This is a genomic window from Halomonas sp. MMH1-48, from assembly GCF_022348105.1.
In the GTDB taxonomy this organism is placed as follows: domain Bacteria; phylum Pseudomonadota; class Gammaproteobacteria; order Pseudomonadales; family Halomonadaceae; genus Vreelandella; species Vreelandella piezotolerans.
Window position 1 is genome coordinate 1 of record NZ_JAKRFL010000014.1, and the last position, 57,538, is coordinate 57,538.

At 58.8% G+C, this 57,538-nt stretch carries 53 protein-coding genes and 1 pseudogene (1 of these 54 cut by a window edge); 24 read left to right on the forward strand and 30 right to left on the reverse strand.

Annotated elements, in window-relative coordinates:
- A partial coding sequence (locus MHM37_RS12535; protein WP_137095269.1) for a MerR family DNA-binding transcriptional regulator occupies positions 1-80 on the reverse strand: 80 nt, incomplete at its 3' end.
- Between the two features lie 95 nt (positions 81-175).
- Here MHM37_RS12535 and MHM37_RS12540 point away from each other — a divergent pair.
- From MHM37_RS12540 to MHM37_RS12555, 4 genes and pseudogenes are all read left to right on the forward strand, one after another.
- Positions 176-1,072 (forward strand): cation transporter, encoded by an 897-nt coding sequence (locus MHM37_RS12540; RefSeq protein ID WP_228219436.1) that lies wholly within the window; start codon positions 176-178, stop codon positions 1,070-1,072.
- Positions 1,073-1,075: 3 nt separating this feature from the next.
- Entirely contained in the window at positions 1,076-1,588 is a 513-nt protein-coding gene (lspA, locus tag MHM37_RS12545) for a signal peptidase II (RefSeq protein WP_008740521.1), read from the forward strand.
- Positions 1,585-2,590: pseudogene (locus MHM37_RS12550) on the forward strand (ISL3-like element ISPpu12 family transposase); the annotation flags it as partial. The gene lspA and the pseudogene MHM37_RS12550, both read left to right, overlap by 4 nt.
- Positions 2,591-2,763: 173 nt before the next feature.
- Entirely contained in the window at positions 2,764-2,967 is a 204-nt protein-coding gene (locus MHM37_RS12555; RefSeq protein ID WP_044630763.1) for a cold-shock protein, read from the forward strand.
- Positions 2,968-3,029: 62 nt separating this feature from the next.
- On the opposite strand, the gene MHM37_RS12560 is transcribed toward MHM37_RS12555, so the two are convergent.
- The 4 genes from MHM37_RS12560 to MHM37_RS12575 all read right to left on the reverse strand — a co-directional run bounded on the left by MHM37_RS12560 (position 3,030) and on the right by MHM37_RS12575 (position 8,055).
- Positions 3,030-3,830, reverse strand: a complete 801-nt coding sequence (locus tag MHM37_RS12560; RefSeq protein WP_239296952.1) for a hypothetical protein — start codon at positions 3,828-3,830, stop codon at positions 3,030-3,032.
- 30 nt (positions 3,831-3,860) lie between these two features.
- Complete coding sequence (gene yegS, locus MHM37_RS12565) at positions 3,861-4,820, reverse strand: lipid kinase YegS (protein WP_239296951.1); 960 nt, start codon at positions 4,818-4,820, stop codon at positions 3,861-3,863.
- Between the two features lie 40 nt (positions 4,821-4,860).
- Entirely contained in the window at positions 4,861-7,491 is a 2,631-nt protein-coding gene (gene pepN / locus MHM37_RS12570; RefSeq protein ID WP_239296950.1) for an aminopeptidase N, read from the reverse strand.
- Between the two features lie 78 nt (positions 7,492-7,569).
- A complete protein-coding gene (locus MHM37_RS12575; protein WP_139527135.1) occupies positions 7,570-8,055 on the reverse strand; it encodes a YajQ family cyclic di-GMP-binding protein in 486 nt (161 codons plus the stop codon).
- Between the two features lie 209 nt (positions 8,056-8,264).
- On the opposite strand from MHM37_RS12575, the gene cobO reads away from it, so the two are divergent.
- Positions 8,265-8,864, forward strand: a complete 600-nt coding sequence (gene cobO / locus MHM37_RS12580) for a cob(I)yrinic acid a,c-diamide adenosyltransferase (protein WP_219861119.1) — start codon at positions 8,265-8,267, stop codon at positions 8,862-8,864.
- 54 nt (positions 8,865-8,918) lie between these two features.
- Here the strand turns inward: cobO and MHM37_RS12585 are convergent, their stop codons facing one another.
- The 11 genes from MHM37_RS12585 to MHM37_RS12635 form a co-directional block, all read right to left on the reverse strand.
- Positions 8,919-10,214, reverse strand: a complete 1,296-nt coding sequence (locus tag MHM37_RS12585; RefSeq protein WP_139527133.1) for an adenylosuccinate synthase — start codon at positions 10,212-10,214, stop codon at positions 8,919-8,921.
- Positions 10,214-11,407, reverse strand: a complete 1,194-nt coding sequence (locus MHM37_RS12590) for an ATP phosphoribosyltransferase regulatory subunit (protein WP_239296948.1) — start codon at positions 11,405-11,407, stop codon at positions 10,214-10,216. Before MHM37_RS12590 ends, MHM37_RS12585 begins: the two co-directional genes overlap by 1 nt.
- A 187-nt stretch (positions 11,408-11,594) precedes the next feature.
- On the reverse strand, positions 11,595-12,479 hold the full coding sequence (hflC, locus tag MHM37_RS12595; RefSeq protein WP_139527131.1) for a protease modulator HflC: 885 nt from the start codon (positions 12,477-12,479) through the stop codon (positions 11,595-11,597).
- On the reverse strand, positions 12,480-13,745 hold the full coding sequence (gene hflK / locus MHM37_RS12600; protein ID WP_139527130.1) for an FtsH protease activity modulator HflK: 1,266 nt from the start codon (positions 13,743-13,745) through the stop codon (positions 12,480-12,482). It abuts the gene before it with no gap.
- Between the two features lie 138 nt (positions 13,746-13,883).
- Complete coding sequence (gene hflX, locus MHM37_RS12605) at positions 13,884-15,194, reverse strand: ribosome rescue GTPase HflX (protein WP_139527129.1); 1,311 nt, start codon at positions 15,192-15,194, stop codon at positions 13,884-13,886.
- Positions 15,195-15,230: 36 nt separating this feature from the next.
- Positions 15,231-15,479 carry an RNA chaperone Hfq gene (gene hfq, locus MHM37_RS12610; protein WP_139527128.1) on the reverse strand — a complete coding sequence of 83 codons (249 nt, stop codon included), beginning with the start codon at positions 15,477-15,479 and terminating at the stop codon, positions 15,231-15,233.
- Positions 15,480-15,630: 151 nt separating this feature from the next.
- Positions 15,631-16,569 carry a tRNA (adenosine(37)-N6)-dimethylallyltransferase MiaA gene (gene miaA / locus MHM37_RS12615; RefSeq protein ID WP_239296946.1) on the reverse strand — a complete coding sequence of 313 codons (939 nt, stop codon included), beginning with the start codon at positions 16,567-16,569 and terminating at the stop codon, positions 15,631-15,633.
- A gap of 33 nt (positions 16,570-16,602) precedes the next feature.
- Complete coding sequence (gene mutL, locus MHM37_RS12620; protein ID WP_239383765.1) at positions 16,603-18,519, reverse strand: DNA mismatch repair endonuclease MutL; 1,917 nt, start codon at positions 18,517-18,519, stop codon at positions 16,603-16,605.
- Between the two features lie 47 nt (positions 18,520-18,566).
- Complete coding sequence (locus MHM37_RS12625; RefSeq protein WP_139527126.1) at positions 18,567-20,048, reverse strand: N-acetylmuramoyl-L-alanine amidase; 1,482 nt, start codon at positions 20,046-20,048, stop codon at positions 18,567-18,569.
- Entirely contained in the window at positions 20,039-20,536 is a 498-nt protein-coding gene (gene tsaE, locus MHM37_RS12630; protein WP_239296942.1) for a tRNA (adenosine(37)-N6)-threonylcarbamoyltransferase complex ATPase subunit type 1 TsaE, read from the reverse strand. Before tsaE ends, MHM37_RS12625 begins: the two co-directional genes overlap by 10 nt.
- 11 nt (positions 20,537-20,547) lie before the next feature.
- On the reverse strand, positions 20,548-22,041 hold the full coding sequence (locus tag MHM37_RS12635) for an NAD(P)H-hydrate dehydratase (protein ID WP_153842846.1): 1,494 nt from the start codon (positions 22,039-22,041) through the stop codon (positions 20,548-20,550).
- Between the two features lie 129 nt (positions 22,042-22,170).
- Between MHM37_RS12635 and queG the strand changes: the two genes are divergently transcribed.
- Positions 22,171-23,295, forward strand: coding sequence for a tRNA epoxyqueuosine(34) reductase QueG (gene queG, locus MHM37_RS12640; RefSeq protein WP_239296940.1), 1,125 nt, complete (start codon positions 22,171-22,173; stop codon positions 23,293-23,295).
- A gap of 3 nt (positions 23,296-23,298) precedes the next feature.
- On the opposite strand, the gene orn is transcribed toward queG, so the two are convergent.
- Positions 23,299-23,883, reverse strand: a complete 585-nt coding sequence (gene orn / locus MHM37_RS12645; RefSeq protein ID WP_239296939.1) for an oligoribonuclease — start codon at positions 23,881-23,883, stop codon at positions 23,299-23,301.
- Positions 23,884-24,029: 146 nt separating this feature from the next.
- Here orn and rsgA point away from each other — a divergent pair, with 146 nt between their 5' ends.
- The 3 genes from rsgA (at position 24,030) to asd (ending at position 26,822) form a co-directional block, all read left to right on the forward strand.
- Complete coding sequence (rsgA, locus tag MHM37_RS12650) at positions 24,030-25,049, forward strand: small ribosomal subunit biogenesis GTPase RsgA (protein WP_219861133.1); 1,020 nt, start codon at positions 24,030-24,032, stop codon at positions 25,047-25,049.
- A gap of 77 nt (positions 25,050-25,126) precedes the next feature.
- Positions 25,127-25,969, forward strand: coding sequence for a sulfurtransferase (locus tag MHM37_RS12655; protein ID WP_219861135.1), 843 nt, complete (start codon positions 25,127-25,129; stop codon positions 25,967-25,969).
- 10 nt (positions 25,970-25,979) lie between these two features.
- Positions 25,980-26,822, forward strand: coding sequence for an archaetidylserine decarboxylase (gene asd, locus MHM37_RS12660; protein WP_153842841.1), 843 nt, complete (start codon positions 25,980-25,982; stop codon positions 26,820-26,822).
- A gap of 23 nt (positions 26,823-26,845) precedes the next feature.
- Here asd and epmA read toward each other — a convergent pair whose 3' ends face one another.
- Positions 26,846-27,826: an EF-P lysine aminoacylase EpmA gene (epmA, locus tag MHM37_RS12665; protein ID WP_239296938.1), complete on the reverse strand. Its 981-nt coding sequence runs from the start codon at positions 27,824-27,826 to the stop codon at positions 26,846-26,848.
- Between the two features lie 99 nt (positions 27,827-27,925).
- The gene (efp, locus tag MHM37_RS12670; RefSeq protein ID WP_139527117.1) at positions 27,926-28,492 is read right to left on the reverse strand and encodes an elongation factor P; all 567 of its coding nucleotides are present in this window, start codon (positions 28,490-28,492) and stop codon (positions 27,926-27,928) included.
- Between the two features lie 116 nt (positions 28,493-28,608).
- Between efp and epmB the strand changes: the two genes are divergently transcribed.
- The 3 genes from epmB to MHM37_RS12685 all read left to right on the forward strand — a co-directional run bounded on the left by epmB (position 28,609) and on the right by MHM37_RS12685 (position 32,579).
- Positions 28,609-29,643 carry an EF-P beta-lysylation protein EpmB gene (epmB, locus tag MHM37_RS12675; RefSeq protein ID WP_239296937.1) on the forward strand — a complete coding sequence of 345 codons (1,035 nt, stop codon included), beginning with the start codon at positions 28,609-28,611 and terminating at the stop codon, positions 29,641-29,643.
- A 523-nt stretch (positions 29,644-30,166) separates the two neighbouring features.
- Positions 30,167-30,523, forward strand: a complete 357-nt coding sequence (locus tag MHM37_RS12680) for a hypothetical protein (RefSeq protein ID WP_239296936.1) — start codon at positions 30,167-30,169, stop codon at positions 30,521-30,523.
- A 46-nt stretch (positions 30,524-30,569) separates the two neighbouring features.
- The gene (locus MHM37_RS12685; protein WP_239296960.1) at positions 30,570-32,579 is read left to right on the forward strand and encodes a pyrroloquinoline quinone-dependent dehydrogenase; all 2,010 of its coding nucleotides are present in this window, start codon (positions 30,570-30,572) and stop codon (positions 32,577-32,579) included.
- 111 nt (positions 32,580-32,690) lie between these two features.
- On the opposite strand, the gene leuA is transcribed toward MHM37_RS12685, so the two are convergent.
- Entirely contained in the window at positions 32,691-34,397 is a 1,707-nt protein-coding gene (leuA, locus tag MHM37_RS12690; RefSeq protein ID WP_239296935.1) for a 2-isopropylmalate synthase, read from the reverse strand.
- A 16-nt stretch (positions 34,398-34,413) separates the two neighbouring features.
- The gene (locus tag MHM37_RS12695; RefSeq protein WP_239296934.1) at positions 34,414-35,286 is read right to left on the reverse strand and encodes an ion transporter; all 873 of its coding nucleotides are present in this window, start codon (positions 35,284-35,286) and stop codon (positions 34,414-34,416) included.
- A gap of 159 nt (positions 35,287-35,445) precedes the next feature.
- Here MHM37_RS12695 and MHM37_RS12700 point away from each other — a divergent pair, with 159 nt between their 5' ends.
- The 7 genes from MHM37_RS12700 (at position 35,446) to MHM37_RS12730 (ending at position 42,313) form a co-directional block, all read left to right on the forward strand.
- Positions 35,446-38,277, forward strand: coding sequence for a monovalent cation/H+ antiporter subunit A (locus tag MHM37_RS12700; RefSeq protein ID WP_239296933.1), 2,832 nt, complete (start codon positions 35,446-35,448; stop codon positions 38,275-38,277).
- The gene (locus MHM37_RS12705; protein WP_139527099.1) at positions 38,277-38,609 is read left to right on the forward strand and encodes a Na+/H+ antiporter subunit C; all 333 of its coding nucleotides are present in this window, start codon (positions 38,277-38,279) and stop codon (positions 38,607-38,609) included. Before MHM37_RS12700 ends, MHM37_RS12705 begins: the two co-directional genes overlap by 1 nt.
- Complete coding sequence (locus tag MHM37_RS12710) at positions 38,606-40,117, forward strand: monovalent cation/H+ antiporter subunit D (protein ID WP_239296931.1); 1,512 nt, start codon at positions 38,606-38,608, stop codon at positions 40,115-40,117. The genes MHM37_RS12705 and MHM37_RS12710 overlap by 4 nt, the downstream gene beginning before the upstream one ends.
- Entirely contained in the window at positions 40,114-40,611 is a 498-nt protein-coding gene (locus tag MHM37_RS12715) for a Na+/H+ antiporter subunit E (RefSeq protein WP_139527097.1), read from the forward strand. The genes MHM37_RS12710 and MHM37_RS12715 overlap by 4 nt, the downstream gene beginning before the upstream one ends.
- Positions 40,605-40,874 (forward strand): K+/H+ antiporter subunit F, encoded by a 270-nt coding sequence (locus tag MHM37_RS12720; RefSeq protein ID WP_044629074.1) that lies wholly within the window; start codon positions 40,605-40,607, stop codon positions 40,872-40,874. Before MHM37_RS12715 ends, MHM37_RS12720 begins: the two co-directional genes overlap by 7 nt.
- Positions 40,875-40,896: 22 nt before the next feature.
- Positions 40,897-41,283, forward strand: coding sequence for a Na+/H+ antiporter subunit G (locus MHM37_RS12725; RefSeq protein ID WP_139527096.1), 387 nt, complete (start codon positions 40,897-40,899; stop codon positions 41,281-41,283).
- Between the two features lie 178 nt (positions 41,284-41,461).
- Positions 41,462-42,313: a DUF6694 family lipoprotein gene (locus MHM37_RS12730; protein ID WP_239296930.1), complete on the forward strand. Its 852-nt coding sequence runs from the start codon at positions 41,462-41,464 to the stop codon at positions 42,311-42,313.
- A 70-nt stretch (positions 42,314-42,383) separates the two neighbouring features.
- Here the strand turns inward: MHM37_RS12730 and serB are convergent, their stop codons facing one another.
- The 4 genes from serB to pgi form a co-directional block, all read right to left on the reverse strand.
- The gene (gene serB, locus MHM37_RS12735) at positions 42,384-43,301 is read right to left on the reverse strand and encodes a phosphoserine phosphatase SerB (RefSeq protein ID WP_139527094.1); all 918 of its coding nucleotides are present in this window, start codon (positions 43,299-43,301) and stop codon (positions 42,384-42,386) included.
- Positions 43,302-43,304: 3 nt separating this feature from the next.
- Positions 43,305-45,557 carry a DNA topoisomerase IV subunit A gene (gene parC, locus MHM37_RS12740; protein ID WP_239296929.1) on the reverse strand — a complete coding sequence of 751 codons (2,253 nt, stop codon included), beginning with the start codon at positions 45,555-45,557 and terminating at the stop codon, positions 43,305-43,307.
- 7 nt (positions 45,558-45,564) lie between these two features.
- Positions 45,565-47,460, reverse strand: a complete 1,896-nt coding sequence (gene parE / locus MHM37_RS12745; RefSeq protein ID WP_139527092.1) for a DNA topoisomerase IV subunit B — start codon at positions 47,458-47,460, stop codon at positions 45,565-45,567.
- A gap of 182 nt (positions 47,461-47,642) precedes the next feature.
- The gene (pgi, locus tag MHM37_RS12750; RefSeq protein WP_139527091.1) at positions 47,643-49,346 is read right to left on the reverse strand and encodes a glucose-6-phosphate isomerase; all 1,704 of its coding nucleotides are present in this window, start codon (positions 49,344-49,346) and stop codon (positions 47,643-47,645) included.
- Between the two features lie 114 nt (positions 49,347-49,460).
- Here pgi and cmoA point away from each other — a divergent pair, with 114 nt between their 5' ends.
- The gene (gene cmoA, locus MHM37_RS12755; RefSeq protein ID WP_139527090.1) at positions 49,461-50,204 is read left to right on the forward strand and encodes a carboxy-S-adenosyl-L-methionine synthase CmoA; all 744 of its coding nucleotides are present in this window, start codon (positions 49,461-49,463) and stop codon (positions 50,202-50,204) included.
- 1 nt (position 50,205) lies between these two features.
- Positions 50,206-51,216 carry a tRNA 5-methoxyuridine(34)/uridine 5-oxyacetic acid(34) synthase CmoB gene (gene cmoB, locus MHM37_RS12760; protein ID WP_139527089.1) on the forward strand — a complete coding sequence of 337 codons (1,011 nt, stop codon included), beginning with the start codon at positions 50,206-50,208 and terminating at the stop codon, positions 51,214-51,216.
- A gap of 16 nt (positions 51,217-51,232) precedes the next feature.
- Here cmoB and MHM37_RS12765 read toward each other — a convergent pair whose 3' ends face one another.
- The 4 genes from MHM37_RS12765 to MHM37_RS12780 all read right to left on the reverse strand — a co-directional run bounded on the left by MHM37_RS12765 (position 51,233) and on the right by MHM37_RS12780 (position 54,748).
- Positions 51,233-51,907 (reverse strand): zinc metallopeptidase, encoded by a 675-nt coding sequence (locus MHM37_RS12765; RefSeq protein WP_139527088.1) that lies wholly within the window; start codon positions 51,905-51,907, stop codon positions 51,233-51,235.
- Between the two features lie 169 nt (positions 51,908-52,076).
- Entirely contained in the window at positions 52,077-53,195 is a 1,119-nt protein-coding gene (locus MHM37_RS12770; RefSeq protein WP_139527087.1) for a phosphatase domain-containing protein, read from the reverse strand.
- Complete coding sequence (locus MHM37_RS12775; RefSeq protein WP_139527086.1) at positions 53,195-53,758, reverse strand: type 1 glutamine amidotransferase domain-containing protein; 564 nt, start codon at positions 53,756-53,758, stop codon at positions 53,195-53,197. The genes MHM37_RS12770 and MHM37_RS12775 overlap by 1 nt, the downstream gene beginning before the upstream one ends.
- Positions 53,759-53,866: 108 nt before the next feature.
- Positions 53,867-54,748 carry a helix-turn-helix transcriptional regulator gene (locus tag MHM37_RS12780; protein WP_139527085.1) on the reverse strand — a complete coding sequence of 294 codons (882 nt, stop codon included), beginning with the start codon at positions 54,746-54,748 and terminating at the stop codon, positions 53,867-53,869.
- A 168-nt stretch (positions 54,749-54,916) separates the two neighbouring features.
- Here MHM37_RS12780 and MHM37_RS12785 point away from each other — a divergent pair, with 168 nt between their 5' ends.
- From MHM37_RS12785 to MHM37_RS12795, 3 genes are read left to right on the forward strand one after another with little or no spacing between them, the layout of a single operon-like run.
- Positions 54,917-55,621, forward strand: a complete 705-nt coding sequence (locus MHM37_RS12785) for an ABC transporter permease (protein ID WP_139527084.1) — start codon at positions 54,917-54,919, stop codon at positions 55,619-55,621.
- Positions 55,618-56,355, forward strand: coding sequence for an ATP-binding cassette domain-containing protein (locus tag MHM37_RS12790; protein WP_239296928.1), 738 nt, complete (start codon positions 55,618-55,620; stop codon positions 56,353-56,355). Before MHM37_RS12785 ends, MHM37_RS12790 begins: the two co-directional genes overlap by 4 nt.
- A gap of 39 nt (positions 56,356-56,394) precedes the next feature.
- The gene (locus MHM37_RS12795) at positions 56,395-57,210 is read left to right on the forward strand and encodes a substrate-binding domain-containing protein (protein ID WP_239296927.1); all 816 of its coding nucleotides are present in this window, start codon (positions 56,395-56,397) and stop codon (positions 57,208-57,210) included.
- A gap of 58 nt (positions 57,211-57,268) precedes the next feature.
- Here the strand turns inward: MHM37_RS12795 and MHM37_RS12800 are convergent, their stop codons facing one another.
- A protein-coding gene (locus MHM37_RS12800) for an ABC transporter substrate-binding protein (protein ID WP_239296926.1) crosses the window boundary here: on the reverse strand, positions 57,269-57,538 show its 3' end. 1,317 nt of this gene lie beyond the right edge of the window; 270 of the gene's 1,587 nt are visible here — the last part of the coding sequence; the start codon falls outside the window, past its right edge — the gene reads right to left on this strand; the stop codon is at positions 57,269-57,271.

The following is a 57,538-nucleotide window of genomic DNA, read 5'->3' on the forward strand; positions in this document are numbered from 1 at the left end:
GGCAACAAGCCCTGCTGTTCATAGAAGCGGATCGTCTGTGTTTCGACCCCTACCAACTGCGCCAACTGACCAATGCGCATCAGCCTCCTCCCCAACGGATTCTTTACTCTATTGACCTTATAGTAGCTTTATAGTTTTAAATGGTACCACAACATTGTTCAAGTGGAGTCGTATCATGAGCAAATCCTGTGGTGGCGCCTGTGGCGGTGATGCAACGTCCGCAGCGGATACCGATATACAGGCCTCCTCCGAGGCGCCAGGGAGATGGGTCAGTGTTTATGCCGTGCCGAAGATGGACTGTCCATCAGAAGAACGAATGATTCGCCTAGCCCTGAACGGCTTTGAGGAGATTCGGGCGCTGTCCTTCGACTTGTCGAACCGCCGGCTGAAGGTCGTGCATGACGGCGAGGTCGAGCCCGTCACCTCGAAACTGAAGACCTTGGGGCTAGGCGCCTCGCTTCAGGAAACCGTCGCTGCAAATCCGGAGACCATCAAGGCCGCCGAGTTTTCGGCAGCTTCTGCTAAGCAAGAATCCGGGACCCTGCGCTGGTTGCTCGGCATCAATGCACTTCTGTTCGTGGTGGAAATGACTGCCGGTCTGATGGCTCAGTCAACTGGCCTCATTGCAGAATCCCTGGACAATTTTGCCGATGCGGCGGTGTACGGGCTTGCCCTTTATGCGGTTGGACATAGCGTGAAAATGCAGGTACGTGCCGCGCATCTTGCTGGTGTACTGCAACTGATCTTGGCTGTGGGCGTGCTCGTAGAGGTGGTGAGACGCTTTGTATTCGGTAGTGAGCCTGAATCGCTGGTGATGATGGCTATCGCATTCGTCGCATTGATTGCCAATACCAGTTGTCTGCTGCTCATATCCAAACATCGGGAAGGCGGGGCGCACATGAAGGCAAGCTGGATATTCTCGGCCAACGACGTGGTGATCAACCTGGGGGTCATCACCGCCGGCGCCCTGGTCGCGTGGACCGGGTCCAATTATCCGGATCTGATTATCGGCACCATCGCGGGGGTCATTGTACTTAACGGTGCCAGACGCATTCTGGCGTTGAAGGGTTAAATAATGCTCATTATTGGCAAAAAGCTCTCGCCGTATGCCCTATTGTCCATATCGGGCCTGCTGGCAGCGTCTGATCAGGCTGTAAAGTGGCTGGTGCAGCAATCAATGGCCTATGGCGAGTATGTTTCGGTGACCCCGTTCTTTAACTGGGTGCACCTATGGAACACCGGTGCCGCATTCAGTCTTTTTGCGAATGGTGGAGGCTGGCAGCGCTACTTATTTATCGGAATCGCGGTAGTGGTCTCGATTTTTCTGATCAAGCTGATCCTTGAAAATCGTCATAAAGGAGAAGCCATCGCTTACAGTCTTATCCTCGGTGGCGCCATGGGCAACCTGATTGACCGGGTCTTTCGCGGCTATGTTGTGGATTCCTTTGATTTCTATTGGCGAGACTGGCATTGGCCGGCCTTCAACCTGGCTGATATTGCAATTGTCCTCGGTGCCTTACTTTTCGTTTCCAGCAGCTTGTTGGGTAAAAAAGCAAACACCAATGCCGAGCCGGATGGATCTGACTGACACTGCGGCTGCATGAGTACGTGGAGAAGGAATCCTTCAACCACCCCTACACCTTTGTGGCGGCACAGACCGGCCTGGACGAGAAGACGGTGCGCGACATCTTCAACGCCCGCGCCGAGTTCCTGGGGCGCTGGCACCGCTTCGAGACGCCCCGCATCCTGGGCATTGACGAGCTATACCTGAACAAGCGCTACCGCTGCATTCTGACCAACATTGAGGAGCGAACCCTGCTCGACCTGCTGGCCACCCGCCGCCAGAACGTGGTGACCAACTACCTGATGAAGCTGAAAGACTGGCAGAAGGTCGAGATCGTCAGCATGGACATGTGGAACCCCTACCGGGCAGCGGTCAAGGCTGTGCTGCCCCAGGCCCGTATCGTGGTCGATAAGTTCCATGTGGCCGGTGGTGCGCATGGCCAACGATGCCCTAGAGAGAGTGCGCAAGGGCCTCAGAAAGGAGCTGAAACCGTCCCAGAGCCGGACTCTCAAGGGAGACCGGAAAATCCTGCTGAAACGCGCTCACGAAGTCTCAGACCGGGAGCGCCTCATCATGGAGACCTGGACAGGCGCGTTCCCGCAACTGCTGGCCGCCTACGAGCACAAGGAGCGCTTCTACGGCATCTGGGACGCCACCACACGGCTCCAGGCAGAAGCCGCCCTGGACGAGTGGTTAGCCACCATCCCGAAGGGCCAAAAGGAAGTCTGGAGCGATCTGGTCAGGGCAGTGGGAAACTGGCGCGAAGAGACCATGACCTACTTCGAGACGGACATGCCCGTCACCAACGCTTACACGGAGTCCATCAACCGACTGGCCAAGGACAAGAACCGTGAAGGGCGCGGTTACTCCTTCGAGGTGATGCGGGCACGAATGCTCTACACCACGAAGCACAAGAAGAAGGCCCCGACTGCGAAGGTCTCTCCTTTCTACAAGAAAACCATCGGTTACGGACTGCCGGACTTCGCAGAGGAACTCAACTACGGAGTCGATCTATCAACCATCTGAGGGTGGTATCAGATTGATGGGGTGAAGGTGCCCCATCAACCATTAAATCCGTATACCCAAAAAATCTTAACCACGTCACTACTGGACGTGCTGATTATTTGCTTCTAAAGTGGATTTGGTAGGTAGGCAATGAGCCACCTGCTCAATCATTAAGCACGTTAAGGATATGAACGATGGCAACTGGCACTGTCAAGTGGTTCAACGACACCAAAGGTTACGGCTTCATCTCTCCCGATGACGGCGGTGACGATCTCTTTGCCCACTTCTCTGAAATTCAAGCTGAAGGTTTTAAGACCCTGCAAGATGGTCAGAAAGTCAGCTTCGAGGTGACTCAGGGTAAAAAAGGCCTTCAGGCTTCCAACATTCGCGTTGCTTGAACCGCACCGAATGGATAAAGGCCCGCGAATGCGGGCCTTTTTTATAGGTTGGGGTTTCCTTCTTAAGACGATGTATCCAACGTGTCGTCCGAGGAGCTTTCGGCCTCTTGCGCTTCGCTATCGTCATTGGTAGAGCGCTCTTCAACAGGGTGGTCATTATCAACGTCGCGGTCTTGGAGTTCGTCAGACGCCAGGGGTGCACCATTGGTGGGGCGCTCACTCTCCAAGGCTTGGAACTGCTCTTCTAGGCGCTGCTGGGCCTCTTCGAATTGACGTTCGGTATCTTCGATGAGCGCATCCACATCTTGCGCTTCTAACCCACCTTCCACGGAAGAGCCTTCGGGTAAACTGCTTTCGCGCTCCCAGCTTGGCTCGATGGGATCGTTCTCCATGGGCGCCAGTTCGGGCGACTGCTGCTCGATTTCTTGAAACTGTTGCTCCAACTGACGCTGTGCCTCTTCGAAACGACGCTCGGTCTCGGCAATCACGTCATCGACATCAGAACGCGTGGTTTCACCCGGCATGGCGCTAGCTTCGTCAAGGGCTTCGTCGGGGTCGGCGGCCAGCGTCTCTTCGTCCGCCTGCAGGGGCTCCGAGGTTGACTCACTGGCGGTGGAAGACAGGTCTTCCTGAGCATTGGAAGGCTCGGACGCCTCGGACGCCTGACGTTCAATGTCGTCTTCCACCTGGGAGGGCGAAGGAACATCGTCACTACCAGTGTCAGGTGCAGCGGCTGGCGTCTCACTGGGCTGCTCGGCCGCGCTCTCTTCCGGTACGACGTTTGCCTCTTCTTGACTGTCGCCGCAGGCACTCAGCAGTAGGGCCAAACTGGCCAGTAGCGGCATCCATACACGGTAGCTCATCGAGTCATGCTCCTTAATGGTTCGAATTCATTAGTGGCGGTCGTTGGCAGACAACAGCGAACAGCCTTCTGGTAAGCGTACCTTCAACGCTAGCGGGACGACTTCAGCGGTAAATCGTTGATAGCGTTTTGCCTCACCATCCAGGGTCAGCGGCCAAGGTTCATCATCGGACCGAGTGGTAACGGTCAACTGGCTGGCAGTAAAGTAGCGCACATAACGCCCTTCTGCGGGGAACTGCTGTAGCTCGCCGAGCAGCGCAGGGAGCTCCGTCACCGAATGAAAATCTTTGACTAGCAGAACGTCCAATCGCCCATCATCGAGCTTGGCACGAGGGGCCAGCACCTGCCCCCCACCCGATTGACGCCCATTGCCCAGTGCCAGCAGCAGCAGTGACGCGGCCTGCTCATGATCGCCCCAGTGCAGCGTGCCGCGATAACTGCGATGCCGCCACGCCTTGAGCGCCCCCATCAGTGAGTAGGCTCCTCCCCCTAACATGCGTTTTAACGTTTTAGGGGTCGAGGAGGTAATTTCTGCGCCGAAACCACCGGTGGTCATATTGATGTAATAGCATACCGACGGTTCGCCACTGGCTTCCGCCGTCATACGAATCACATCGATGGGCGCAGACGGCAAGCGAACGGCATCCGCCAGTGCGCGATCCAGCTCCAAAGGTAACCCCACCGAAGTGGCAAAATCATTCGCGCTGCCCATCGGCACCACGCCCAAGCTCGGACGATGGTCATGAGGCAGCCGCATAAGTCCATTGACGACTTCGTTGACGGTACCATCACCACCGCATGCGATGACGCATGTCGCGCCCAAATCGAGCGCTTGGGCTGCAAAATCAGCGGCATCGCCACCTTCCCACGTCGCGCGAACAATGATGGGCGTCCCTGCCTTGCGCTGCGCTTCGACGGCGTCGCGCAGCGCCGGGTTCCCGGCCGACTTACCGTTGATAATCAATAAATAACGCTGTTGTGGGTCTGTCACCGGTGTCTTCCCTCTCCATGGTTAATTCACTGGATGCACGTTATGCCAGCGCTTTCTCGACCACCTCGAACACGTTGGACGACAGCGGCTCGCGTTTGATTCTTTCGAGTTCTGCTCGCATCAACTGCTGTCGTGTCTCATCGAACCGCTGCCAGCGCGTCAATGGGGTAATCAGCCGCGCGGCAATTTCAGGGTTGAGGCGGTTGAGCTCGATCACCGCATCCGCCAACAGGGCATACCCTTTGCCATCCAGGCGGTGGAAATTGATACGGTTTTGCGCAAAAGCGCCAATCAACGCACGCACTTTGTTGGGGTTCTTCATCGAGAACGCCGGGTGCTGCATTAAGTACTCCACGCGCTCCAGTACGTCGGGCTGAGGGCGCGTTACCTGAATCGTAAACCACTGATCCATCACGAGTGGATCGTGAGCCCAGGCTTCCCCAAAGGCTTTCAAAGCCGGTGCCGACACGTCGTCACGATCACTGTGCACGAGCAGGGTCAGCGCGTGGCGAACGTCGGTCATGTTGTGATCCGTCGCAAACTGCGCTTCACACAGCGCGACGCTCTCATCGTCCTCAATGGACATCAAATAAGCGAGCGCTACGTTTTTGAGGCTGCGCTGAGCCATTTGTTCAGGCGTAGGCGCGTATGGGGCGTCACTGACGTTCGCCTTATAGACGGCCAAGAACTCATCACGCAGTGCCAGCGCCAGGGATTGGCGCACGAACTCGCGGGCAGCGTGAATGGCGTCCACGTCGACGATTGGCTGCTGTTCGGCGATATAGGCTTCCGAGGGCAGTGTCAGCATCTCGGCCAGCACCGCTTTATCGTCCATGGAAGAGGTCAAGAGCAAGCGGAATGCCTCGATCACTCGGCTGTCCATCACTTTTTCAACGCCGTTTCGATGGGCAGCAATCAGGTCGTCCAGCGCCAGTAGCGCCAATCGCTGACCGGCATCCCAGCGGTTGAAGCCATCGCTATCATGGGTCAACAGAAAGGCCAAATCTTCGCGGGAATAAGGGAAGTGCAGCTTGACCGGTGCGGAAAAATCGCGCAGTAGCGACGGCACGGGTGCCTCGGCCACTTCCGTGAAGATGAATGTCTGCTCATCGTCGGTCAGGTGAATGACCGCATCTTTCCCGATCTTGTTGCCGTCGAGCGTGAGCGTTAAATCCTGACCGGATTTGGTGCCCACCAAGCCCATGCGTACCGGAATGTGCAGCGGCTGCTTGTCCGGCTGTCCGGGCGTGGCTGGCGTGCGCTGGCGAAGCGTCAAATGGTACTCGACGTTGGCGTAGTCGTACTCACCGTGGGCATCGATTTCCGGCGTGCCCGCCTGGGAGTACCAGCGCATGAACTGGCTTAAATCGATGTCCGATACCTCGGCCATGCAGCCCACGAAGTCTTCGATCGTCACGGCCTGCCCGTCAAAGCGCTCGAAATAGAGATCCGAGCCACGGCGGAAGGCCTCCCAGCCCAGCAGGTTGCGCAGCATGCGCACCACTTCTGCCCCTTTTTCATAGATAGTCAGCGTGTAGAAGTTGGTGATCTCGATATAGTGATCCGGACGAATCGGATGCGCCGTGGGACCTGCGTCTTCGGCAAATTGCGCGGTGCGGAAAAACGAGACGTCTTGAATGCGCTTGACGGGGGCTGAATTGGTATCCGCAGAAAAACACTGATCGCGGAATACCGTAAAACCTTCTTTTAGCGAGAGCTGGAACCAGTCGCGGCACGTCACGCGATTCCCCGACCAGTTGTGGAAATACTCGTGGGCAACGATCCCTTCGACATTTTGAAACGCAGCATCGGTGGCGGTCTTAGGGTGCGTGAGCACCGCCGCGGAGTTGAAGATGTTGAGGCCTTTGTTCTCCATTGCGCCCATATTGAAGTCGTTAACCGCCACGATCATGAACAAGTCCAGGTCGTACTCACGGCCGTAAGTTTCCTCGTCCCAACGCATGGAACGCTTGAGAGACGCCATGGCATGGTCGGTTTTATCGAGATTCTCCTCCTCTACCCACAGCTGAAGCGTTACCTCGCGGTCGCTCATGGTCGTGAAATGATCTTCGACTTTTTTCAAATCGCCGGCCACCAGCGCAAAGAGATAACAGGGCTTAGGGTGAGGATCTTCCCAGGTAACGAAGTGCCGGTCACCTTCTAACGAGCCCTGCTCGACTGGATTACCATTGGCCAACAGCACCGGCTCTTTTTGCACATCACCGATGACCGTGACCTTGAACGTGGCCATGACATCGGGGCGATCCGGATAATAGGTAATACGTCGAAAGCCCTCTGCTTCACACTGCGTGCAGTACATGCCATTTGATTGATAAAGCCCTTCCAAAGCCGTATTACTACTGGGCGAGATCGCCACGTCGCTTTCTAACGTAAAGGCAGCAGGTACACGGGTAATCGTCAGCGTTTCATCAGTGAGCTGGTAATCGGCATCGCTCAACGCTTGACCATCGATGGCAAGCGCGCGCAGCGATAGATGCTCACCATCGAGCACCAGCGGCGCAGCCGCGTCAGCGCTTGGGTGGCGCTGCATGGTCAGACGTGCTTTCACACGGGTCTCGGTGGGGTCAAGATCAAACGTCAGCTCGGTATGAATTACGTGGTAGGCGGGTGGCTGGTAGTCGCTTAAATAAACCGGCTGCGGATCAGACATAGCGCGAAACTCCTGTAAGCTTTTCAGTAGTCGAGTAGCGCCTATACGGCGCTACTCAATGAATATTTTTTGTGATCGTCAATCGCGGAAGTTGTCGAACTGTAATGGCAAGTCAGGCCCCTCTTCGCCACGCAGTAGCGCCATGACACTCTGCAGGTCATCTCGCTTTTTGCCCGTCACGCGCACTTTCTCACCCTGAATTTGAGCCTGCACTTTTAACTTACTGCCTTTGATGCGCTTGACCACATCCTTGGCTTCAGCTTGGTCGAGCCCCTGCTTGAGTACCACCTCTTGACGCGCCTTGACACCGGACAGCACGGCATCTTTGACATCCATGCAACGTGCGTCGATACCGCGGGCAATCAGTCGGTTACGCAACACGTCCAGCATTTGCTTGAGCTGGAAATCTACTTCGGCCTCGAGCAGCACCTTATCGCCTTCCAACGTGAAGCTGGCATCGACGCCTTTAAAGTCGAAGCGTGACTGGACTTCACGATTGGCCTGGTCCACCGCATTGGCGGCTTCGTGCTGATCGAATTCTGACACGATATCAAATGAGGGCATGACACTATTCCTAACAAGACATGACCCACCATTCTAGAGCAGCAAGCCCCCAACCGGCCAATTCTCTTAGAAAAAGCTGGACAAAAACTCTGCAAGCCGGTCACGTCAAGCTTAAAAGCTATACAAACACCTCTCAGGGCGATGTTAAATTGTGCGCCTCTGTCGTAACCTGCTGACATAGCCCTGCACTCTTTCAAAGAGGAGAGACCATGAGTGATCGCGATACCCGCCATAAAGCATCGATGGAAAAACTCAAAGCGCGAGTGGACGAAAAAGTCGCCAATGCCACCGAGCAGCGCGGACTGCTGCTCATCAACACGGGTAACGGAAAAGGCAAAACCACCGCCGCCTGGGGCACCGTCACGCGCGCGCTGGGTTATGGCTACAAAGTAGGCGTGGTGCAGTTCATCAAGGGGTTATGGGAGTGTGGCGAGCGCAATCGGCTGGAAGACGATCCACATTTGAGCGTCGCTATCATGGCAACCGGCTTTACTTGGGATACGCAAAATCGCGAAGCTGACACCGCCGCCTGTATGGAGGTCTGGCAAGAAGCGCAGAAAATGCTGGCAGACCCCGAGACGTATCTCGTGGTGTTGGACGAACTCACCTACATGCTGAAGTTTGGCTATCTCGATATCGCCACGGTCAAACAGGCGCTACTGGACCGTCCGCAGGAACAAACCGTGATCATTACCGGGCGAAATGCCCACCGTGAGCTGGTGGCCATGGCCGACACCGTGACCGACATGCAGGAGGTGCGACACGCTTTCAACAACGGCCTTCAGGCCCGGCGAGGCATCGATTTCTAAGCACGAAAAAGGGCGGCCAAGCCGCCCTTTTGATATCACCGGAGGGTGTGCAACCTAGCCTTCGAACGGGTTGCGCAGCACGATGGTTTCAATACGATCGGGACCGGTAGAAATGATATCGATGCTGGTGCCTACCTGCTCTTCGAGGAAGCTGATGTATGCACGGGCATTAGCCGGTAAGTCTTCCACCTTCTTAGCGCCCAGCGTGGACTCTTTCCAGCCTGGCAGATCGTGATAGACCGGCTCTACCGCTTCGTAGCCCTCTGAATCCACCGGGTTATCCAGCACGTCACCATCCTTGCTGCGGTAGCCAACACACACACGGATGTTTTCCAAACCGTCCAGCACGTCCAATTTGGTCAGGCAGATACCGGAAACCGAGTTGATTTGCACCGCATGACGCAGCGCTACCGCATCGAACCAGCCGCAGCGACGTGGACGCCCGGTGGTCGCGCCAAACTCGTGCCCACGCTCGGCTAGGTGACGACCATGATCGTCGAACAGCTCGGTGGGGAACGGACCCGAGCCAACACGCGTGGTGTAAGCCTTGGTGATACCCAGCACGTAGTCCAAATAGAGCGGGCCGACGCCAGAGCCGGTTGCCGTGCCGCCAGCCGTGGTGTTGGAGCTGGTGACGAACGGGTAAGTACCGTGGTCGATATCCAACAGCGAACCTTGGGCGCCTTCGAATAGAATGTTCTCACCGGCCTTGCGCAGGTCGTGCACCATACTGACGGTATCACTGACCATGGGGCGCAGCTCTTCGGCCATCTGCATGGCGCTATCGAGCACTTCCTGGAAATCCACCGCCGGTTCGCCGTGGTAATTCACTAGCACGAAATTATGGTAGTCGAGCACCTCACCGAGTTTGGAGGCAAAACGCTCACGGTGGAGCATGTCACCCAACCGTAGACCACGGCGTGCCACCTTGTCTTCGTATGCCGGGCCAATGCCGCGACCGGTGGTGCCGATCTTAGCCACGCCACGGGCCTTCTCACGTGCCTGGTCGAGACGCACGTGGTAAGGCAGGATCAGCGGACACGCCGGGGAAAGACGCAAACGCTCACGAACGGGAACGCCCTTCGCTTCCAGTTCGCGGATCTCTTTGATCAGCGCTTCCGGTGACAATACGACCCCGTTACCGATCACACAGGTTTTACCTGGACGTAGCACACCCGAGGGGATCAGGTGTAGGACGGTTTTCTCACCGTCGATGACCAGCGTGTGACCGGCATTATGCCCCCCCTGGAAGCGCACCACGGCAGCAGCGGATTCGGTGAGCAGGTCAACGATCTTGCCTTTGCCTTCATCGCCCCATTGGGTACCCAGGACTACGACATTCTTACCCATTATGCACTCGTCTCTTGTGTCAGGGCCGTTGTCTGCCAACGACCATCGATAAACTCAAGACGGCGGTCACAGCTGTGCTCCGCCGGCCCAGTACGCTGCCCAGGCAGCGCTTGAATTACGCGTTCACCCTGCTCACGCAGCGCGACGATGGCAGCGTTGAGCGACTCTTCTTCTTGGGCTGGCGCCCAAATGGCCCCCTGGCTGGGTGACGCCAATGCCAGCGATGCCAACTGCTTCAGGTCCATGGAGAAGCCGGTCGCGGGTCGGGCTCGGCCAAACGCACGCCCAGTATCATCATAGCGCCCACCTTTGGCCAGCGCATGACCATAGCCAGGCACGTACGCCGCAAACATCATACCCGTGTGATACTGATAACCGCGCAGCTCCGCTAGATCAAAATAGAGCGATACCTCAAAGCGCGCCAAAACGCCTTTGTAAAGCGCCTCGAGCTGATCTAGCGCCGCCGTCACGGGGGCAGGTGCGCCAGCAAAACGCTCGCGCGCCTCGCTCAGAACGCTGGCATCCCCATGCAGCTCGCCTAGCGCCACTAGCATATCTGCCAACACAGGGTCGCTAACGCTGGCACTGACCTGCTCGGCCAGTTGCCCCGGCGATTTAAGTGCCAACGCTTCGAAAAGCGCACGCTCTTGCTCATCGTTAAGGGCAGCGGCTTCCACCAGGCTACGGTAGATCCCGATATGCCCTAATGCCAAATGTATCTCGTCAGCGCCTGCCGCATGAAGACTGGCAAGCGCCAGATGAATGATCTCACTGTCGGCTTCGAGGCCAGCATGACCAAACAGCTCGACTCCGACCTGCACGGGGCTGCGTCCCCCTTGATGCTGGTCGGCTTTGGCACGCAGCACATTGGTGCAGTAACACAGCCGAACTGGCCCCTGGCGTTTTAGGGAGTGGGCGTCCATCCGCGCCACCTGCGGTGTGACGTCTGCCGAGGCGCCCATCATGCGGCCCGTCAGTTGGTCGGTCAGCTTGAACGTTTGAAGATCGAGGTCCGTACCGGTACCGGTCAGCAAGGAGTCCAAAAACTCCACCGGCGGCGGCATGACCTGGTCGTAGCCCCAGCAATGGTAAAGATCGAGCAGCGCACGGCGCAGCTCTTCCATGCGGCTTGCCTGAGGCGGCAGCACCTCATCCATGCCGTCGGGCAGTAGCCAGCGGTCAGCGATGGTCATGTGAACAATCCTGCGAGACGATGAAGGCCCTTTCTAACGATACCACTCGCTGCCTCACGAGGCGCTGTGTGGAACGTTCACGAAACGAGGGCCACAAAAAAACCGGGCGACGCCCGGTAGGTAAAGTCTATCACGTTTATGCGCTATATGAACCCCGCCAAGCGCAGTGCTTGGCGGGATGGGCGCATCACTCGGCGCTGTCGGGAACGGCGCTGCGTAGATAGCGGAAGAAGTCGCTATCCGGTTCTAGCACCAGCAGATTACCATCGCCAGAGAAGCTTTCACGGTAAGCGTTCAGGCTGCGCCAGAAAGCGAAGAACTCTTGGTCCTGGCTATAAGCCTGCGAGAAGATAGCGGCTGCTTCGGCATCCCCCTCACCGCGCAGCGTCTCGGCACGCTCGTTGGCTTGAGCAAGCAGCACCTGACGGCGACGGTCGGCATTAGCGCGAATCCGCTCGGCCTCTTCCTGACCCTGTGCGCGCCACTCGCGGGCCTCACGCTCACGCTCTGAGCGCATGCGCTCGAAGACGGCTGCCGAGACATCTTCAGGCAGGTCGATGCGCTTGATACGAATATCGCGAATCGCCACGCCGAGCTCTTCACGCATGAGCTGATCGAGCTCTTCGGTGGGGCCTGTCATCAGGTCATCACGGCGCTCGGCAATGATTTCCTGAAGATTCAAACGACCGAATTCATTACGCAGACTCTCATCCACTCGCGGCTGAATGAGGCGGATCGCCATCAGTTCATCGCCTGCGGTAGCCTCGTAGTAGCGGGTCGGGTTGACGACTTGCCACTTGACATAGGAGTCGACGATGACCGCTTTCTGCTCAAGAGTCAGATAACGGCTAGTATCGGTATCCAGCGTCAGCAGCCGCACGTCGAACTTGCGGATGGTCTGCGCAATCGGAATTTTCACATGCAGACCCGGCTGAATATTCTCTTCGATGACTTCACCAAAGCGCAGCTTCACAGCGCGTTCGGTTTCATCCACGACATAAAGACTGTTGCTCGCTAGCCACGCGACGGCGGCCAAACCACCTACGATAAGCAGGGATCGGTTATTAATCATTTAGCGGCCCTCCCTGCGAATGGGGTTATTGCTGGACGACGATGAGGAGCTACTTTGGCTGCCTCGCAGCGACTCTAACACGCGCGGATCGACCGTATCGCTGCTGTTAGCACCGCTATCATTGCTCGCCGAACGACTGTCGTTACTGCTACCGCCGCGCATTTGATCGAGTGGCAAATACATCAGCGGCGCATTGTCGCTCACGTCCAGCAGAACTTTCGGCGTCCCACCAAAGACTTCTTCGATGGCATCCAGGTACATACGTTCGCGCATCACTTCCGGCGCGTTGCGATACTCGGTCAGCAGCGCATTGAAACGGTTAGCTTGACCCTGTGCTTCGGCCACCACCGACTCACGGTACCCTTGGCCCTGCTCGACGATACGCTGAGCCTGACCCTGTGCGGCCGGAATGATCGCATTGGCGTACGCCATACCTTCGTTGATCGTTCTCTGACGATCTTCACGGGCACGGATAACGTCATCAAAAGCATCGATGACGGGCGCAGGTGCCGACGTGGATTCGATGTTGATGGTTTGCAGGCGAATACCTGCGCCATAGGCATCCAGATACGTTTGCAGACGGCTCGCGACGGAGCTACCGAGTATCTCACGACCAGAGGTCAGGATATCGATCATGTCCGTGCCACCGACCACGTGCCGCAGCGCAGAGTCCAGTGCGTTCTCGATGGAGAGCGCCGGATCACGAACGTTCAGCACGAAATCGCGCGGATTCGCGACCTGGTACTGAGCAGAAATTTCCACTTCGACGATGTTTTCATCACGCGTCAGCATGGACTGAGTTTGAGAGACAGAGCGTACGCGCGTCACGTTGACCATGCGCACGTCATCGATGAGCGGCGGGTTCCACTGGAGGCCCGGCTCGACGATGCCCTGGTACTCACCAAAACGCAACACGACGCCCCGCTCCGATTGGTCCACCAGATAGAAGCCCGAGGCTCCCCAGATGGCAAGCGCCACGATGAGCAGAAGGCCTGGCAGAGCAAACGAGTTACGAGGCTTACCGCCACCACTCTTGCCGCCACCACCGCCGCTCTTCTTGCCGCTGCCGCCTAGCATGCCGTTGAGCTTGTCTTGGAACTTTTTCAGCGCTTCATCCAAGTCAGGCGGCCCCTGGTTGTTGCCACCATTATTGCCGCCGTTGTTTCCACCACCATTGTTCCCACCGCGATCGCCGCCATTACCGCGTCGGCCACCACCGCTCCAGGGGTCGTGCTGGTTGCCACCACCGGGCTCATTCCAGGCCATACTTCGTCTCCACTAAGGTGTTCACCTGCACTTTGCCTTGATACTGAATGCAAGGCCGGGTGCTTTTGATATTATTGCTATATCAATCTTGTACCATACCTTTACAGTCGATGACTATGGGGGTAGGTACTCGATGGGCTACCATTCGTCAGATTCGCGTAATGCTTCTGGTAAATAGGTATTGGCACGCTCTCCCAACTGAGCCATCAACTGGTTGAAGTCGCGCCTCGGCAAGCGCACATCCAATACGGAGCGCCCCTGCTCGTCAAAACTCTCTTCGCGCACGGCATTGAGTTCATGCAGGCCTGCGCGCAGCTTACCTTGCTCTGGCGACAGGGTGAGCGAAAAACCAATCACGTCGTTGGCGAGCCGCTCGGTCAACGCTTCATGTAACAGCTCAAGCCCTTGACCTTGCTGAGCCGATAGCCAGACCACCTCAGGTACGCCGTGACCATCTCGCTCGATACGTGGCGCACTATCGAGTTTGTCGATCTTGTTCATCACTTTGAGTACCGGAACGCTATCCGCCCCAATCTCTTTCAGTACGCTATCGACCTGCTCAACGTTGAGATCGCGGTCAGGGTCGGCCGCATCGATGACATGCACCAACAGCGTCGCTTCCGCCGCTTCTTGCAGCGTCGCCTGAAAAGCTTCCACCAACTTATGCGGCAAGTGGCGGATAAAACCGACGGTATCGGCCATGACGACAGGCCCTACGTCTTCGATTTCCAAACGACGGAGTGTCGGATCTAGGGTCGCAAAGAGCTGATCCGCTGCGTAGACCTCAGCGCTGGTCAGCGCATTGAATAGCGTCGACTTACCCGCGTTGGTATAGCCCACTAGCGACACGCTATGAATTTCTGCACGGGCTCGAGCACGCCGGTTCTGCTCACGCTGGCTGCGCACTTTATCCAAGCGCTTATGAATCGATTTGATACGGCCGCGTAGCAAACGACGGTCGGTCTCTAGCTGTGTTTCGCCGGGACCGCGCAGGCCGATACCGCCTTTTTGACGCTCGAGGTGCGTCCAGCCGCGAATCAAGCGCGTGGACATGTACTCGAGTTGAGCAAGCTCTACTTGCAACTTACCTTCATGCGTTCGTGCCCGCTGCGCAAAAATATCGAGTATCAGACCGGTACGGTCCAACACGCGGCACTTGAGCTCTTGCTCCAGGTTGCGCTGCTGGGAAGGACTTAAACTGTGGTTGAAGATGACCAGTTCAGCGTCATGAGCTGCGAGCATTGCCCGCAGCTCGTCCAACTTACCTGACCCTATGAAGGTGCGGGAATCAGGCCGCTGTCGACTCGCTGTGAGCAATGTCGCGGGCTCTGCGCCAGCAGAGCGCACGAGCTCCAAGAACTCACCCGGGTCTTCACGTGCCTGCTCATCGTAGAAATCTACGTGAACAAGTACTGCCGTTTCACCGGCGTCTGGGCGTTCAAAAAACAATCAATACCTCATGGACTCTTTTGCTATCCAGCGGTGTTAGATGTCAGCGTCGGGTGCTGACGGATCCTGTGCCGGCAAACGCACGTTGCGCGAGGGCACCACCGTGGAAATAGCGTGTTTATAAACCATCTGACTGACGGTATTGCGCAACAAGATGACAAACTGGTCAAACGATTCAATCTGGCCCTGCAATTTAATGCCGTTTACCAGGAAAATAGAGACCGGAATGCGCTCCTTGCGCAAAATGTTCAGGTACGGGTCTTGAAGGGACTGCCCTTTGGACATGTTGCTCTCCCTAAAACTGTCGTTGGGGTTGGTTATCAAATGGCGTGCCCTACTGGTGCTACGCCGCAATCTTGTTGCCCGAAAGGCCTAATGTGTCAAACGCGTTAGCCGGCCACTCGAAAACACTTGCTTACGAAATCACTATCTTACGCTAAGCACCGCTTTCACGCACGAATTTCAGAAGCTTATCCAGCGCATCTGGCTGCTGCGAATCGACCCATGTCAAGGACGGCCAGCTTCTCAGCCACGTCAATTGACGCTTGGCAAGCTGACGAGTGGCAATGATACCTCGTGCCACGAGTTCATCGCGATCATAAGCACCGTCTAGATACTCCCATACCTGACGGTAGCCAACGCTCTTCATGGATGGCAAGTTAATATGAAGATCACTACGCTTTTTGAGGGCAGCGACCTCGTCTATCAAGCCCTCTGCCAACATCATTTCGAAACGCCGGGCAATACGCTGATGAAGCACCTGTCGTTCGTTGGGTGCTAGGGCTATCGACAGCACCCGCCATGGAAAGGTTTCCGGCTGCTGCTCTGCCCATAGCTCGCTCATCGGCCGACCGCTCGCATAGTACACTTCCAACGCGCGCATCAGCCGTTGAGGATCATTGGGGTGTATACGTGCCGCTGAGGATGGGTCGACTTCGGCCAGCGTGCGATGCAGGCCAGCCAATCCCTCATGCTGACGCTGTGCCTCCAGGCGTTCGCGAATGGCAACGTCTGCTCCTGGCAAATTATCCACGCCTTCGACCAAGCGCTTGAAGTAAAGCATCGTGCCACCCACTAATAGCGGCACTCGACCGGCTGCGCTGATTTGACGCATTTCACGCAGGGCGTCTTCACGAAAATCTGCCGCTGAATAGGGGGCTGCAGGATCACGAATATCGATCAAACGGTGAGGCGCCCGCGCCAGTTCTGCCGCGCTGGGCTTGGCGCTACCCACATCCATGCCTTGGTAGACCATGGCAGAATCGACGCTAATCAGTTCATGGCCTAGCTGCTCATGGAGCGCTATCGCAGCGTCGGTTTTGCCAGCAGCCGTCGGCCCCATTAGAAATATCGCCCAGGGGCGTGTATCAGCCATATGCTCGACGCACTCCGTTAGTCCTTTTCATCGTCACTGGCCGCGCAAAAATAGGCGGTCGAGCGCTTTCATGCTCATTTGCGTCCAAGTGGGACGGCCATGATTACATTGATCGCTGCGCTCAGTGCGCTCCATGTCACGTAGCAACGCGTTCATTTCATCGAGCGTCAAACGCCGGTTGGCCCGCACGCTGCCGTGGCACGCCATGGTAGAGAGCAGTTCATGAATACGCGCCTCGACCTGATGCGTACGACCATAGCGTGACAGCTCTTCGAGCATTTCACGCACCAGCTCCTCGGGGTCGGCCTGGGCCAGCAGCGCGGGCAGCTGGCGTACTAGCAGCGTTTCCGGACCAGCCACATCCAGCTCGACGCCTAGCTGAGCAATGGCGTCACGCTCGCTCTCTGCGATGGCCACTTCGCTGCGGCTGGCCGCCAGCGACACGGGCACCAGCAGCGGCTGGGTATCGATCCCCTTTGCCGCTGCCAGCTGGTTTTTCATGCGCTCGTAGACGATCCGCTCGTGGGCTGCATGCATATCCACCAGAACGAGTCCCTGTGCGTTCTGTGCCAAGATGTACACGCCATGCAGCTGGCCCAGCGCAAAGCCAAGCGGCGGCGCTGTCGTGGCATCATGCTCCGGCATGACAGGAGGCGGCGCCTCACGTACTTCCGATGCGGTTGTGTGCGGGTGGGGCGGGCTAGGTTGTGGCGTTAACAGCGTCTCTTCGTGATCGGGATGCAGCGCCTGATACCCCTGCATGAAGCGGCGCACCCGCTCAGCGCCGGGGTGTCGCTCGGACGCTTCCGACAGCGGCATACCCTGCTGCTGCCAGCGGGGAGTCTCTGGCGCAGCGCCCACGCTAGAGACGGTTTCGACCTGGCCCGTCGGAGCAGCCACCTCATTTTGCTCCTCATCGGTGGGTTTGGAGGCCGCCAAGCAGTGGTGCAAACTGGAATACAGGAAATCATGCACCATACGCCCATCACGAAAACGTACTTCATGCTTGGTTGGGTGGACGTTGACATCCACCACGTCGGGATCGAGCTCAAGATAAAGCACGAACACCGGGTGGCGACCGTTGTAGAGCACGTCGCGATACGCCTGACGAACCGCATGCGCAACGAGGCGATCGCGGACCACGCGGCCATTGACGAAGAAGTACTGCTGATCCGCCTGTGAGCGCGAGTGAGTTGGCAATCCCACCCAGCCACTGAGCCGCAGGCCACCCGCTTCGCGTTCGATGTAGCGGGCGTGTTCGATAAAATTCTTGCCCAACAGCGATGCAATACGCCGCTCACGAGAGGCGGGTGAATCTCCCTGGGGAAGCTGATGCACCACTTTCTGATTGTGCTTCAACACCCATGCAATGTCATAACGCGATAGCGCCTGACGACGAAAGGCCTCCTCCACATGGGCAAATTCGGTCTTTTCAGTGCGTAAGAACTTGCGCCGCGCGGGCGTGTTGAAAAACAGGTCGCGCACCGAGACACTGGTGCCCCGGGGGTGCGGTGCAGGTGTCACCCGGGCCTCCATACCGCGCCCTTCGGCTACGACCCGCCACCCCAGGCGGGGATCTTCCTCCGCGTTGGAGATCAGCTCCAAGCGCGACACAGAACTGATCGACGCCAGCGCTTCTCCACGAAAGCCCAGTGAACTAACCCCTTCCAGATCCTCGAGGCTACTGATCTTACTCGTGGCATGGCGCGCTAATGCCAGCGGCAGGTCCGCCTCGCCGATACCGATACCGTCATCGCGCACTTTGATCAGCCTTGCGCCGCCCTGCTCGATCTCTACTTCGATCCGCTGACTGCCCGCATCGATGGCATTCTCGATCAGCTCTTTTGTGACTGACGAGGGGCGTTCGACCACCTCGCCTGCGGCAATTTGGTTGGCCAGGCGAGGGTCGAGCACATGGATACGACCAGAGAACGAGTTCAATTCAGTCAACCAACACCTCAACATTCAGCATCTAAGTGGTTTATTAAGCATGCGTGTCACGAACTGGGGATACGTAGCACCTGCCCCACACGAATGATGTCGCCATTCAAATCGTTGGCCTGTTTCAGCTGGTTTACCGGGACACCGTGGCGAACGGCAATCGAGGAGAGCGTGTCGCCTGATTGGATGCGATATTCGTCGCCCGTGGGGCTGCGCTGATGATCCCGCTGCCACGCCAGCAGGCTGGCTGGCGGTGGATTACGCTGAAAATGGTCGCGCAGGCCGCTGAAAATGGCCGTCGAAAGCCCCTGTTGGTGCACTGGGTCGCGCAGGCGACGCTCTTCGTCGGGATTCGATATAAAGCCCACCTCAATCAGCAGCGATGGAATATCCGGTGATTTCAGCACCATAAAGCCCGCCTGCTCGACCCGGGATTTATGCAACCGGTTGACTCGCCCAAGCTGTTCGAGTACCTGCCCGCCAATCGACAGCGAGTCGTTGAGCGTCGCGGTCATGGTAAGGTCCAGCAGCACCCCGCGCAGCACTTGGTCTTTGTCACGCAGCGACAAACTGCCATCGACACCGCCGATCAGATCCGAGCGATTTTCACTATCGGCCAGCCACTGTGCCGTTTCTGATGTCGCCCCACGCTGTGACAGCGCATACACCGAGCTACCCTGAGGGCGGGGACTAGTGAAGGCATCGGCGTGAATCGAGACGAAGAAATCGGCCTTCTGCTCACGAGCCAGTTGGGTGCGCTGGCGTAAACCGAGGTAGTAGTCGCCATCGCGAATCAGCACGGCTTTGAACCCCTGCGTGCGATTGACGTCGGAGGCGAGCCGACGGGCAATTTCCAGCACGACATCTTTTTCACGGGTGCCCGCCGGGCCAATGGCACCCGGGTCCTCGCCACCGTGCCCGGCGTCGATGGCAATAATAATGTCCCGCTGTGGGTGCGGCTGAGCGGGCTGCACCTCTACCGGCGGCTGATCTGGCGCTGGAGATGGCACGTCGGCCTCTACGCCGGGTAGCCGCGCCTGGGCCGAGCGCTGTGCCATCATCTCCTGGTCACGAATCATCGCTTCGATGGGATCGATGGGATTTTCCACTGCACTCTCGCCGGGATACTCCAGATCGACCACCAGACGATGCCCATACTGGTCGTTAGGCGGAAGCGTAAAATGACGAGGCTCGATAGCACGGTTAAGCTCGAGCACCACCCTCAAGCCGCCCTCGTCTCGCACCCCTGTGCGAACGGCGGAAATGGCGCTGCCTTCCAGTGGCAGCGTGGAGGCATCGGTATTGAGCTGACTGTCGTCTAGATCGATCACCAGACGTGACGGATTGTCCAACGAAAATACGTTGGCTTGAGTGGCCCCCGTGAGATCGAACACCAAACGCGCGTGATCGGGTGCCGCCCAAAGCCGCATGCTCTCGACGTTGGCCGCCTGCGCGGTGGTCGCACTGGCGGTCAATAAAAACGCACATCCTACTGCGCAGCGGATGAATAGCCGAACGAGGGGTCGTTTCATATCCATTGAATCCCACCACTCTCCCGCGAATTATCGATGATCCTTGCCTCCAAGGGCGCTAAGACACGCTGGCCAAAGGCGGTTTCGGCCATCAAACGCGCCGTTCGACCCTGCGCCGCTACGCAGAGCTGAATGCGCACATCGGGTGCGGGTAACCAACCCTCGCCTCTCCTGGGCCATTCGATCAGACAGAGAGCATCATCGGCGAGAACGTCTCGTCCGCCCATGAATTCAAGCTCTTCTGGGTCTGCCAAACGATACAAATCCAGATGGTAAATGCGTTGATCGCCCAGCTCGTAGGGCTCCACCAACGTATAGGTTGGGCTCTTAACGGCTCCCTGATAGCCGTATGCTCTCAAAATGCCGCGCGTCAGGGTGGTTTTACCTGCCCCTAAATCGCCTTCCAAATAAACGCGCCCGCGACCGCTTAGCGCTCGACCCAGCGCCTCACCAAAGGCAACGTGGGCCACTTCATCTTTCAATTGCACCTGCATGTTGGCCGCCTTCACGGGTTAATGAGCACTCGTGCATAGGATGCCAGATCACTGGCTAACAGGCCACGCTCTCCGGCGGCTTTGGCCGCCTCGTCGCCTGCCAGAGCATGCAGCATCGTACCTAGCCAAGCGCTCTGCTCCAAGCCGCCCAGTTGAGCCATCAAGGCGCCCAACATGCCGCTCAGCACATCGCCCATACCGCCGCTCGCCATGCCGGGATTCCCGTAAGGGCAGACGACCAGTCCGCTGGGACCCGCCACTAGGCTGCCAGCACCTTTCAGAATCACGACGCCCCCACGGGCGCGCTGCAACGCCCGGGCGGCCGCCGGACGATCCGCCTGGACATCGGCCACACTGCAGCCCAGCAGTCTGGCCGCTTCGCCAGGGTGAGGCGTCAATACCCAGTCGTCCCGACGAAGCGTTGGCCAGCGGCTGGCCAGCAGGTTGAGCGCATCGGCATCGATGACGAGCGGTGTCGATGCCTGTAGCGCACTTTGCAGCACTGCCTGGCCCCAGGCCTCTTGCCCCATCCCTGGCCCAACCACCACGACATCCGCATTGGCGGGCAACTCGGCCACGTCGGCCCCGCTACGCACTGCACGCGCCATGACTTCTGGGCAGCGCACGAGGCTGGCAGTCAGGTGTTCCTGTGCGGTAGCGAGCGTCACCTTACCTGCTCCTAAGCGCGCTGCCGCCTGAGAGGCTAGCAGCGCCGCACCACCAAACCCCGGCGCGCCGCCCATCACCAGTACGTGCCCTAGGCTCCCCTTATGACTGGTGCGCGAACGAGGTGGCAATGCCTCGCTGAGCATTGCCTCATCCAACCGCCAAGCGGTCGGCGGAATATCGAAAAACGCCTGCGCTTTGACGCCCAGGGGGCGAAAATCGATGTCACCGGCGTAGGCAGGCGCCTCGCCAGTATGTAGGCCGATTTTGTCGCCAATGAACGTTACCGTGCAGGTGGCCTCGACCGCCGTACCCAGCATCGCGCCGGTATCGGCCGATACTCCCGAAGGGATATCCAGCGCCAGCACGGGCTGAGACGCGGTGTTAATGGCCGTAATGGCCTGCTTGACGCTGCCTTCGACCTCACCGGTCAATCCCGTACCCAGCAGCGCATCGACGATGACCTCGCCAGACAGCGTCGTGCTTGGCTGCCACTCTTCGAAGCTGACGCCTGCAGCCGTGGCCAGCTCGGCGGCGCGCGCCACGTCACCAGAAAGCGTATCTAGCGGCTTCAGAGAAAGACGCTGTACTTTGAGGCCCGACTGCATGGCCAGCGCTGCCAGCACGTGACCGTCACCGCCGTTGTGACCGCCGCCACACAGCACGGTCACGCTGCGCGCCTGGGGCCAGCGCGAGCGAAAACTGTGCCAAGCGCTGGAGGCCGCTCGCTGCATCAAGGCAAAGCTGTCGATCCCCCCGGCAATGGTACGCCTATCCAACTCACGGACCTGTGATGCGGTGTAGAGAGGACGAAGTGAAGAGGTGTTCAACGTAGACACAATGACTCCTTGTAAAGGCCCTAAATCAACGCTCATGCGCATACCTTACCCGCGTCGTCATACGCGGCATGTCGTGCCAGCGGCTAATGCGTTAGCATAGCGCGCTTAACGCATCACCGTTGACTGACCATGCCAAGTTCCATCACATTTCCACCCTCCAGCGACGCTCTGACCCATGACCACCTGCATCGGCTGGCCGAGCAGATCAAGCAGTGGGGACGCGAGTTGGGCTTTCAACAGGTCGGCATCGCCGACACGGACCTAGCGGCCCACGAGGCGCACTTGAACCGCTGGCTGGAGAGTGGCTATCACGGCGAGATGGCTTTCATGGCCAAGCACGGCACCAAGCGCACGCGCCCCGAGGAGCTGGAACCCGGCACACAGCGAGTGATCAGCGTGCGCATTGACTATCTGCCCGCCGAAGTAGAGAGTGCCAAAGTATTGGGGCAGCCGCACCGCGCCTACGTATCTCGCTATGCATTGGGGCGTGATTATCACAAATTGATGCGCAAACGTTTGGCGCAGCTAGCCAAGCAAATCGAGCGGGAGGTAGGGAAATTCGGCTTCCGCGCCTTCGTGGATTCGGCGCCGGTGATGGAGCGCGCGCTTGCCCAGAAGGCGGGGTTGGGGTGGTTCGGCAAAAACGCTATGCTACTGAACCCCAAAGCAGGCTCGCTGTTTTTTCTTGGCGAGCTGTATACCGACCTCCCCCTGCCCGTCGATGCGCCCTTCGAGCAGGAGCACTGCGGTAGCTGTAGCGCCTGCCGCACCGCCTGCCCCACTGGGGCCATCGTGGACGATAAGGTCGTCGATTCGCGCAAGTGCATCTCATATCTCACCATCGAGCTACCCGGCGCCATACCCGAAGAGTATCGGCGCGCCATGGGCAATCGCGTGTATGGCTGCGACGATTGCCAGCTCGTTTGCCCGTTCACACGCTTCACGAAAATCACCCAAGAAGCAGACTTCGCGCCACGCCACGATCTCGATCGCGCCTCGCTCATCGCGCTGTTCAGTTGGGGCGAAGAGGAGTTTCTCGACAAGACCGCCGGTAGCCCCATTCGCCGCATCGGTTACGAGCGCTGGCTGCGCAATCTCGCCGTTGGCCTGGGCAACGCCCCGTGGAGCGATGCCGTCGAGGCCGCGCTATGGGCCAGACGGGCCTACCCAAGCGACCTAGTGCGTGAACATGTTGCCTGGGCACTCGCGGAGCAGCGCCGCAAGCGTGATGCGCGTATCGCCACGCGCGCCTGAACGCTACTCCTCTTCGTCGCTGCCCTCTTCCACGCGTAAAAACGTGCGGCGATAGTGGGCCAGTTCCGCGATCGACTCCTTGATGTCGTCCATGGCCAAGTGGGCGTTTTGCTTCTTGAAGCCCGCCAGCGCACCAGGGTTCCAGCGCTTGGCCAGCTCTTTGACGGTCGAGACATCCAGGTTGCGGTAGTGGAAAAACGCCCACAGTTCGGGCATTTCCCGCTCCAAAAAGCGGCGGTCCTGGTGAATACTGTTGCCGCACATCGGCGAAGAGCCTGCAACGACGTACTGGCGTAAGAAATCGAGTGTCTGACGCTCTGCTTCTTGCGTCTCGACGGTGCTCGCTTTCACGCGCGCCACCAATCCAGACTCACCGTGAGTTTTCTGGTTCCAATCGTCCATATTGGCCAGCAAGCGATCGGGCTGCTTGACGGCGATCACCGGCCCTTCTGCCACGACATTCAAACGAGCATCGGTGATCAGTGTCGCCACCTCGATAATACGCTCTTTATCCGGTTCCAGACCGGTCATTTCCAAATCGATCCACACCAACAGGTCACTACGCGGTGCGCCGTTTTGCTCGCTCATTACATTCATTCCTTGGTCAGGGTCGCCCTTGTTTCGGCGCAGTGAACAAAAGTGTCGCTTATCTTGCGCCAACCCGCACCCCATACAGGACAGTGGGCCGGCTAGATGGGTACAATGCCCTCTATTGTAACGATCATCGGGTGGTCATGAGCAAACGTAAATTAAGCCGTCAGCAGCAGTGGCGCGTCGAGAAAATCCAAGCCGAACGCGCCCAGCGTGCCGAAAAGCGTGATGCCAAGGACGCCGAAAAGCTCTCCGCGGGCGAATATGGCCCCGAACAGCCGGGCCGCGTCATGGCCCATTTTGGCCGCACGCTGGAAGTTCGTGACGCCGACGGGACGCCCATACGCTGCCACCTGCGCGCCAACCTCGAGGGTTTGGTGACCGGTGACCGAGTCATCTGGCGGGCAGGCCAGGACGGCTCGGGGGTGGTCGTTGCCCGCGAAGAGCGCGACAGCATCTTAAAGCGTCCCGACCCCCGCGGTCAGCTCAAGCCGGTCGCGGCCAACATCGACCAGCTGCTGATCGTGTTTGCCGTGGAGCCCGCGCCCCACCCCAACCTGATCGACCGTTATCTGGTCGCTGCCGAAGCGACGGGAATCGCGCCGGTACTGGTACTCAACAAAACGGATCTGCTGCCCGACGATGGCGGCGAACTAGGTAAGCTCTTGGAGCGTTATCGTGCGCTGGGCTATCCCGTCATACGCACGACAACGGCCAATCCCCACGGTTTGGATGCGCTGCGCCAGCAGTTAGAGGGGCGCACATCGGTCTTCGTCGGCCAAAGCGGGGTGGGCAAGTCTTCATTGATCGACCTGCTCTTGCCCGATGAAACCCTACGCATTGGCGCGCTGTCGGAAGATTCACGCAAAGGGACCCACACGACCACCACGGCAAGGCTCTACGCCATGCGCCGCGACGAGGTCAGCAATGGCGAGCTGATCGACTCACCAGGGATTCGGGAATTTGGTCTGATCCATCTGGACGAGCAGGACGTAACCGAGGGCTTCATCGAGTTTCATCCCTATTTGGGCCTGTGCCGTTTTCGCGACTGCCGCCACCGCAATGAGCCAGGCTGTGCTTTACTAGAGGCCGTCGAGGCAGGCAAGATTCATCCAGAGCGCTTTGCCAGCTACCGACGCATACTCGATAGCTTGAACCCGTAGTAACGAATTCTCCATGATGGGGTGGCATCGCGACACCCTGTCGTGTTCGTTTTACCATCCAGGACAGGGAACCGGACATGAGCACTGCCAGCCACTCATCAGAGCACAACCTACTCCCGCTCATCGTCGAGCCGGAGCAGCTACACGCGCACCTGCAGGCGCCCCAACTGCTCATCATCGACGTGCCCGTCAACGGCGACAGCTACCGCCAAGGCCACGTTCCTGGCGCCGTCTATCTCGATTTCCGCTACCTGATGCGCGGGGAAGGTCCAGTCCCCAATGACGTGCCATCGGTCGCATTTCTCTCTAGGCTGTTTAGCGCGCTGGGATTGACCCGCGACACCCATGTGGTGGCCTACGATGACGAAGGCGGCGGCTGGGCGGCACGGCTGCTCTGGACGCTGGAGCTGATTGGCCACACCCGCTACTCCTACCTGAACGGCGGCATTCACGCCTGGCGTGACGCAGGGCTGGAAGAGAGCACCGAGCTGACCGCCCCGACACCTAGCGACTACCACGCCGAGATTCTCAACCCCAACGTCGCCATCACCTGCGACGAGATCAAAGAGAAGCTCGGCGACAAGCGGTTTGCCATCTGGGACGCCCGCTCCAAGGCGGAGTACGACGGCGAACGCGGTAATAACAAACACTTAGGACACATTCCTGGTGCAGTGAACATGGATTGGCTGGACGCCATGGATCGCAGCCGCGCGCTGAGAATCCGCGACTACGCCGAGCTGATGACCGAACTCAATGCGCTTGGACTCACTCCCGACATGGAAATTGCCACTCACTGCCAAAGCCATCACCGCAGCAGCTTTACTTGGCTAGTCGGCAAGGCGCTTGGCTTCAACATGCGCGGCTATGCGGGATCTTGGGGCGAGTGGGGCAATCGCGACGACACACCTATCGAGAAATGAAGACATTACTGTGACTCTTTCCCAAAAAGCCTTTTCACTGCTGCAGTACCCGCTGCCTCAGCACGCCCTATCACGCCTAACGGGTAAGTTTGGCCAGTGCGATCACCCTTGGGTAAAAAACACCCTGATCAATGCGTTCATCAAGCGCTTCAACGTGGATATGAGCCAGGCGCTCGAGCCAGACCCGACCGCCTACTCCACGTTCAACGACTTCTTCACCCGGGCGCTAAGAGCCGATGCGCGCCCACTGGGTGACGGTGTGCTGAGTCCTGCTGACGGCACGCTCTCTCAGTTTGGCCGCCTCACCACGGCGGGCATGCTAGTGCAGGCCAAGGGGCACACGTTTTCCGCTCAAACGTTGCTGGGCGGCGACAAAAGGTTGGCCGATGAGTTTTTGAACGGCAGCTTTGCGACGGTCTATCTCTCGCCAAGCGATTATCACCGCGTGCACATGCCGGTAACCGGCACGCTCCGGGAAATGATCTACGTGCCTGGGCGTCTCTTCTCGGTCAATCAAGCTACCGCTAACCATGTGCCCGGCTTGTTCGCCCGTAATGAACGCTTAGTCTGTATCTTCGATACCGAACACGGCCCGATGGCCATGGTGCTGGTGGGCGCCATGATCGTGGCGGCCATCGAGACGGTTTGGTCTGGTCAGGTCACGCCGCTGTCGGGCCACCCGCAGCGTATGCGCTTCGGGCAGCCCATCGTGCTGGAAAAAGGCGCGGAGATGGGCCGCTTCAAGCTGGGTTCCACCGTGGTCATGTGCTTTGCCAACCCCATTATGTTCGGCAACCATGCGCTAGGGACGAAAATCCAGATGGGCCAGTCCCTAGCGACAGCCACGCCTTAATGCAAGACGGCCAACGCTATTGGTCAGCAGTTGGCCGTCGAAAACGCCAAGACCTCTTCCAAACGTGCTTTGCCCAGCGCCAGCTGAATCAAACGATCCAGTCCTAGCGCTACGCCGGAAGAGGCGGGCAGCCCCTGCTCTAGCGCTGCCAGCAAATGAGCATCGACCTCCACTTCCGTCAGCCCTAACCGGCGGCGTTCGGCATTATCCGCATCGAAACGCTGGCGCTGCTCTTCGGCATCGGTCAGCTCATCGTAACCGTTGGCCAGCTCGATGCCGTTCATGTATAGCTCGAAGCGCGACGCCACCCACTCACCATCGGCATCTCGATGGCGGCGCGCCAGCGCCGCCTGGCTCGCCGGGTAATCCACTACCACGCTCAGCTCCTGCTGCCCAAGCGTGGGCTCGATGACCATGCCCATCAATAGATCCAGACACGTATCGCGCCCCTCTTCGGCTAGCGCTTGGGCCGACATATTGCCCCGCTGCGCCGCTAGCGTTCGCAGCGTTTCCAGCGACGTGGTGAACGGGTCGACTTCCAAGTGACGATGGAAAAGTTCACGATAACGGTAGTGCACCACCGGGCCCGGTGACTGCGGCAGTACGTGCGCCACCAACGCCGTCGTTTCCTCGATCAGCTGTGCGAGTGTGAATCCAGGGCGATACCACTCCAGCATGGTGAATTCGATATTGTGTCGTGCCCCCACTTCACCATCACGAAAGCTTTTGGCCAGTTGAAAGATGGGGCCGCTGTCGGCTGCCAGCAGCCGCTTCATATGAAACTCGGGCGAGGTTTGCAGCCACAGTTTGCGCTGACCTTTATCCGTGCGGGCAAGCGTCGCTAGCGACACCAAATGCACATCGGTACTCCCTCCCTGGCCGAGCACTGGCGTCTCCACTTCCCATATGTCCCGCGCGGCAAAAAAGGCGCGCATCATAGCGATCAAGCGAGCGCGCTCGCGCAAGGTGTCCACCGTTGCCGTTGGCTGCCAGTTCAGTGTCATTCCCTTCTCCCTAACAGCATAAAGCCACGCAATAGTATCGCGTGGCTTTATCAATGAAATGCTCGAGCGACTACGTCTGCCGCTTTGGTTATCGCGCGATCAAGCGCGTGATACGTACTCACCAGAACGGGTGTCGATTTTCAGGACTTCCCCCTGGTTAATGAACAGCGGAACGCGAACCACGGCACCTGACGACAGTGTGGCTGGCTTCGAGCCGCCCTGGGCCGTATCGCCCTTCAAGCCGGGATCGGTTTCGACTACTTCCAGCTCGATAAAGTTGGGCGGCGTGACCGAGATCGCCTTGTCGTTCCAAAGGGTCAGCGTATACGGCACCTGCTCTTTGAGCCATTTTTCAGTATCGCCGAGCGCTTTTTTCTCGACGGCATACTGCTCGAAAGAGCCGTCGGTCTTCATGAAGTGCCACATATCACCGTCGGTGTAGAGGTACTCCATTTCCAGGTCCATGACGTCGGCACCTTCCAGTGAGTCGCCAGATTTGAACGTACGCTCACCGACACGACCCGTCATCAAGTTGCGCAGCTTGACGCGGTTGAACGCTTGGCCTTTACCCGGCTTGACCAGCTCGTTCTCGACGATCGAGCAAGGGTCGCCGTCGAGCATTACTTTCAGACCGGCCTTGAATTCGTTGGTAGAATAGTTCGCCATAATGTTTCTCAATCATCCATTTCAGTTATTGGCTTCGACAGGTGATGCGCGATGCCATACGTTGCCTATGGCGTCGCTCAATAAGTGCGCGCATGATAACCCGAAGGAGGGCTTTTTTGCAGGAGAACATCATTATTGCCGCGTCTGAAGCGCAAAGCCATCGTGACGCACGGGTGCCTTCCACTTGGCAGCAGCAGCTTACTCACGCCATTCGCGACCCACAAATACTGTGTGAACGGCTGGGTTTGAGCCGTGACTGGCTAGCGGGCGCTCGAATAGGGCATGACCTTTTCGACGTGTGCGTGCCGGAAGCGTACCTCACACGAATCGCCCATGCCGACATCAACGACCCCTTGTTGCGCCAAGTGATGCCGCTAAGCGAAGAGGCGCTGACGCCTCAAGGCTACGTCGTCGATCCTCTGGAAGAGGCCGACCATCGGCCAGCGAAAGGGTTGATCCATAAGTATGCGGGCCGGGTGCTGCTGATCGCCAGCCCTAACTGTGCGATCAACTGTCGTTACTGCTTTCGCCGCCATTTCCCCTACAGCGATAACTCCCCCTCAAGAGCGCAGTGGCAGGAAGCACTCGACTACCTACGTAGCGACACGACCCTACACGAGGCAATTTTGTCGGGTGGTGACCCGTTGGCGGCCAATGACCGCCAACTGGCCTGGCTGGTCGAACAGTTAGAAAGCATTGCTCACCTCAAGCGACTGCGCATTCATACCCGTCTACCGGTGGTGATTCCTGACCGAGTAGATGACGCTTTACTCGGCTGGCTCACATCGACACGCCTGCAAACGGTCGTGGTATTGCATATCAACCACGCCAACGAGATCGATCAGGCGGTCGTCGATGCCTGCGCGCGACTCAAACGAGCGGGCGCAACGCTCCTCAACCAGAGCGTGCTGCTGCGCGGCATCAACGATGACGTCGCCACCTTGGCAGCGCTGTCGGAGCGGCTGTTCGAGGCAGCCATTCTGCCCTACTACCTGCATGTACTCGATCCTGTACAGGGCGCTGCCCATTTCGATGTGCCCGACGACGAAGCCCGCGACTTGGTGGCTGCACTGCGCGATCATTTGCCCGGTTTTTTGATGCCGCGCTTGGTGCGGGAGATCCCCGGAAAAGGGAGTAAAACGCCGCTGTGATACATTTGGTAAAACTGCGGCTCTCAGTAGCTCGGGTGACTCAGCAATGAAGCGACGACCGAGACGTTAGTTTACATCTTTCAGATAGGCCCAGCGTACAGCCACCAGTTCATCCGCCGTGATGAGCAACACCTCCTGCCTATGCTTGGGCCTCTAAGGTTTGATCAACAGAGCCTTCATAAATACTGGGTAAACTAGCGACGCTCTGCACATGTATTGAAATAATGAGCGTTTTAAATAGCTACTTCTCGTCATTGATCCGCGATGACGCCTCCTTCGAAAGCTGTTCCGGGGATGCCGCCGACCAAAGAGGCCTAGTCTTGTCGCAAGTAGAACCATATCAGGCACCCAACATGCACGCGCTATCCCTCTGCTTACGAAAACGGGATAGGCGTCTTTGGAGCTTTTGCATGTTTCCAGATCGTAAGGATGTCGTTTTCTGCTAAGTTTATAAGTCTAACTCTGCTTGATGCGGCGTTAGATTTCAGATCAGGAACCACCCACGGCAGGAGGCCAACTCGTCATGTCGTCATCCTTTCCCTCACGATCGGGCGCGATCGTCCTGCTAATCGCGTCGCTTACGGGGCTTGCCATCGCGCTGTATGCCTATTTCACTCCACTGACCGGCGTCACTGGAACACTCGGTGCATTGGTAGCCATCTTGGCCTGTCTCGCGCTTGCCATATTGGCCCTGCTACTGGCGTCTACTCAAGGTCCCGGCACTGCCATTTTTCTCCGGATACTCATTCTGCTGGGTCTCGGCGGCACGGGATTCGCCGCTGTGCTACTTCATCAATGGTGGATAGGCGTAGCCATGGTAGTAGGCCTGATAGGCCTGATACTCGACCTGATGCGCCCGGCGCGCCTTGCGCATTCTTAAGGAGCTGCTCATGATGACCCGTTTATTCCTCTCCAGCGCTCCACTGATGTCCTTTAAGCCTGGTTTAAGCGCGATGACCGCTTTGACCCTCGGCCTAACCCCGTTGCCGCTCATGGCTCAGGAGGTCTCAGTCGAGAACGAACCATCAACAGCGCAAGACAATGCTTCATTGGATACAGCTTCTAGCGCCGCGCCCATCCCATTGGTACCAGGAGAGCCCATCTGGGACAGCTTCCACGGCCAGCTCAACGCCCAGAAGTACAGCCCGCTCGATCAGATCACTGCAGATAACGTCGCCGATTTGGAAAAAGTCTGGGAGTTGCATACGGGCGATGTGGCCGATGGCTCAGGCGATCTGCCCGCGACGGTTTGGTCAGCCACGCCGGTGTTTGCCAATGATACGCTGTACATCGGCACGCCGTTTTACCGGATCCTGGCACTTGACCCTGCAAGTGGTGAAGAGAAATGGAGTTTCGATACACAATCCTCCTTGGAAGCTCTCACCCAGCCCGCCTTGAAGAATCGCGGTGTCGCCTATTGGGAGGCGACTGATTCAGAAGCAGGCGAGCCCTGCCAAAAAATAATCTACATGGGCACCATGGATGCCCAGCTGTTTGCAGTCGACGCCGATACCGGCGAACAGTGCGCAGACTTTGCCGAGAACGGCGTGCTCGACGTCAATCAATGGAACGACACCCACGATAAATGGCCCTTGTCATTACTGCAGCCACCCACCGTTGTGGGCGACCACTTGATTCTTGGCTGGGCAGGCAATGATTGGGCCTATGAGCAGGCGCCCCCTGGCACGGTCTTCTCCATCAATGCGCGCACCGGCGAGCGCGAATGGACATTCCAGGCGCTCTCTGATGAGGTGCGAGAGCAGAGCGGAACGGCTAACGTGTGGACACATATGTCCGCTGATGAAGAGCTAGGGTTGGTATATTTACCCGTGTCTTCGCCATCGCCCAACTACTGGGGCGGCAATCGCACCGAGGAAGTGCCCTTAGGAACATCCACCACCGCCGTGGATATCGAGACAGGCGAGGTGGTGTGGTCACGCCAATGGGTTCACCACGATATCTGGGATTACGATACCGTTGCGGCCCCGACGTTGATGGACATTACCGTCGATGGTGAAGAGATCCCGGCGCTGCTTCAGGCGACCAAAATGGGCTTTCTCTTCGTGGTGAATCGCGAAACCGGCGAGGACGTGTGGCCTATCGAAGAGCGGCCAGTGCCGAGCGGCGACGGTAGCGTCGAAGGTGAGGTTTACGCGCCCACCCAGCCATTCCCGACCAAACCGGTACCGCTGTTGGATCAATCCGAGAAACCCAACGTTTGGGCGCTTGCCGACGCAGTCAGCTTTGGCGAATGCTCGGCGCTCTGGGATGAACTCCGCTACGAAGGCATGTACACCCCACCGACGACTCAAGGTGAAGGCACGCTGGGCTATCCCATTAGCGCCGGCGGCGTGCAGTGGGGTGGAGTGGCCTTCGAGCCTGACAGCCAGACCGCTATCGTCAATACCTCGCACATCGTGCAGTACATCAAGCTATATGAGCGCGAGGCCTATGAAAAAGCAGATAGCGGATCAGGCAACGAAAGCGGCTTCGCCCCTCAGGAAGGAGCGCCCTACGGTATGCGTTTGGAAGTCGCGCTCAATCGCTGGGGCATGCCTTGCTGGGAGCCGCCCTTCGGCGAACTCGTTGCCATCGATATGACCACGGGAGACATCAAATGGCGCCGCCCAATGGGCGTTTCTCAACAGTATGGCTTCTTCATGCCCGAACGTTGGGGCTCGCCTACCATTGGCGGTCCAGCCGTCACCGCTGGTAACGTCATTTTCATCGGCGCCTCGATGGATGCCAAGGTACGTGCCTACTCGCTGGAAACCGGTGAGGAGCTATGGTCGGACCAAACCGAAGCCCCTTCCGTCTCCAACCCCGCGGTCTATGAGTACGAGGGCCGGCAATACGTCGCCTTCGTCTCTGGTGGCAATACCATTCTGAAAAATCAGGTAGGTGATCAGATCGCCGTTTACGCCCTGCCAGAATAGCGTCGGCGGTTGAGGCATCCATTAACGGAGCGGCCTATAGTGGCAGCTCCGTTTTGATTAACGCCCTCTTTCAGTGCGCAGATATCCTTTTTGGAGGAATCGTCTGAGCACTTATCCCAATGTCGCTGCCGTCACGTTTGCCGCTGCGGGCTGAGTGGAGTAGTGGCGATTAATGGCGCTCAGCACTCCCTTCATGGAGGCGCTGGTGATGCTCTCATCGGTGCCTACGCCGAACACAGCTTTGCCATCGATACGCACCTCGACGTAGGCGATGGCCTCGGCATCGGCTCCCTGGCCACGGGAGTGCTCGTGGTAGTCGATGATTTCCACCTCTTGCCCGCTTGCCACCAGCGCTTTGATGAACGCGGCCAGCGGGCCGTTGCCTTCGCCGGTCAGAGTTTGCCGCTGACCACCATTCTCGACCGTCGCTTCCAGCGCCACTTTAGGGCTATCTGGCTCGGACGAGAGGCGATGGTTGACCAGTGCCAGGGGTGAACGCTGTTCCAAGTATTCGTCGGCGAAGGCTTGGTAGATCATCTGCGAGGTGATCTCTTTACCCGTGCGGTCGGCGACTTCCTGGACCACTTGGCTGAACTCGATAGAGAGTCTGCGCGGCAGTTCGATCCCGTACTCCTGCTCTAATAAGTAGGAGATACCGCCCTTGCCCGACTGGCTATTCACGCGAATGACCGCTTCGTAGCTACGGCCAACGTCTAGGGGGTCGATGGGCAAGTAGGGAACATCCCACGGCGCTTCAGGGTGAACGCGACGGTCGGCCATGCCCTTTTTGATGGCATCCTGGTGAGAGCCCGAGAATGCGGTGAAGACCAGATCGCCCACATAGGGGTGACGTGGGTGAACGGGCAACTGGTTACAATACTCGGCCTCACGCATGATGGGAGTGATGTTGGAGAAGTCGAGCTGCGGATGAACGCCTTGGGTATACATGTTCATCGCCAGCGTGACGATATCCACGTTACCCGTACGCTCGCCGTTGCCAAACAGCGTGCCCTCGACGCGATCCGCTCCCGCCATCAGCGTTAGCTCGGCGGCCGCCACGCCAGTGCCACGGTCGTTGTGCGGGTGAACGCTGACGATCAGGGTATCGCGCTTTTTCACATGGCGGCAGAACCACTCAATCTGGTCGGCGTAGTTGTTCGGCGTGGCGACTTCCACCGTGGCCGGCAGGTTGACGATCATTTTATTGTCGACGCTAGGGCCAAAGGTATCCATCACCGCCTCGACGATCTCGACGGCGAAGTCCATCTCCGTGGTGGTGAATAGCTCGGGGGAGTACTGAAAAGTCCAGTTCGTGTCAGGGTTGGCCGCCATCAAGTCACGAATCTGCGCCGTCGCTTCGACGGCAATCTGCACGCACTCGGTTTTATTCACGTTGAACACCACCCGACGAAACATCGGGTCGGTGGCATTGTAGACGTGAACGATGGCGTTTTTGACGCCCTTCAACGCCTCGAAGGTGCGCTCGATCAGGTGTGGACGCGCTTGGGTCAGGACCTGAATGGTCACGTCCTCAGGAATTTTGTCTTGCTCGATCAGCGAACGTACGAAGTCGAAGTCGGTTTGCGACGCGGAAGGGAAACCCACTTCGATCTCTTTGAAACCGATTTTCAAGAGCATGTCGAACAGGCGCTGTTTACGCTCTTGATCCATCGGATCGATTAGCGACTGATTGCCATCGCGCAGGTCCACGCTGCACCAGATGGGCGGTGTGTCGATACGCTGGCTTGGCCACTGGCGGTCAGGCAAGTCCACGGCCACGAAGGGGCGATACTTTTTAGAGGGGTCGGACAGCATCATAGTCGCGCTCCTGTCGTTAATCGGTTGTCGCAGAGTCTGAAGGGCGATGTGGAGGCGACGTAGCTGCATGACGCTCTGCCATGGCGGCTTCCATACGATCGAGCTGAGTTTTCAGCGAGTGGACGTCATCGCGCAGCGCCTGCAGCTGTGCCGGATCGCCTTCCTCATGGTCGGTATCGAGTTGCGCGCTCTCTTTTTGCATCACGTCCAGCACGATACCTATCATCATATTAAGAAAAATAAACGCCGTAAGAAAAATGAACGTCAAGTAGTAAATCCAGCTCCAAACGTATACTTCCTGTGTGGCGTACATCACGTCCGTCCAGTCTTCGAACGTCGCAATGCGAAACAGCGTCAACATGGCAATGGAGATGTTGCCCCATAAAAACTCATCCACGTCGTGAAAAAGAAAGCTTCCCAGCGCCGCATAGATATAAAAGATGATGAACATGAGCAGCACGACGTAGCCCATGCGGGGAATCGACTTGACCAGCGCCGCGAGCAGCATCTGTAGCTCGGGAATCATCGATACCAAGCGCAGTACACGGAAGATCCGAAGCAGTCTCGCTAGCAGCACCATCTCCGAATCGTCCATAGGAATCAGGCTGGCGGTGACGATCAAAAAATCAAAAACGTTCCAGCCCTTCTTAAAAAAGCTGACTAAGTTGCGCTCGGCTGCCATTCTGATCAGAATCTCGACCAGGAAGAACACCGTGACGGCGACATCCAGATAGAGCAACCACTGCTCTATTCGGGACGTTTCTTCGTAGGTTTTCGCGCCAATCACCAGCGCAGAGATCACGATAATGGAAATGACCAACCCTTCAAAAAACTTGTTGCTACGCAGCTTTTCAAAGCGGGCTTGCCAGGTATTAAAGGGTTCACTCATGGAGCAAGGAGTCTCTTAACGATTAACGTCGACACTTTATACTAAAATCACGCACCTTCCATACAAGTGATATCCTGTTGTTTCACTTGATGTATCTTCGCCTCCTGGGCAACGCTCGTTGCTTGGGTGACTTTTTGATTTTTTGCGCTGGATGACCTCATGACACTGCTGTGGATCGCCTTACTGCCGTTACTGGGCGTACTGGTGCCGGCACTGACTGCCCAACGCGGCCGCACTTGGTGCTCGCTTGCCACGGGCATACTGCCAGCAACGGCGCTACTACTCACGCTGCTGCAAATTCCGGCCCTGCTGGAGGGCGAAGCGCTGCGTTTTGCAGCCGACTGGATGCCCGCCCTTGGCCTGGAGCTGGCGTTTCGCCTTGATGGCCTGTCGCTGCTTTTCAACCTGCTCATACTGGGCATAGGACTGCTAATTCTATTGTATGCCCACTTTTATTTGGCAAGCGATGAGCCTTTTGGACGTTTTTACGCCTTCTTGATGCTGTTCATGGCATCGATGGTCGGCATTTCCATGTCCGACAATTTGATCCTACTTTGGCTGTTCTGGGAGCTGACCAGCCTATCGTCGTTTCTGCTGATTGGTTTTTGGTCCTACCGAAGCGATGCTCGTAAAGGGGCACGCATGGCACTGACCGTGACCGGTGCAGGCGGACTGGCTCTGCTGGCGGGCCTGCTTCTGCTGGGCGATATGGCGGGCAGCTACCGCATGGATGTCGTGCTGACTAGCGGCGCTGCCATCGTCGAGGATGCGCGCTACCCGCTGATGCTGGTGCTAGTATTATTGGGGGCGTTCACCAAGTCCGCACAGTTTCCTTTTCAGTTCTGGCTTCCCCACGCCATGGCGGCTCCTACGCCGGTATCGGCTTACCTGCACTCGGCCACCATGGTGAAAGCGGGTATTTTTCTCATGGCGCGTTTGCATCCGGCCATTGCCGATAGCGCGCTGTGGAGCGTGATCGTGCCACTGGTGGGTACCATCACGCTGCTCTATGGCGCGTGGTTTGCGCTGTTCAAAACCGACTTGAAAGGCATTTTGGCGTTTTCGACCGTCAGCCACTTGGGCTTGATCACCGTACTGCTGGGGATTGGCAGCCCCATGGCCGTGCTGGCGGCGCTGTTCCATATCCTGAACCACGCCACCTTCAAAGCGGCGCTGTTCATGAGCGCGGGTATCATCGACCATGAAACCGGCACCCGGGAGCTGAAGCAGCTTGGCGGGCTAAAAAAAGCGATGCCGGTCACCGCCCTGCTCACCACCTTGGCCGCCGCCGCCATGGCGGGGGTACCGCTGTTCAACGGCTTTTTATCGAAAGAGATGTTTTTTACCGAGACACTCGCCACTCCCGTGCTGGGCGGCTTGAGCTGGGTACTGCCCGCGTTGGCGGCGCTGGGCGGCATTCTCTCGGTGGCATACTCACTGCGACTGGTCCATGCGGTCTTCTACAAGCCCGCCCGCGAGAAGACGCCCAAAGCCCCTCACGAGCCGCCTCACCTCATGCGTTTGCCCGTGGAGCTTTTGGTTGCGCTATGTGTCTTGGTGGGCCTATTCCCTGCTTTTTTTGCGACCGGTATTTTGGAGCTAGCCACCCACGCCGTGTTGAATGAGCCGTTATCGTTCTATCTCGCCATCTGGCACGGCGTGAATTTGCCATTGATGATGAGCTTGCTCGCCTTTGCAGCGGGCATTGCCATGTACTGGCGCCATGCCGATCTGCGTCGTTTCATGCAGCCCTTCGACAGCGTCGATGCCCGTCGCGTTTTCGAGCGTTTGATCCTTTCCACCGGCTATCGCGCCGAACAGGTCATGACCAAGCTGGAAGGAAATTCGCTACAGCGCTACATGGGCTGGTTACTGGGGGCCGCTCTACTCATGGGGGTGATCGGTCTTGCCAGCATCCAAGAACTGACGGGGAGCCAAGGCAATCAGCCCATCGATGGCGTCGTACTGCTCGGCGCAGGCATGCTGATGTTTGGAGGTGTCGCTACTGCAGCCACCCACCGCTACCGTTTGATATCACTATTGATGCTGTCGGTAGTGGGCCTGTTCGTCGCCCTGACCTTTGCCCGCTTCTCCGCACCGGATCTCGCGTTGACCCAGCTGTCGGTAGAGGTCGTGACGATGATTTTGCTAATGCTGGCACTCTTCTTTCTGCCGCAAAAAACACCAACCGAATCGAGTCCGATGCGCAACGTACGCGACATCCTGCTAGCCGGTGCGCTGGGCCTCGTGGTGGCCAGTTTGAACTACGCGGTGATGACTCGCGAGACGCTTTCGATTTCCAACTTCTTCGTGGAGAACAGCAAGCCTGGCGGCGGCGGCTATAACGTGGTCAACGTCATCCTGGTCGACTTCCGGGGCTTCGATACGCTGGGCGAAATTACCGTATTGGCGATTGCCGGCCTGGCCATTTTCAAACTGCTCAACCGCCTGCGCCTGTTCATGCCACACAGCGATGGCGAAGGGCGCGTCTGGTCGCCGGATCGCTACCCGGCCATTTTGACCTCGATCTCCATGGCACTGCTGCCGTTGGCACTGCTGGTCTCGGCCTTCATCTTCTTACGCGGCCATAACCAGCCCGGCGGCGGCTTCATTGCCGGTTTGATCACCGCGGTTGCGTTGATCCTGCTGTACATGGCGCGGGGCGTCGAGTGGGCACAGGAGCGCCTGAACTTTCCCTTCCAGCCCGTCGCCGTGGTCGGTGTGGCCATTGCCACCCTCACCGGGCTGGGTAGTTGGCTGCTGGGTTACCCCTTCCTAACCTCGTCGTTTGGCTATTTCAGTCTACCGCTGATTGGCACGTTCGAGCTTGCCACGGCGCTGCTGTTCGACTTGGGTGTGTATCTCGCGGTGGTGGGCGCCACACTGATGATTTTGGCCAATTTGGGCAAGGTGACGACACCGCACCGACCGGTGACCGATCCGAAGATGTCCGACCACCACGACACGCCGAACGAAAAGGAGTCCCACTAATGGAAATGCTCTACGCCATTACCACGGGCGTTTTGACTGCCTGCGGGCTGTATCTGACGCTGCGTGGAAGGACGTTCCCGGTCGTGGTGGGCCTTACGCTGCTCTCTTATGCGGTCAATCTGTTCTTGTTCTCCATGGGCGGGCTGACCACGGATGGCGCCGCGTTAGTCAATGAGGGCTCTCAGTTCGCCGACCCGCTTCCTCAAGCACTGGTCCTCACCGCCATCGTCATCGGCTTTGCCATGACGGCGTTCGTCGTCATTCTCGCCATGCGGGCGCGTAGCGAAGTCGGTAACGACCACGTGGATGGTAAAAAGGAAGACCGCGAATGATTCAGCATCTGATTGTATTGCCCGTGGTACTGCCGCTGGTCGCAGGTATTTTGTTGCTTTACCAACGCCAGGGGCTCGTGCATTACAAGCGCGCCGTCAGTGTCGTTGCCACGTTTCTATTGCTGCTAGCTTCGATTGCCCTGCTGCACCAAGCCGCCAGCGGCGATATCACCTACTACGCGTTGGGCGACTGGCAACCCCCGTTTGGCGTCGTACTGGTGCTCGACCGCCTCTCCGCGCTGATGGTGCTCCTGACGTCTCTGTTAGCCGTGGGCGCTGTGGTGTTTGCCTGCGGTGGCGACGACGAGAAAGGCAGTAACTTCCACGGCTTGTTCCAGTGGCAGTTGCTGGGTATCAACGGCGCGTTCTTGACCGGCGATCTGTTCAACTTGTTCGTTTTCTTCGAAGTGCTGCTGTTGGCTTCCTACGCACTGCTGCTACACGGCGGCGGCAAAGCGCGCATTCAGGCCAGCGTTCACTATGTGGTGCTCAACCTGGCAGGCTCGTCGCTGTTCTTGATTGCGGTTGGCATTCTGTACGGGGCCACCGGCACGCTCAATATGGCGGATATGGGCTATAAAATCGCCAGACTGCCCGCCGAGCGTGAAGGGCTTGTAACGGCCGGTGCGTTAATGCTGCTGGTGGTATTTGGCCTGAAAGCAGCCATTTTGCCGCTCTATTTCTGGCTCCCCCGCGCCTACGCAGCGGCACCTGCCCCGGTGGCAGCCCTGTTTGCCATCATGACCAAGGTGGGTATCTACGCCATTCTTCGGGTCTATTCGCTGATGTTTGGCGAGCAGGCAGGCGGGCTCGTCGCGCTGGAACAGCCGTGGGTATGGTGGCTAGCCCTTGCCACCTTGGCAGCGGCTGGCGTAGGCGTGATGGCCGCCCGTGACCTACGCCTGTTGGTGGCTTACTTGGTGTTGATTTCGGTTGGCACGCTGCTGGCGGGTGTAGGCATGCGCTCCGCCGAGGCCACTTCTGCCCTACTCTACTACCTCATCCACACGACCCTGGTGACCGGTGGCCTGTTCCTACTGGCGGAAATGATTGGCTTACAGCGCGGCAAGGCCGGCACGCGGATCGTCAAAGGGCGCCCACTGGTACAAGGCAATGCGCTGGCGATCGCCTTTTTCATCGGTGCGATTGCCGTGGTGGGAATGCCACCGCTGTCGGGTGCTTTGGGGAAAGCGATGGTCCTGGTAGCGGCCGAGGGCACCCAGCGCGTGTGGCTATGGCCGCTGCTGCTGCTGGCCAGTCTCGCCTCGCTCATCGCCCTCTCCCGGGCGGGCTCGACGCTGTTTTGGCGCAGCCACCGGGGCAGCCCTAGCGGCAGTCCGCTATCCCGCTATCAGTGGATGGGCATGCTGTGGCTACTCAGCGCTGCGCCGCTGCTGGTGGCCTTTGCCGGGCCGGTAAGCAGCTACACCCAAGCCACGGGTGAGCAGCTTGCCAACCCTCAGCGATTGATCGAAACGCTGCTGCCCGACGCAGGAGAAACACCATGATTATCCCACGCAAATGGCTACCCACACCGGTGCTATCGTTACTGCTGCTTCTGGTATGGCTGCTCCTGGTACGCAGCTACGCTTTTGGTCAGCTGGTATTGGGGGGCGCGCTGGCCATAGTGATTCCTTTGTTGACCCATCGCTTTTGGGATGCCCGGCCACGTATCAACAAACCCATGCTGCTACTGCGCTTTGGATTGCGAGTATTAGGCGATATCGTGACCGCCAATTTCGAGGTGGCGTACCTGATCGCGAACCCGTGGCGCAAACTCAAACCCCACTTCATCGAGTACCCCCTGATGCTGGAGGAGCGTTTTACCATCACGCTGCTCGCCAGCACGATCAGCCTGACGCCGGGAACCGTATCGGCCAACCTGCGTATGGATGGCAAATCCCTGCTGATCCATGCGTTGAATGTGGACGATGAAGAGGCGCTCATCGAGCAAATTCGCGAACGCTACGAACGGCCGCTCAAGGAGATTTACGAATGCTGAGTATTGCGCTCTATATCACCTTAGCGCTGGTGGTGATGGCTCTACTAATGAACCTTTACCGACTGACGGTGGGCCCCGACCTCCCTGATCGGGTGCTGGCGCTGGACACCATGTACGTCAACTCCATCGCCTTGATCGTGCTACTCGGGTTATGGCTCAACAGTAAGACCTATTTCGAGTCGGCCCTGCTGATCGCCATGCTCGGCTTTATTAGCACCGTGGCCGTGTGCAAATACATTCTGCGCGGAGATATTATCGAATGAACCTGATCGATGGGGTGCAGTGATGCCATTTTTCGTTGAAGCGATCATTTCTTTGCTGCTGTTAGCGGGCGGTGTATTCGTATTCATCGGCTCGTTAGGTATGGCACACCTGCGCGATTTCTACATGCGCTTACATGGCCCTACCAAAGCCACCACGCTCGGCATCGGCTGCATGCTGATTGCCTCCATGGGCTACTTCTGGAGCGTCGATGGTAAACCGGATATCCAGGAGCTGCTGATCACGCTCTTCCTCTTCATCACCGCACCGGTCAGCGCCCATCTGCTGGCCAAAACCGGCCTTCATATGCAGTTGAAGCATACTCAAAAGACCCAGGGCAAGCCGATTGAGTTACGTTCAGAAGAAGTCGGTGAAAAGCCGGTGCCCCACCCGGACAAAGGGCACGGCTAGGCATCGCCTCTCTCTGCGAGCGCTGGCATCTCGCCAGCGCTTTTTTTGTCGGCTGCTAAACCGCTGACCAAGCAGCAAAAGACTTGGCGATCAGCCTGAGAAGTACTCGACAGAAAGTAGTGGCGAATGCCACTTTCCGGTAAGCTCTTGCCGATCGATTTTATGAGGTAACGTAATTATGTGGCGCCTACTCAGGCTATCTGCACTTTCTTTGTCTGCCCTGATGCTTGCGGGCTGCGCCGACCCCAAGGTGGATACGAGCTCCATGCCCGCCGCGGTGGTATCGATCGAAAAAGTGCGCGAGTCGCTGCCCACTTACAAGCGCGACGAGTTCGATACCGCGGTCAAAATCATTGCCATGTCATCGTTTAGCGGTATCGATCCCTTCAATCCCCAGCGCATGAACGCGGCTGAAATTGCCGAATCGGCCAATGCGTACATGCATGGACTGACAGGAGATGAAATCATCGAGCGCGCCGACAGCATGCTACGCGAACGACGCGCGCGTGAACGCGAGCAAGCGTTGCGCACGCTCAATCGTCTCGAAGCCAAACAGGCTAACGCTCAGCGTGACCAGGAGCGCTTGGCACAAATCCGCATCGATAACGCTCGCTACTACCTTGCCACTAGCCCCTTTGGCGCGCTAGAGCCAGTGATCGAATTGGCCGTAACGAATGGCACGGATCACACTATCTCAGAGCTCATGCTGCGTGGGTTACTGGAAAGCCCCGAGCGGGATATCGCCTGGGTGGATCAAACCTTCTACTACGTGATTTCAGGGGGGCTAGCGCCCGGCGAAAGCGCCACCTGGAGCCTAGCACCCAACCGTTTCGGGCCCTGGGGCAACGATCAAATTCCCCGCAATGCCGAACTATCGCTGACCCTCTTGGGCGTCAACGATGCCAACGGCGAGCCGCTATGGAACGCGCCACCGCTCACCGACAGCGAGACGGAACGACTCACATCGCTGCGCGAGGAGTATGAAGGAATACGCCCTCAAACCGCAGATAGCGGCGCTAGCGATGATTAACAGATAGCCACTCATAAAACGGCGGCGCTGAGCAGATCAGCACCGCCGTTTTCACCGATCCGTCGCCGACTTAGAGAAGCTCAGCGTCGCTATAGCCCAGCAGATACAGCACGCCATCCAGCCCCGCCACGGAAATGGCTTGTCGCGCTTCTGCCCGCACTAGCGGTTTGGCGCGAAAGGCCACCCCCATGCCTGCCGTCGCGAGCATTTTTAAATCGTTTGCGCCATCGCCCACGGCAACGGTCTGCGCCAACGGCACCCCTTCCCGCTTGGCGATCTGCGTCAGCAGCGCCGCTTTACGCTCCGCATCGACGATGGGCTCTTGCACCGCGCCGGTCACTTTGCCTTGCTCGATGACCAACTCGTTGGCATGAATTTCGTCGAAACCCAGCCGCTCCTGCAAATAGCGAGCGAAATAGGTAAAGCCCCCGGAAAGAATCACGGTTCGGAAGCCCAAGCGTTTCAAATTGACCAGCAGGCGCTCGACGCCCTCCATGAGCGGCAGCTCTGCGGCAATGTTCGCCAGTACCGACTCTTCGAGACCTTCCAGCTTGCTCATGCGCTCGCGGAAACTGGCTTTGAAATCCAGCTCGCCGCGCATGGCTCGCTCGGTCACTTCGGCTACTTCTTCACCGACGCCATGGCGCCGGGCCAGCTCGTCGATCACTTCCGCCTCGATCAGCGTCGAGTCCATGTCGAAGCAGGCCAAACGCGGCGCCTCGCCGGAGCGGAGTGGCTGTACGACGAGATCCACACCATGGGTATCTCCTAGCGCCAGCGCCGCCTGGCGCAGCGCCGTGAGAGATTCGGGCGCGCCGCTGACGTGAAGCTCCAAACAATCCATGACGCTGCCACGTGCCGTGTCAGCCAACCTCTGGCGACGCTCCTCCTGTAGGCCAAACTGCTCCATGAGCGACGCCACTGCCAGCTCCACCGTTGCCGTCAGGCGCGGCGCTATCAGCGTGACCACCACATTCCCGCGTGCCATCCGTTACTCCCCTGCTTCTAAACGATCGACTTTTTGGAAACCACGCGGCAGCTTACTGCCCCGCCGGCCGCGCTCACCGCGATAATACGCGAGATCGTCCGCTTTGAGCGTCAATTTACGTTTGCCAGCATGAATGATGAGCTCACTTCCTTCCGTCACGATGGCGATGTCGCGCACGAACTCTTCCCGGCGCGACGCGCGGGGGCCGGGGATATCGAGCATTTTGTTGCCCTTGCCCTTGGCCATTTCCGGCAACTGATCCAGAGGAAACAGCAGCAAGCGCCCCTCATTGGAGACCGAGGCGACCCAAAGTCCCTCGCCCTCCGGCACCTCGATGGGAGGCATGACGCTACACCCCTTGGGCACGCTGAGCACGGCTTTACCCGCCTTGTTTTTGCCCGTGAGCGCTTCGAGCTGAGCCACGAACCCGTAACCGCCGTCGCTGGACAGCAGAAAGCGCGTGGTAGGCTGCGCAAGCATCAACCCCGCCATTTGTGCCCCGGCGGCGACATTCACGCGGCCCGTCACCGGCTCGCCCTGCCCTCGGGCACTGGGTAAGTTATGTGCCGCCAAGGTATACGCGCGGCCCGTATCGTCCAACAGCACCAATGGCTGGTTGGTCTTGCCACGCGCAGCGAGACGAAAGCCATCGCCCGCTTTATAAGAGAGCCCTTCCGGGTCGATATCGTGGCCTTTGGCCGCACGAATCCACCCCTTATCCGACAGCACGACGGTAATCGGGTCGGCGCCCAGCAGCTCCACTTCTGACAGCGCCTTGGCTTCGCTGCGCTCGACCAGCGGCGAGCGGCGGTCGTCGCCATGTTCTTTACCCGCAGCGCGAATCTCTTTTTCGATCAGCGTGGTGAGCTTGGCGTCGCTCGCCAACAGCCCTTGCAGGGTCTTACGCTCTTTCTCCAGCTCGTCCTGCTCACCGCGAATCTTCATCTCTTCCAGCTTGGCGAGATGGCGAAGACGCAGCTCGAGAATCGCTTCTGCCTGACGCTCGGTCAGGCCAAAGGCACTCATCAGCGCAGGTTTGGGCTCATCCTCTTCACGGATGATACGAATCACCTCGTCGATGTTCAGATACGCCGTGAGCAGGCCTTCCAGAATATGTAGCCGATCTTCCACCTTGCCAAGGCGATGCTCCAAGCGGCGGCGCACGGTGGCACGGCGGAAACGCAGCCACTCCCCCAGCATGTCGGTCAGCGGCATCACCCGAGGGCGGCCATCCAGGCCAATCACGTTCATGTTGACCCGCACGTTCTTTTCGAGATCCGTGGTGGCAAACAGGTGCGCCATCAGAGATTCGACATCCACACGGCTCGAGCGCGGCTCGATCACCAGCCGGGTTGGCTCTTCGTGGGTCGACTCGTCGCGCAGATCGGCGACCATGGGCAGCTTCTTCGCCTGCATTTGCGCGGCGATCTGCTCCAACACCTTGGCACCGCTAACCTGATAAGGCACGGCGGTAATGACGATATTGGCCTCTTCGCGCACGTAGCGGGCGCGCAGCTTGACCGAGCCACGGCCGGTCTCGTAGAGCTTACGCAGATCCGCTTTCGGCGTGATGATCTCTGCATCCGTCGGGAAATCCGGGGCAGGGACGAACGCCATCAAGTCCGCCGTGGTGGCCTCGGGGTGACGCAGCAGATGGCAAGTGGCCTCCACCACCTCGGAGACGTTATGGGGCGGAATATCGGTGGCCATGCCCACGGCAATCCCGGTGCCCCCGTTGAGCAGCACGTGGGGCAGCCTCGCGGGCAATACCACCGGCTCCTGCATGGTGCCATCGAAGTTGGGCGCCCACTCCACGGTGCCCTGGCCCAATTCACTCAGCAACACCTCGGCAAATTTGGAAAGCTTGGCCTCGGTGTAGCGCATGGCCGCAAACGATTTGGGGTCATCGGGGCTCCCCCAGTTGCCTTGGCCATCCACCAGCGGGTAGCGGTAGCTGAACGACTGCGCCATCAGCACCATGGCTTCGTAGCAGGCGCTATCCCCGTGGGGATGGAACTTACCCAGCACGTCACCCACGGTACGCGCCGACTTCTTGTACTTGGCATTGGCGTGCAGCGCCAGCTCGCGCATGGCGTAAATGATGCGCCGCTGTACAGGCTTCATGCCATCGCCAATGTTGGGCAACGCGCGGTCTAGAATGACGTACATCGAGTAGTCGAGGTACGCTTTTTCGGTGTAATCGCGCAGGGACAGACGCTCGACGTCGCCCTCCGCTACCTGAATATCCATGGTCATCGGGGGGTCATACCTCAATGTCTGCCAAGTTACCGTAATCTTCCAACCACTTCTTGCGGTCGCTGGCGCGCTTTTTGGCGAGCAGCATGTCCATCATTTCCAGGGTGCCGTCGCCCTCGTCCAGCGTGAGCTGTACGAGACGGCGGGTTTCCACGGCCATGGTGGTTTCGCGTAGCTGCAGCGGGCTCATCTCCCCCAGCCCTTTGAAGCGCTGGACGTTGGGGGTGCCGCGTTTTTTCGCCAGCTGCTTCAAAATGGCGGCTTTCTCGCTCTCATCCAGGGCGTAATGCACCTCTTTACCCAGGTCGATCCGGTAGAGCGGCGGCATGGCCACGAAGACATGCCCGGCATCGACCAGAGCGGGGAAGTGTTTGACGAACAGCGCGCAGAGCAGCGTGGCGATGTGCAGCCCGTCGGAGTCGGCATCCGCCAGGATGCAGATCTTGTGATAGCGCAGCTTTTCGAGGTCGGCGCTGCCGGGGTCGGCGCCAATCGCCACGGCAATATCGTGCACTTCCTGGGAGCCGTAAATATCGTGGGAGTCGACTTCCCAGGTGTTGAGGATCTTGCCACGCAGCGGCAGGATGGCCTGAGTATCGCGGTTACGCGCCTGCTTGGCGCTGCCACCGGCCGAGTCCCCCTCGACTAAAAACAGCTCGCTCTGCGCCGGGTCCTGACCGGAGCAGTCCGCCAACTTGCCGGGCAGCGCTGGGCCTGACGTGACCTTCTTCCGCGCAACCTTCTTCGACTTCTTTTGACGCTGCTGGGCGGCGCTGATCACTAGCTCGGCTAGCTGTTCGGCCTGCTCGACGTGATGGTTCAGCCACAGCGAAAAGGCGTCTTTGACGACCCCGGACACGAACCCCGCAATGGTGCGCGACGAGAGGCGCTCCTTGGTCTGTCCCGCAAACTGCGGGTCGAGCATTTTCACCGAAAGCACGAAGGAGGCGCGCTCCCACAAATCCTCGGCGGTCAGCTTGATGCCGCGGGGCAGCAGGCTGCGGTATTCGCAGAACTCCCGGAGGGCGTCCAGCAGGCCGGACCGAAAGCCGTTGACGTGGGTACCGCCCTGGGGCGTGGGAATCAGGTTGACGTAACTTTCGAGCAGCGCCTCGCCGCCCTCCGGCAGCCACTGGATGGCCCAGTCCACGCCGTGCTCGTCGTCGCTGAAGTGGCCGACGAACGGCTCCTTGGGCAGCACCTCGTAACCATCGGTGGCTTCGGCCAAGTAGTCGCGCAGGCCATCGGCGTAGGCCCACTCGGTTTTGGTGCCGTCCGGCTCTATGAGGGTGACCGCCAGCCCTGGGCAAAGCACCGCTTTGGCACGCAGCAGGTGTTTGAGTTTGGAGAGCGCGAGCTTCGGGCTGTCGAAGTAGCTTTCGTCCGGCCAGAAGCGCACCAGGGTGCCGGTGGCACGTTTGGCGGCCTTACCGACTTCGTGCAGCTCTTCGACCTTTTCGCCGTGCTCGAAGGCAATGGCGTGGCGGGCGCCGTCGCGGGTGACTTCGACTTCCAAGCGTCGCGACAGCGCATTGACCACCGAGACGCCCACGCCGTGAAGGCCGCCCGAAAAGCGGTAGCTCGACGAAGAGAACTTACCGCCCGCGTGCAGCTTGGTGAGAATGAGCTCGACCCCCGATACGCCGTGCTCCGGGTGCAGGTCGATGGGCATGCCCCGACCGTTATCCTGCACCTCGATGGCGCCGTCACTCTGCAGCACCACGCTAATGCTCGACGCATGCCCGGCCAGCGCCTCGTCGACACTGTTGTCGATGACTTCTTGCGCGAGGTGATTGGGACGCGAGGTATCGGTATACATACCGGGACGCTTGCGCACCGGCTCGAGCCCTGAAAGGACCTCGATCGAACTCGCGCCGTACTGGGAGGCATCAAACTGGGTCATGTAACGTCGGTTCCTGAAAAAACGGACTGAACAAAAGCGCAGAAGCGGTCTGGCTGAGTGGCGTGCAAAGACGCCACCTCGAACACTTATCACAGAGGCTCAACACGATAGACCGCGCCTAAACGCACACAGGATAGCGGAAAAGCAAAAAGCTGTATATCCAGCCATATAGATCGAACGGCCTACACCTGCTCTGCTGCCCACAATGCCTCGATGAGACCGCGGCTAGACGCATCCATACGAGCGATATCGCCCTGGCCATCGATGATGGCCTGGGTATCGGTGGCAATCTGCTTACCCAGCTCGACGCCCCACTGATCGAAGGGGTTGATGTCCCAAATGACGGCCTGAACGAAGACCTTGTGCTCGTAAAGTGCAATCAGCGCGCCCAACGTGGCGGGCGTCAACTGATCCAGCAGCACCGTGGTCGAGGGCTGATTGCCCCGGTATCGCTTGTGCTCGGGCCGTGGGCCCTCTTCGTCGAGGGCGTCGTCCCCCAGCATCAGCACGCGGGATTGTGCAAAGCAGTTGGCCAACGCCAGGCGATGCTGAGCCTTCAAGTGGCGGCGGGTATCCGGCTCCTCGACCTCGTCGTAACGCTTCAGGGGAGCAATGAAATCGCAGACCACCGGTTGGGTGCCCTGGTGCAGCAACTGATAAAAGGCGTGCTGGGCGTTCGGGCCGAGCTGCCCCCAGAGTACCGGGCAGGTGGAGTAGTTGACTGCTTGGCCCTGTCGGGTGACCGACTTACCGTTGGACTCCATCTCGAGCTGCTCTAGGTAAGCGGCAAAGTACTCCAACCGTCCGTCGTAGGGCAGAATCGAGTGGGCGCGAATATCCAGAAAGTTGACGTTCCAGATGCCCGCCAAGCCCAATAGCACCGGCAGGTTGTCGGCCAGCGGCGCATCGCGGAAGTGGCTATCCATAGCGTGGGCACCCGCCAACAGTTCTCGAAAATGCGCCATGCCTACCACCAGCGCGATCGGCAGCCCAATGGTACCCCACAGCGAGTAGCGCCCGCCGACCCACTCCCAAAACATCAGCTGATGGTCAGAGGCAATCCCCCACTCACTCATCTTTTCAGGGCTGGCCGATACACCGATAAAGTGCTGGCGCACGATCAGCGCCTCGCTGATCGGTTTGGCATGAGGGCTCGCGTCCGGCAGGTCGGCGTGCTGGGTGAGTCGCCCGATCAACCAGTCGCGGGCCGTGTTCGCATTGGAGAGCGTATCGATGGTGGTGAACGACTTGGACGACAGCACGAACAGCGTGGTCTCCGGGTTGAAACGGCTGAGGTAATCCGCCAACTGAGAGCCGTCCATGGTCGAGGCAAAATGCACCTCGACCGGATGAATATCCCGGGGCCGATAGTCCGATAGCGCATGGGTCACCATGAGCGGACCCAAATCCGAGCCGCCCACACCTAAGTTCACCACGTGACGAATCGGCTTGCCGGTGGCCCCACGCCACTGGCCAGCGTGCAGGCGCTGCACCAGACGCTCCATCTGCGCCAAGCTGTCATGCACGGCCTCGACGATATCCTCGCCTTCCACGTCCAGGCTCGCATCCGCAGGTAAGCGCAAGGCAGTATGCAGCGCCGGGCGGTTCTCACTGACGTTCACCCGTTTGCCGCTCAACAGCGCCTCGATAGCGCCTGGAACACCCGCTTCGCGCGCCAGCGCCAGCAGATGCTCCAGCGTATCGTCGTCCCAACGCTGCTTGGAAAGATCGAGGGTCAGCCCCGCTACCTGACGCGTAAAGTGCTGCCAGCGTCCAGGGTCGTCCCCAAACAGGTTTTTCAAGTGAACGTGTTTAAGCGCTTGCGCATGCTGCTGTAACGTTTGCCAAGCGGGAAGCGTATCGGGAGTTGCTGTTGCGAAAGCCATGTGCCCTCTCCTGTGGCGTCGTTCCGTGAGGCAGGAATCTGAATGGATCAGGCCTGTTCTGCGATAACAAGGGCGCGTAAACTACGCAACCTCATTAACCATCCTGGCTTGCCCATGAGTGATGCATCTTACCGCGACGCTATCTTTTCAACACCCCTAGACAAGGTGGCTAGGTTCTCCTTTGATGAGCAGGTCGTCGCATGCTTCCCTGATATGATCCGCCGCTCGGTGCCCGGCTATGGCCAAATCCTGGGTATGCTGAGCCTGATTGCCAAACGCCATCTGCGCCACGGTGCCCACGTGTACGATCTGGGCTGCTCGCTGGGCGCCTCCGGCCTTGCCCTAGCAGGCGCCCTGCCCGCTGATGCGTTCCTCTATACCGGTATCGACCTTTCCCCGGCCATGGCCGCCCGCGCCAAGCAGACCTTTCTCGAGGAGTGCCCCGACCATGCGTTGCAGGTCGAAGAAGCCGATATTCGTACCTACGAGTATGCGCCGTCGGGGATGATCATTCTCAACTTTACGCTGCAATTCTTGCCCCCGGCCGACCGGGATGCGCTGCTCAAGCGCCTTTATGATGCACTGGAGCCCGGCGGCGTGCTGATTTTGTCGGAAAAGACCGTCGATGCCGACGAGCGCGACAATGCCTGGCGGGTCGAGCGCTACCACGACTTCAAGCGTGCCAACGGCTATAGCGATATGGAGATCAGCCAAAAGCGCACCGCGCTCGAGAACGTGCTGATTCCCGATACGCTCGATGCGCTGCACGAGCGCTTGTCGCTGGCGGGTTTCCCCCGCTCCATGACCTGGTTCCAGTACCTGAACTTCACCTCGCTGATCGCCTTCAAGGAGGGTTAAGGTGGCGCTACTCCCCGACGATCATCGCGTGCTGTATCAAGCGTTTCTGGACCAAGCGGCCCAGGATGCCTCGCTGACGCCTTGGCTGGCCAAACTCCCCGAGCAGCTCGCCAGCGGACTGGACCGCCAGCGCCACGGCGACCTCTCTGCCTGGGAAAAAGCCGTGGCCAAACTGCCGCCGCTGCCGGACGAGCGCCGTGTGGATTTGAACAGCGATACGCTGACAGTCGAACTCGAGCTCACCGACAGCCAGCAGCGCCAGTGCTTCAACCTACTGCGCAAGCTGGCCCCATGGCGCAAAGGCCCGTTTAGCCTGGGGGGTATCGAGATCGACACCGAGTGGCGCTCGGATTGGAAATGGCAAAGGGTTTCCCCGCATCTGGCACCGCTTAAGTATCGCAAAGTGTTGGATGTCGGCGGCGGCAGCGGCTATCACGCTTGGCGGATGGCGGGTGCAGGTGCCGCTTTCGTGTTAGTGATCGACCCATCGCCGCGCTTTTACTGGCAGTTCCAGGCAGTGCGCCATTTCGTTGGCAACGCCGACGACGGCCGCACGCAGTTTCTGCCGGTGGGTATCGAAGACGTACCGGAGAACCTGGGTTTCTTCGATACGGTGTTCTCCATGGGCGTGCTTTACCACCGTCCCTCGCCGCTCGAACACCTGCAGCAGCTAAAAGACGCTTTGGCCCCCGGCGGCGAGCTGGTACTGGAAACCCTGGTGGTGGAAGGCGACGAGCAGACCGTGTTCGTCCCCGGCGAGCGTTACGCCGCCATGCCTAACGTCTACTTTCTGCCCTCCTCCAAAGCGCTGTGCCACTGGCTTTCGCGCTGCGGCTATACCAATGTGCGGGTCGTTGACGAAGCAGTGACGACACTCGACGAGCAGCGCTCCACCGAGTGGATGACCTACCAGTCGCTGGCGGACTTTCTCGACCCCCATGATCGCAGCCGCACCATCGAGGGCTATCCGGCGCCGCGCCGGGCGGTGATTCTGGCAAACAAGCCGACGTAGGCAATCTCAGCGTCGCCTAACGCCGGAGAATCACCAGCCAGCGGCCTAGGTTCATCACGCTGGCCAGTGACGCGGCCACGTAGGTAAAGGCGCAGGCGGTGAGAACGTGGCGGGCACCGGCCATATCGGCGGGAGGGACGTACTCTTTGAGCAGAGGCAGCGCACGATTGAAGCTGGCATCGAACTCCACCGGCAGCGTGACGAGATGCACCAGCGCCGCCGTGCCGAAGCTGATCACCGCCATGGCAATGACCATGGCCAGCCCACCGGGTAACCGCGTGAGTAGGAAGAGAAAAGGCGCGGCCATCATCAAAATGGCGCCCAGCTTTTCGGCTTTTTGCGCCAACGTGACCAAGCGGCTGCGAGCCAGCAGCGGCGCGTAGCCTTCATGGTGCTGAATGGCATGACCCACTTCATGGGCAGCAACGGTCACCGCCGTGAGCGAGCGGCCATCGTAATGGTCGGGGGTCAAGCGCACGCAGCGCGATTCGGGGTCGTAATGGTCCCCCTGCTCGGTACGCTCGACTCGCACGCCCTCGACGCCCAAGCGGCGCAGCAGATGCTCGGCCAACTCCGCGCCGGTGCCCGGGTAGTCGTCACGCCCACGGGTATGGCGCTTCAACACCCACTTCGCCCACAGATTGGGCAAGACGAAAATGGCCAGTGCCAATACGACAAGAAGAATCAGCATCGCAACACCGCAGACCTGCCAGTTAGGAATACGTCAGCATCACCCTATCGATGGGTAATGAGAGGACCGTTCGAGTAGCGTTTCGTTATTCGAATAGGGTTTTCGATAATAGTTTTCGAGAATCGCTCTTCGAGATTAGTTTTTATCACGAATGGCGGGGAAACACAGCTTAGGCAGGCTCGTTGCGATGCGCTTCCACATCACGCTGAACGGCCTGCAAGCCACGCGCCGAAATATCGCCTTGGGCGTGGGCGTGTTCGGCAATCAAAATGCTATCTGCCGCCAGAACGAGCTCACACTCGGTATGGGCTAACTCATCGCGCAAGCGCTGAATGGCGGCCTCCCGCTGTGGATTGTTATCGACACGACGTATGTATATCGATTTGATCCGATCCGGGTAGGCTTTGACGACCTCCGTATAGACTTCGGGGTCATGTTGACCGCTGTCACCAATCAAGATGCAGGGCATGTCGTCGTATAACGCCAGCATACGATCGATGAGTTCTCGTTTGTGCGCTTCCGCTCGGCGGGGCCATGGTTTGCGCCAGGAGATGCCCCACTCGCGCAAAAACAGTATTGGCCCAATCGGAATCCGGTTCATTTGGAAAAAGGCTTCCAGCATCTCATAAATAGCCCAAGGACCCCGGGAGACGTATAGGATCGGGCGTTCACCCTTTTCGGTTCGGCCACGGTAAAGCGCTTGGTAGAGCGACGCCACACCGGGAAATGCCGTTCGGCGGTGCGGCTTACGCACGAACAACCGATAGAGCATTTTGAGCTTTTCCGCGACACCCGTGAACATCACCGTATCATCGATATCGCTAATCACTAGCAGATCCGCTTCAGGAGGCGGAACATAGACCTCGACACTGGTACGAACGGGTGGGTGTCCCTTGGCGCGCACCAAAATATCGGCGCGGTGCCAGGAAACGTCGACCGGCAAGGGCGTCTTGATAGGCAAGTGAGCATCAAAGTAGCCGTCGCGGTCGGTGGTCAAGCAGAGCTGGTTGTCGCCAATTCGTAGATCGACCTGGGCATTGGCGAGGCCACGACGAAAGACACGACGCGCCACATCGGCGGTATCGCGCAGCACGCCGCGCCTAGGAATGGCGCGACCGAGTGCCGCTTGGCGGAACACTCGGCCCATAACGAAAACTTCCTGCTGGGAGCCATAGCCACGATAGGGATGTACCATCACCCCACTGCGGCCGCTGTCCCGCTTCATCGGTTTTGCAATGACGTGGGCAAGCCTTTTGGCGAAGCTTGCCCACTGGTGGTACCACGCCATTAAGCGTGCTGACCTGAATGCCGCCCTTCCTGCAGCTCCTCCAGCAGTTTGGCGTTGAAGGCGTCCAGATCTTTAGGAGTACGGCTGGTCACGAGACCGCTATCGACCACTACCGGCTCGTCGACCCAGTTGACACCCGCATTGCGCAGGTCTTGGGCGACGCTGGGCACGGAGGTCATCTTGCGCCCGTCAACAACGCCTGCATTAATGAGAATCCAAGGCGCGTGACAAATGGCAGCAACGGGCTTGCCCGCTTGAAAGAACGCTTTGACGAAGCTCAGCGCGTCTTCATTCAAACGCAGCTCGTCAGGGTTGAACAGGCCGCCTGGGAGGACCAGCGCGTGATAGTCCGACTCGTGGGCATCGGCTAGCGCCTTATCGGCATCGTAAGTATCGCCCCAATCGGTTTCGGCCCAGGCGCGAATGCCCTTGCCTTCCGGGGACACGACATGCACCTCGACACCTTCTTTTTGAAGCGCTGCGCGAGGCACGCTCAGCTCGGACTCTTCGAAACCGTCGGTGGCGAGAATGGCCACGCGTTTACCGTTCAGTGCTTGATTCATCATGCTCTCCTTTTCGTGATGAGTGTGCGTTTACAACGCCTCTCCCAGTGTGGCGCATCTTATACAATCGTCAAGCGCAGATACCGAAATCGTCCAGCCGCTAGGCGCTTAAGCGTTGTACAACACGCGACCCAGCAGGCGCACATCGTAACCGCTCAGCGTACTGGCCCGCTGGGCAAAACGGGCCGTACGGGCAAACGCAAAGAGCGCCTGTACGGCAGGCTCGAAATAGCTGCGTCGATGCATCACTACATCGAACGACTCCTCTACGAGCGGGATGAACGCCAACTGCTGGCGCTGTGCCGCGGCCTGCATACCAAGGCCGACATCGGCATCGCCCTGAGCGATGGTCAGCGCCAAGTCGTCTTCGCTGAGCGCAGGGTGCGCCGCCCATCTCAAGGCTTCCGGCGGGATGCCCGCCTGCTCTAGCAAGCAGCTCAAGAGTTGCGCGGCCCCGGCACCCGGCTGGCGATGGGCCAGCACGGCTTTGCGCTTGGCAATGTCGTCCACCGATTGAATGCCCAGCGGATTACCCGGAGCTAACAGCAGGCCCTGGCGTCGTGTGGCCCAGTGCAATACGATCAAATCGCGCACGCCCCCAAGGCCCAACGCGGCCGGTTCGTTATAGCGCCCGGTAGCTGCGTCCAGCAAATGAATTCCCGCCAGCATCGCCTTGCCCTCCAGCAAGCGGCGCACGCCGTCGCCACTGCCCTGACACAACGAGGCCAGATCGCTGCCACTTTCGCGCACGGCCCACTCCAACAGCGGGTCCTGGCTGCCCACCAACACGGGCGGCGGCGGCTGCCGCTGCGCTTGGTCGCCCTCCAAGTGGCTAAGCACCCACATATCGATGTGCTGCCGAGGAAACAGCAGCTTTCCCGTAGCCCGGCTGCAGGGAATATGACCTTGTCGGACGAGGTCGTACACCTTGCGCTCTTTCAAACGCAAATAGTCTGCCACTTCAGCGGTGGTCAAATAGTCGTTCGGCATGGTTCATCCTGCATCCAACTGCGTATGACTGCATATATTTCAGCAACCAATGCATTACATCAAGTAAACGTACACTATGCAGCTTGACGAACATGCTGAATTTTTCTCTTTATTCCGCGGCAATCGCACTGGCGTGTGCGCAACCCGGTGCTATTGAATCAGGTCCTTATGGCAGCTAGTGATAATCCTTTCTACACGGCGCTCACGCTGATTCTGAGCATGGACTCGAACTTGATCGACATCGTGGCGCTTTCGCTGCAGGTGTCGCTGAGCGCCGTGCTGATCGCCAGCGCTTTGGCGCTGCCGGTGGGTGCCGCGCTGGCGTTGTGGCGCTTCCCTGGTCGCAACGGCATGATCGTGGTGCTCAACGCGCTGATGGGGTTACCGCCGGTCGTGGCGGGTCTATGCGTCTATTTGATGCTCTCCAGAGCGGGGCCGCTGGGATCGCTTGGCCTGCTGTTCACACCCAGCGCCATGGTGGTTGCCCAAGTCATCCTGGTCTTTCCCATTATCGCTGCGCTGACACGCCAACAAGTGGAAGCCTTGCACCACGAGTATGACGAACAGCTTCGCTCACTCGGGCTAACGCCGCTACGCATGATGCCAACCCTGCTGTGGGATGCACGCTTTGGCCTGCTGACGGTCGTTTTGGCTGGCTTCGGCCGTGCCAGTGCCGAAGTGGGTGCGGTGATGATCGTCGGTGGCAATATCGATGGGGTGACGCGCGTGATGACCACCAGCATCGTGCTGGAAACCAGCAAGGGCGATCTGCCGTTGGCACTCGGCCTGGGCATCATCCTGCTGGCGCTGGTCACGTTGATCAATGCGCTGGCCCATGCGGTCAGTGAAGCGGCCAAGAGGCGATTAGGATGAACGCACCGCTCACTTCCTCCTCTCTCACCCCACTGGCCGATGTGCCAGCCCTACACTTTCAGCAGGCGAGCTTTACCCACCGCGGCCACGCATTGTTGGTGCCGACCACGCTCACGCTGTCTGGCTGTCAGCGCACGCTCATCATGGGGCCCAACGGAGCGGGTAAAAGCCTATTCATGCGCTTGGCCCACGGGCTGCTCAGCCCAAGTAGCGGCCAAGTCCGTTGGGAGGGCAAGCCGCCGGTGCAGGCCATGGTGTTCCAGCGGCCGGTTCTGCTACGCCGCTCGGTGATCGATAACTTGCGCTATGCGCTGGCCGTCAAAGACGTGCCACGCCCAAAACGCCAAGCGCTCGCCCTACAAGCGTTGGAAAAATTTGGCCTTGCCGCACTGGCCAAGCGCCCTGCCCGGGTGCTGTCGGGCGGCGAACAGCAGCGTCTAACCCTGGCCCGCGCTTGGCTGCTGAACCCCGCCGTGCTGTTTTTGGATGAACCGACCTCGGCCCTCGACCCTGCCGCCATCAAAGCCGTCGAGGACGCGGTCAACGAATTTCACCAGAGCGGCACGCGCATCGTGATGACGACCCACGACTTGCACCAGGCGAAGCGGCTCGCCGATGACGTGCTGTTCATGTATGGCGGACAGGTATTGGAACACACCCCCGCCGAGCGTTTATTCGACGCCCCGACCTCTTCCCAGGCCAGGGCGTTCATCCGGGGCGAGCTGGTTTGGTAAGCCCCACCCAGCGTTGAACAAGACCCAAAGGAGCAGACCGTGAACAAAACCACCACGCTAATCACCGCCAGCGTATGCACGACCGCCTTGGCCTGGAGCGCTTCGCTACTCGCGGATGACGATTTCATTACGCTCGCCTCTACGACCTCGACCGAAAACTCAGGACTGTTCGACGCCATCATTCCCACCTTCACCGAGGCCACCGGCATCGATGTGCGCGTGGTGGCCGTCGGCACCGGACAGGCGTTCGAAATCGGCCGCCGTGGTGATGCCGACAGCCTTCTGGTACATGATACGGCAGGCGAGGAGCAGTTCGTGGCGGAGGGTTACGCTACGGAGCGTTTGGACGTGATGTACAACGACTTCGTGATCGTAGGACCCAGTGACGACCCGGCGGGCATCAGTGACAGCGAGAGCGTCGCCGACGCCTTTGCACGTATCGCCGAGAGCGAATCACCGTTTGCCTCACGCGGCGATGATAGCGGTACGAACCGCGCCGAGCTGCGTTTGTGGGAAGATGCGGGCGTGACGCCCCAAGGCGAGTGGTACCGGGAGCTGGGCAGCGGTATGGGCCCGACATTGAATACCGCTGCGGGTATGGACGCTTACACCTTTACCGACCGTGCCACCTGGGTCGCGTTCGATAATCCGCAAAACCTCACGCTGCTGTTCGAAGGCGACGAGGCGCTGTTCAATCAGTATGGCAGTCTACTGCTCTCGGAGGAGCGTCATCCGCACTTGAAGCACGATTTAGCTGCCCAGTGGCACCAGTGGCTGGTCTCTGAGGAAGGCCAGCAGGCGATTGCCGACTTTGAAGTAGACGGCCAACAGCTGTTTTTCCCCAACGCTGAGTAAGCCTATCGACAAAGCGCCAGCCCGCATTGAACGGGCTGGCGCAGGAATCACCCTCGGTTCAACTGGCGATCCACATCTTTTCGACCGAGCGAGTCGCTACTTCTCCCGGCACGTCGACATACCCCCGCACGTTGGCGCGATTGGCCGAAATCGAATCCATATACAGCGGTGCCACGGTGCTACCCTCCTGCTGATAGAGTACCTGAATGTCATGGTACATCTGACGCCGCGAGGCCTCGTCCTGTTCGCCGCGCGCCGCGATGATCAATTGATCGAGCTGCTCATTGGCCCAGCGCGCTTCGTTCCACGGCGCGTTGGATAAATTGAC

Excerpts from the sequence above, each read along its gene's own strand:
- MHM37_RS12540 (WP_228219436.1), top strand. The coding sequence starts at position 176 with ATGAGCAAATCCTGTGGTGGCGCCTGTGGCGGTGATGCAACGTCCGCA.
- lspA (WP_008740521.1), top strand. The coding sequence starts at position 1,076 with ATGCTCATTATTGGCAAAAAGCTCTCGCCGTATGCCCTATTGTCCATA.
- MHM37_RS12555 (WP_044630763.1), top strand. The coding sequence starts at position 2,764 with ATGGCAACTGGCACTGTCAAGTGGTTCAACGACACCAAAGGTTACGGC.
- MHM37_RS12560 (WP_239296952.1), bottom strand. The coding sequence starts at position 3,830 with ATGAGCTACCGTGTATGGATGCCGCTACTGGCCAGTTTGGCCCTACTG.
- pepN (WP_239296950.1), bottom strand. The coding sequence starts at position 7,491 with ATGTCTGATCCGCAGCCGGTTTATTTAAGCGACTACCAGCCACCCGCC.
- MHM37_RS12575 (WP_139527135.1), bottom strand. The coding sequence starts at position 8,055 with ATGCCCTCATTTGATATCGTGTCAGAATTCGATCAGCACGAAGCCGCC.
- cobO (WP_219861119.1), top strand. The coding sequence starts at position 8,265 with ATGAGTGATCGCGATACCCGCCATAAAGCATCGATGGAAAAACTCAAA.
- MHM37_RS12585 (WP_139527133.1), bottom strand. The coding sequence starts at position 10,214 with ATGGGTAAGAATGTCGTAGTCCTGGGTACCCAATGGGGCGATGAAGGC.
- MHM37_RS12590 (WP_239296948.1), bottom strand. The coding sequence starts at position 11,407 with ATGACCATCGCTGACCGCTGGCTACTGCCCGACGGCATGGATGAGGTG.
- hflC (WP_139527131.1), bottom strand. The coding sequence starts at position 12,479 with ATGATTAATAACCGATCCCTGCTTATCGTAGGTGGTTTGGCCGCCGTC.
- hflK (WP_139527130.1), bottom strand. The coding sequence starts at position 13,745 with ATGGCCTGGAATGAGCCCGGTGGTGGCAACCAGCACGACCCCTGGAGC.
- hfq (WP_139527128.1), bottom strand. The coding sequence starts at position 15,479 with ATGTCCAAAGGGCAGTCCCTTCAAGACCCGTACCTGAACATTTTGCGC.
- miaA (WP_239296946.1), bottom strand. The coding sequence starts at position 16,569 with ATGGCTGATACACGCCCCTGGGCGATATTTCTAATGGGGCCGACGGCT.
- MHM37_RS12625 (WP_139527126.1), bottom strand. The coding sequence starts at position 20,048 with ATGGATATGAAACGACCCCTCGTTCGGCTATTCATCCGCTGCGCAGTA.
- tsaE (WP_239296942.1), bottom strand. The coding sequence starts at position 20,536 with ATGCAGGTGCAATTGAAAGATGAAGTGGCCCACGTTGCCTTTGGTGAG.
- queG (WP_239296940.1), top strand. The coding sequence starts at position 22,171 with ATGCCAAGTTCCATCACATTTCCACCCTCCAGCGACGCTCTGACCCAT.
- orn (WP_239296939.1), bottom strand. The coding sequence starts at position 23,883 with ATGAGCGAGCAAAACGGCGCACCGCGTAGTGACCTGTTGGTGTGGATC.
- rsgA (WP_219861133.1), top strand. The coding sequence starts at position 24,030 with ATGAGCAAACGTAAATTAAGCCGTCAGCAGCAGTGGCGCGTCGAGAAA.
- MHM37_RS12655 (WP_219861135.1), top strand. The coding sequence starts at position 25,127 with ATGAGCACTGCCAGCCACTCATCAGAGCACAACCTACTCCCGCTCATC.
- epmA (WP_239296938.1), bottom strand. The coding sequence starts at position 27,826 with ATGACACTGAACTGGCAGCCAACGGCAACGGTGGACACCTTGCGCGAG.
- efp (WP_139527117.1), bottom strand. The coding sequence starts at position 28,492 with ATGGCGAACTATTCTACCAACGAATTCAAGGCCGGTCTGAAAGTAATG.
- MHM37_RS12680 (WP_239296936.1), top strand. The coding sequence starts at position 30,167 with ATGTCGTCATCCTTTCCCTCACGATCGGGCGCGATCGTCCTGCTAATC.
- MHM37_RS12685 (WP_239296960.1), top strand. The coding sequence starts at position 30,570 with ATGTCCTTTAAGCCTGGTTTAAGCGCGATGACCGCTTTGACCCTCGGC.
- leuA (WP_239296935.1), bottom strand. The coding sequence starts at position 34,397 with ATGATGCTGTCCGACCCCTCTAAAAAGTATCGCCCCTTCGTGGCCGTG.
- MHM37_RS12695 (WP_239296934.1), bottom strand. The coding sequence starts at position 35,286 with ATGAGTGAACCCTTTAATACCTGGCAAGCCCGCTTTGAAAAGCTGCGT.
- MHM37_RS12700 (WP_239296933.1), top strand. The coding sequence starts at position 35,446 with ATGACACTGCTGTGGATCGCCTTACTGCCGTTACTGGGCGTACTGGTG.
- MHM37_RS12705 (WP_139527099.1), top strand. The coding sequence starts at position 38,277 with ATGGAAATGCTCTACGCCATTACCACGGGCGTTTTGACTGCCTGCGGG.
- MHM37_RS12710 (WP_239296931.1), top strand. The coding sequence starts at position 38,606 with ATGATTCAGCATCTGATTGTATTGCCCGTGGTACTGCCGCTGGTCGCA.
- MHM37_RS12715 (WP_139527097.1), top strand. The coding sequence starts at position 40,114 with ATGATTATCCCACGCAAATGGCTACCCACACCGGTGCTATCGTTACTG.
- MHM37_RS12720 (WP_044629074.1), top strand. The coding sequence starts at position 40,605 with ATGCTGAGTATTGCGCTCTATATCACCTTAGCGCTGGTGGTGATGGCT.
- MHM37_RS12725 (WP_139527096.1), top strand. The coding sequence starts at position 40,897 with ATGCCATTTTTCGTTGAAGCGATCATTTCTTTGCTGCTGTTAGCGGGC.
- MHM37_RS12730 (WP_239296930.1), top strand. The coding sequence starts at position 41,462 with ATGTGGCGCCTACTCAGGCTATCTGCACTTTCTTTGTCTGCCCTGATG.
- serB (WP_139527094.1), bottom strand. The coding sequence starts at position 43,301 with ATGGCACGCGGGAATGTGGTGGTCACGCTGATAGCGCCGCGCCTGACG.
- parC (WP_239296929.1), bottom strand. The coding sequence starts at position 45,557 with ATGACCATGGATATTCAGGTAGCGGAGGGCGACGTCGAGCGTCTGTCC.
- parE (WP_139527092.1), bottom strand. The coding sequence starts at position 47,460 with ATGACCCAGTTTGATGCCTCCCAGTACGGCGCGAGTTCGATCGAGGTC.
- pgi (WP_139527091.1), bottom strand. The coding sequence starts at position 49,346 with ATGGCTTTCGCAACAGCAACTCCCGATACGCTTCCCGCTTGGCAAACG.
- cmoA (WP_139527090.1), top strand. The coding sequence starts at position 49,461 with ATGAGTGATGCATCTTACCGCGACGCTATCTTTTCAACACCCCTAGAC.
- MHM37_RS12765 (WP_139527088.1), bottom strand. The coding sequence starts at position 51,907 with ATGCTGATTCTTCTTGTCGTATTGGCACTGGCCATTTTCGTCTTGCCC.
- MHM37_RS12770 (WP_139527087.1), bottom strand. The coding sequence starts at position 53,195 with ATGGCGTGGTACCACCAGTGGGCAAGCTTCGCCAAAAGGCTTGCCCAC.
- MHM37_RS12775 (WP_139527086.1), bottom strand. The coding sequence starts at position 53,758 with ATGAATCAAGCACTGAACGGTAAACGCGTGGCCATTCTCGCCACCGAC.
- MHM37_RS12780 (WP_139527085.1), bottom strand. The coding sequence starts at position 54,748 with ATGCCGAACGACTATTTGACCACCGCTGAAGTGGCAGACTATTTGCGT.
- MHM37_RS12785 (WP_139527084.1), top strand. The coding sequence starts at position 54,917 with ATGGCAGCTAGTGATAATCCTTTCTACACGGCGCTCACGCTGATTCTG.
- MHM37_RS12790 (WP_239296928.1), top strand. The coding sequence starts at position 55,618 with ATGAACGCACCGCTCACTTCCTCCTCTCTCACCCCACTGGCCGATGTG.